Annotated in this window: 50 protein-coding genes and 3 pseudogenes; 23 read left to right on the forward strand and 30 right to left on the reverse strand. The window is 60.4% G+C overall.

Annotation, left to right across the window (positions count from 1 at the left end; translation table 11 throughout):
• Positions 1-392, forward strand: a pseudogene (locus JQ586_RS34475) (sugar phosphate isomerase/epimerase); the annotation flags it as partial.
• A 245-nt stretch (positions 393-637) separates the two neighbouring features.
• Here the strand turns inward: JQ586_RS34475 and JQ586_RS34480 are convergent.
• Positions 638-2,170 carry a tannase/feruloyl esterase family alpha/beta hydrolase gene (locus tag JQ586_RS34480; protein WP_312017059.1) on the reverse strand — a complete coding sequence of 511 codons (1,533 nt, stop codon included), beginning with the start codon at positions 2,168-2,170 and terminating at the stop codon, positions 638-640.
• Here JQ586_RS34480 and JQ586_RS40830 point away from each other — a divergent pair.
• A complete protein-coding gene (locus JQ586_RS40830; protein WP_249148549.1) occupies positions 2,081-2,404 on the forward strand; it encodes a hypothetical protein in 324 nt (107 codons plus the stop codon). The genes JQ586_RS34480 and JQ586_RS40830 overlap by 90 nt on opposite strands.
• 230 nt (positions 2,405-2,634) lie before the next feature.
• On the opposite strand, the gene JQ586_RS34485 is transcribed toward JQ586_RS40830, so the two are convergent.
• The 5 genes from JQ586_RS34485 to JQ586_RS34505 form a co-directional block, all read right to left on the reverse strand.
• Positions 2,635-3,615, reverse strand: coding sequence for an ABC transporter permease (locus JQ586_RS34485; protein ID WP_312017055.1), 981 nt, complete (start codon positions 3,613-3,615; stop codon positions 2,635-2,637).
• Positions 3,612-4,580 carry an ABC transporter permease gene (locus JQ586_RS34490; RefSeq protein ID WP_312017056.1) on the reverse strand — a complete coding sequence of 323 codons (969 nt, stop codon included), beginning with the start codon at positions 4,578-4,580 and terminating at the stop codon, positions 3,612-3,614. The genes JQ586_RS34485 and JQ586_RS34490 overlap by 4 nt, the downstream gene beginning before the upstream one ends.
• The gene (locus tag JQ586_RS34495; protein ID WP_212399096.1) at positions 4,577-6,067 is read right to left on the reverse strand and encodes a sugar ABC transporter ATP-binding protein; all 1,491 of its coding nucleotides are present in this window, start codon (positions 6,065-6,067) and stop codon (positions 4,577-4,579) included. Before JQ586_RS34495 ends, JQ586_RS34490 begins: the two co-directional genes overlap by 4 nt.
• Before the next feature lie 65 nt (positions 6,068-6,132).
• Positions 6,133-7,368, reverse strand: a complete 1,236-nt coding sequence (locus JQ586_RS34500; protein WP_249148536.1) for an ABC transporter substrate-binding protein — start codon at positions 7,366-7,368, stop codon at positions 6,133-6,135.
• Positions 7,368-8,438: a 2,3-butanediol dehydrogenase gene (locus JQ586_RS34505; RefSeq protein ID WP_212399097.1), complete on the reverse strand. Its 1,071-nt coding sequence runs from the start codon at positions 8,436-8,438 to the stop codon at positions 7,368-7,370. The genes JQ586_RS34500 and JQ586_RS34505 overlap by 1 nt, the downstream gene beginning before the upstream one ends.
• Positions 8,439-8,648: 210 nt before the next feature.
• Between JQ586_RS34505 and JQ586_RS34510 the strand changes: the two genes are divergently transcribed.
• From JQ586_RS34510 to JQ586_RS40835, 5 genes and pseudogenes are all read left to right on the forward strand, one after another.
• A complete protein-coding gene (locus tag JQ586_RS34510; protein ID WP_212399098.1) occupies positions 8,649-9,560 on the forward strand; it encodes a LysR family transcriptional regulator in 912 nt (303 codons plus the stop codon).
• A gap of 116 nt (positions 9,561-9,676) precedes the next feature.
• Positions 9,677-10,381, forward strand: coding sequence for a hypothetical protein (locus JQ586_RS34515; RefSeq protein WP_212399099.1), 705 nt, complete (start codon positions 9,677-9,679; stop codon positions 10,379-10,381).
• Between the two features lie 130 nt (positions 10,382-10,511).
• Positions 10,512-11,414 carry an NAD(P)-dependent oxidoreductase gene (locus JQ586_RS34520; protein WP_212399139.1) on the forward strand — a complete coding sequence of 301 codons (903 nt, stop codon included), beginning with the start codon at positions 10,512-10,514 and terminating at the stop codon, positions 11,412-11,414.
• 1,134 nt (positions 11,415-12,548) lie between these two features.
• Positions 12,549-13,019: a sugar phosphate isomerase/epimerase gene (locus JQ586_RS34525; protein ID WP_212399100.1), complete on the forward strand. Its 471-nt coding sequence runs from the start codon at positions 12,549-12,551 to the stop codon at positions 13,017-13,019.
• 50 nt (positions 13,020-13,069) lie between these two features.
• Positions 13,070-13,250: pseudogene (locus JQ586_RS40835) on the forward strand (protocatechuate 3,4-dioxygenase subunit beta); the annotation flags it as partial.
• Positions 13,251-13,482: 232 nt separating this feature from the next.
• Here JQ586_RS40835 and aroQ read toward each other — a convergent pair.
• From aroQ to JQ586_RS34575, 10 genes are all read right to left on the reverse strand, one after another.
• Positions 13,483-13,932, reverse strand: coding sequence for a type II 3-dehydroquinate dehydratase (gene aroQ, locus JQ586_RS34530; RefSeq protein ID WP_212399101.1), 450 nt, complete (start codon positions 13,930-13,932; stop codon positions 13,483-13,485).
• A gap of 120 nt (positions 13,933-14,052) precedes the next feature.
• The gene (locus tag JQ586_RS34535; RefSeq protein ID WP_212399102.1) at positions 14,053-15,447 is read right to left on the reverse strand and encodes an alpha/beta fold hydrolase; all 1,395 of its coding nucleotides are present in this window, start codon (positions 15,445-15,447) and stop codon (positions 14,053-14,055) included.
• A 17-nt stretch (positions 15,448-15,464) separates the two neighbouring features.
• Positions 15,465-16,244, reverse strand: coding sequence for an SDR family NAD(P)-dependent oxidoreductase (locus JQ586_RS34540; RefSeq protein ID WP_212399103.1), 780 nt, complete (start codon positions 16,242-16,244; stop codon positions 15,465-15,467).
• Positions 16,245-16,299: 55 nt separating this feature from the next.
• Positions 16,300-18,162: a bifunctional sugar phosphate isomerase/epimerase/4-hydroxyphenylpyruvate dioxygenase family protein gene (locus JQ586_RS34545; RefSeq protein WP_212399104.1), complete on the reverse strand. Its 1,863-nt coding sequence runs from the start codon at positions 18,160-18,162 to the stop codon at positions 16,300-16,302.
• Positions 18,163-18,184: 22 nt separating this feature from the next.
• Complete coding sequence (locus JQ586_RS34550) at positions 18,185-19,018, reverse strand: shikimate dehydrogenase (protein WP_212399105.1); 834 nt, start codon at positions 19,016-19,018, stop codon at positions 18,185-18,187.
• 23 nt (positions 19,019-19,041) lie between these two features.
• Positions 19,042-20,685 carry a long-chain-fatty-acid--CoA ligase gene (locus JQ586_RS34555; protein ID WP_212399140.1) on the reverse strand — a complete coding sequence of 548 codons (1,644 nt, stop codon included), beginning with the start codon at positions 20,683-20,685 and terminating at the stop codon, positions 19,042-19,044.
• 100 nt (positions 20,686-20,785) lie between these two features.
• Positions 20,786-21,265: a lipocalin-like domain-containing protein gene (locus tag JQ586_RS34560; protein WP_212399106.1), complete on the reverse strand. Its 480-nt coding sequence runs from the start codon at positions 21,263-21,265 to the stop codon at positions 20,786-20,788.
• Positions 21,266-21,288: 23 nt separating this feature from the next.
• Positions 21,289-21,930, reverse strand: a complete 642-nt coding sequence (gene pcaG, locus JQ586_RS34565; protein WP_212399107.1) for a protocatechuate 3,4-dioxygenase subunit alpha — start codon at positions 21,928-21,930, stop codon at positions 21,289-21,291.
• A gap of 4 nt (positions 21,931-21,934) precedes the next feature.
• The gene (pcaH, locus tag JQ586_RS34570; RefSeq protein WP_212399108.1) at positions 21,935-22,660 is read right to left on the reverse strand and encodes a protocatechuate 3,4-dioxygenase subunit beta; all 726 of its coding nucleotides are present in this window, start codon (positions 22,658-22,660) and stop codon (positions 21,935-21,937) included.
• Positions 22,661-22,781: 121 nt separating this feature from the next.
• Entirely contained in the window at positions 22,782-24,179 is a 1,398-nt protein-coding gene (locus JQ586_RS34575; RefSeq protein WP_212399109.1) for an MFS transporter, read from the reverse strand.
• 290 nt (positions 24,180-24,469) lie between these two features.
• Here JQ586_RS34575 and JQ586_RS41375 point away from each other — a divergent pair, with 290 nt between their 5' ends.
• The 11 genes from JQ586_RS41375 (at position 24,470) to JQ586_RS34630 (ending at position 37,698) form a co-directional block, all read left to right on the forward strand.
• Positions 24,470-25,345: a helix-turn-helix domain-containing protein gene (locus JQ586_RS41375; RefSeq protein ID WP_212399110.1), complete on the forward strand. Its 876-nt coding sequence runs from the start codon at positions 24,470-24,472 to the stop codon at positions 25,343-25,345.
• A 682-nt stretch (positions 25,346-26,027) separates the two neighbouring features.
• Complete coding sequence (locus JQ586_RS34585) at positions 26,028-27,419, forward strand: MFS transporter (RefSeq protein ID WP_212399111.1); 1,392 nt, start codon at positions 26,028-26,030, stop codon at positions 27,417-27,419.
• A 254-nt stretch (positions 27,420-27,673) separates the two neighbouring features.
• Positions 27,674-27,895, forward strand: coding sequence for a LysR substrate-binding domain-containing protein (locus tag JQ586_RS41240; RefSeq protein ID WP_283815513.1), 222 nt, complete (start codon positions 27,674-27,676; stop codon positions 27,893-27,895).
• Positions 27,896-28,186: 291 nt separating this feature from the next.
• Positions 28,187-29,536: a PotD/PotF family extracellular solute-binding protein gene (locus JQ586_RS34595; RefSeq protein ID WP_212399113.1), complete on the forward strand. Its 1,350-nt coding sequence runs from the start codon at positions 28,187-28,189 to the stop codon at positions 29,534-29,536.
• An 80-nt stretch (positions 29,537-29,616) separates the two neighbouring features.
• Positions 29,617-30,495: an ABC transporter permease gene (locus tag JQ586_RS34600; RefSeq protein ID WP_212399114.1), complete on the forward strand. Its 879-nt coding sequence runs from the start codon at positions 29,617-29,619 to the stop codon at positions 30,493-30,495.
• Complete coding sequence (locus tag JQ586_RS34605) at positions 30,492-31,382, forward strand: ABC transporter permease (RefSeq protein WP_212399115.1); 891 nt, start codon at positions 30,492-30,494, stop codon at positions 31,380-31,382. Before JQ586_RS34600 ends, JQ586_RS34605 begins: the two co-directional genes overlap by 4 nt.
• A gap of 13 nt (positions 31,383-31,395) precedes the next feature.
• Positions 31,396-32,502 carry an ABC transporter ATP-binding protein gene (locus tag JQ586_RS34610; protein WP_212399116.1) on the forward strand — a complete coding sequence of 369 codons (1,107 nt, stop codon included), beginning with the start codon at positions 31,396-31,398 and terminating at the stop codon, positions 32,500-32,502.
• 31 nt (positions 32,503-32,533) lie between these two features.
• Positions 32,534-33,019 (forward strand): (2Fe-2S)-binding protein, encoded by a 486-nt coding sequence (locus JQ586_RS34615; protein WP_212399117.1) that lies wholly within the window; start codon positions 32,534-32,536, stop codon positions 33,017-33,019.
• 2 nt (positions 33,020-33,021) lie between these two features.
• Positions 33,022-35,409 carry a xanthine dehydrogenase family protein molybdopterin-binding subunit gene (locus tag JQ586_RS34620; protein ID WP_212399118.1) on the forward strand — a complete coding sequence of 796 codons (2,388 nt, stop codon included), beginning with the start codon at positions 33,022-33,024 and terminating at the stop codon, positions 35,407-35,409.
• A gap of 11 nt (positions 35,410-35,420) precedes the next feature.
• Positions 35,421-36,218, forward strand: coding sequence for a xanthine dehydrogenase family protein subunit M (locus tag JQ586_RS34625; protein ID WP_212399119.1), 798 nt, complete (start codon positions 35,421-35,423; stop codon positions 36,216-36,218).
• A 16-nt stretch (positions 36,219-36,234) separates the two neighbouring features.
• A complete protein-coding gene (locus tag JQ586_RS34630; RefSeq protein WP_212399120.1) occupies positions 36,235-37,698 on the forward strand; it encodes an amidase in 1,464 nt (487 codons plus the stop codon).
• Positions 37,699-37,733: 35 nt separating this feature from the next.
• Here the strand turns inward: JQ586_RS34630 and JQ586_RS34635 are convergent, their stop codons facing one another.
• The gene (locus JQ586_RS34635) at positions 37,734-38,633 is read right to left on the reverse strand and encodes a LysR substrate-binding domain-containing protein (protein ID WP_212399121.1); all 900 of its coding nucleotides are present in this window, start codon (positions 38,631-38,633) and stop codon (positions 37,734-37,736) included.
• 851 nt (positions 38,634-39,484) lie between these two features.
• On the reverse strand, positions 39,485-39,808 hold the full coding sequence (locus JQ586_RS34640; RefSeq protein ID WP_212399122.1) for a hypothetical protein: 324 nt from the start codon (positions 39,806-39,808) through the stop codon (positions 39,485-39,487).
• Between JQ586_RS34640 and JQ586_RS34645 the strand changes: the two are divergent.
• Positions 39,807-40,126 (forward strand): annotated as a pseudogene (locus JQ586_RS34645) (DUF736 domain-containing protein). The gene JQ586_RS34640 and the pseudogene JQ586_RS34645 sit on opposite strands and share 2 nt — an antisense overlap.
• A gap of 106 nt (positions 40,127-40,232) precedes the next feature.
• Here JQ586_RS34645 and JQ586_RS34650 read toward each other — a convergent pair.
• From JQ586_RS34650 to JQ586_RS34700, 11 genes are all read right to left on the reverse strand, one after another.
• Complete coding sequence (locus JQ586_RS34650; protein ID WP_212399141.1) at positions 40,233-40,502, reverse strand: WGR domain-containing protein; 270 nt, start codon at positions 40,500-40,502, stop codon at positions 40,233-40,235.
• A 355-nt stretch (positions 40,503-40,857) separates the two neighbouring features.
• Positions 40,858-41,283, reverse strand: a complete 426-nt coding sequence (locus JQ586_RS34655; protein WP_249148538.1) for a PIN domain-containing protein — start codon at positions 41,281-41,283, stop codon at positions 40,858-40,860.
• A 157-nt stretch (positions 41,284-41,440) separates the two neighbouring features.
• On the reverse strand, positions 41,441-41,899 hold the full coding sequence (locus JQ586_RS34660; RefSeq protein ID WP_212399123.1) for a helix-turn-helix domain-containing protein: 459 nt from the start codon (positions 41,897-41,899) through the stop codon (positions 41,441-41,443).
• A 503-nt stretch (positions 41,900-42,402) separates the two neighbouring features.
• Entirely contained in the window at positions 42,403-43,650 is a 1,248-nt protein-coding gene (locus JQ586_RS34665; protein ID WP_249148547.1) for an acyl-CoA dehydrogenase family protein, read from the reverse strand.
• A gap of 67 nt (positions 43,651-43,717) precedes the next feature.
• Positions 43,718-45,400 carry an AMP-binding protein gene (locus JQ586_RS34670; RefSeq protein ID WP_212399125.1) on the reverse strand — a complete coding sequence of 561 codons (1,683 nt, stop codon included), beginning with the start codon at positions 45,398-45,400 and terminating at the stop codon, positions 43,718-43,720.
• Positions 45,393-46,184 (reverse strand): GntR family transcriptional regulator, encoded by a 792-nt coding sequence (locus JQ586_RS34675; protein WP_312017058.1) that lies wholly within the window; start codon positions 46,182-46,184, stop codon positions 45,393-45,395. Before JQ586_RS34675 ends, JQ586_RS34670 begins: the two co-directional genes overlap by 8 nt.
• A 15-nt stretch (positions 46,185-46,199) precedes the next feature.
• A complete protein-coding gene (locus JQ586_RS34680; RefSeq protein WP_212399126.1) occupies positions 46,200-47,741 on the reverse strand; it encodes a sugar ABC transporter ATP-binding protein in 1,542 nt (513 codons plus the stop codon).
• Positions 47,738-48,856: an SMP-30/gluconolactonase/LRE family protein gene (locus tag JQ586_RS34685; protein ID WP_212399127.1), complete on the reverse strand. Its 1,119-nt coding sequence runs from the start codon at positions 48,854-48,856 to the stop codon at positions 47,738-47,740. The genes JQ586_RS34680 and JQ586_RS34685 overlap by 4 nt, the downstream gene beginning before the upstream one ends.
• Positions 48,857-48,859: 3 nt before the next feature.
• Positions 48,860-50,971, reverse strand: coding sequence for an ABC transporter permease subunit (locus tag JQ586_RS34690; protein WP_212399128.1), 2,112 nt, complete (start codon positions 50,969-50,971; stop codon positions 48,860-48,862).
• 115 nt (positions 50,972-51,086) lie between these two features.
• The gene (locus JQ586_RS34695; RefSeq protein ID WP_212399129.1) at positions 51,087-52,109 is read right to left on the reverse strand and encodes a sugar ABC transporter substrate-binding protein; all 1,023 of its coding nucleotides are present in this window, start codon (positions 52,107-52,109) and stop codon (positions 51,087-51,089) included.
• Between the two features lie 58 nt (positions 52,110-52,167).
• Positions 52,168-53,121 carry an ABC transporter permease gene (locus tag JQ586_RS34700; RefSeq protein ID WP_249148539.1) on the reverse strand — a complete coding sequence of 318 codons (954 nt, stop codon included), beginning with the start codon at positions 53,119-53,121 and terminating at the stop codon, positions 52,168-52,170.
• A gap of 217 nt (positions 53,122-53,338) precedes the next feature.
• Here JQ586_RS34700 and JQ586_RS34705 point away from each other — a divergent pair, with 217 nt between their 5' ends.
• The 3 genes from JQ586_RS34705 (at position 53,339) to JQ586_RS34715 (ending at position 55,237) form a co-directional block, all read left to right on the forward strand.
• Entirely contained in the window at positions 53,339-53,875 is a 537-nt protein-coding gene (locus tag JQ586_RS34705) for a hypothetical protein (protein WP_212399131.1), read from the forward strand.
• A 1-nt stretch (position 53,876) separates the two neighbouring features.
• Entirely contained in the window at positions 53,877-54,128 is a 252-nt protein-coding gene (locus tag JQ586_RS34710; RefSeq protein ID WP_212399132.1) for a hypothetical protein, read from the forward strand.
• Between the two features lie 602 nt (positions 54,129-54,730).
• Positions 54,731-55,237, forward strand: coding sequence for a hypothetical protein (locus JQ586_RS34715; protein WP_212399133.1), 507 nt, complete (start codon positions 54,731-54,733; stop codon positions 55,235-55,237).
• 240 nt (positions 55,238-55,477) lie between these two features.
• Here JQ586_RS34715 and JQ586_RS34720 read toward each other — a convergent pair whose 3' ends face one another.
• Positions 55,478-55,642 (reverse strand): hypothetical protein, encoded by a 165-nt coding sequence (locus tag JQ586_RS34720; RefSeq protein ID WP_212399134.1) that lies wholly within the window; start codon positions 55,640-55,642, stop codon positions 55,478-55,480.
• A gap of 88 nt (positions 55,643-55,730) precedes the next feature.
• Between JQ586_RS34720 and JQ586_RS34725 the strand changes: the two genes are divergently transcribed.
• Positions 55,731-56,939, forward strand: coding sequence for an ABC transporter substrate-binding protein (locus JQ586_RS34725; RefSeq protein WP_212399135.1), 1,209 nt, complete (start codon positions 55,731-55,733; stop codon positions 56,937-56,939).
• Positions 56,940-57,120: the final 181 nt, after the last annotated feature.

Genomic DNA, 57,120 nt, shown 5'->3' on the forward strand with positions numbered 1-57,120 from the left:
ACCTGACGACGGCAGTTCGCATCGTGGAGAAGATCTCGTCGCCGGCGGCCGGGATACTCGTCGACGCGCTGCACTTCGACAGGTCGGCGGCGAGTTTCGAGGACCTACTCAGGATTCCGTCCCATCGGCTGCATTACTGGCAGATGTGCGACGCTCCGGCCGAGCGGCCTATGACAACCCAAGCGCTCATTCACGCCGCTCGGGAAGAGCGCATGTTCCCGGGAGAAGGTGGCCTCGATCTCATTGGTCTGACCAGGAATATGCCGTCCGAAATCACCGTCAGCATCGAAGTTCCAACCGCCGAACTGGGGAAGACGCTAGACGCCGAAAAGCGCGCGCGCCGCGCACTCCAGGGAGCAAAGGCTATCGTCGCGGCGGCGTCCGCCGCCTGAACGTCAACACGCTACGGCGCGTAGTTTTTCAGGAACTCCTTTAGGCTAGGCTTTGACCTCATCGTCATCGGCCCTAGCGGGGGTCACCGGGCCGCTTGAGGAACCACGTGGTCACCGGTTCCTTCGAGGCGAAGAGGCCAGCAGGCTTCAGGATGGTCTCAAGCCGTCGAAGCGCCGACCATCCATCTGGCTGCTATCGCCGTCGACGATGTTCTAAATTTGGTGCTATCCCGTCGTGATTCTCTTTACCTACAGGCAAAGCTTGTGCGCTGTCCAATCGGGCCGCCAGCCCACGTTGTCTTTTTGGGATAGACGCACACTGGATAGACTACCGTTCCGTCACTCGAAGCGATCGTAATATCCTCCGGCGCTATTCCCTTCTCGACCCAGTCGGTCAGGGCCGCGAAGAATTGGTCTTGATCGCGAGCCGGTGTCTGATTGGCGTTGCCGGGCAACTTTGGCAGAGGAACGGACTCGTTCTTGCCGTTTGCGGCGAACGGTCGACCTTGCGACGAATGGGCCGCGCCGGGTACGACATACATGCGCATGAACTTGGCGACCCGCGCGTTGCCGCCCATTTTTTCCGCAACGCGCTCGTGCCAATTGATGTTGCCAGCCGGCGGAATGGCGTCGTCGACGAGGCCGTTGTAGACGATGACTTTGCCTCCAAGCCGCCTCAACTTTGAAAGATCCACATTGTCTGTCGCGAGATCCGAAAACAGGCTGGACTGTGCCGCTTCATATTGTTTTACGGCCTTAGCGAGGCCGCCATAATCCAGCTCCATCCATTTGTTGCGTATGTCGGTCGAGGAATTGGAGATCGCAATTCCGGGGTTCGCTATGTCGGGACTCGATGCGTAACGCACGTCCTGCAGGGCAAGAGCGAGATTGTCGCCGCCGGCGCTCGTGATTGCCGATCTTAGCCCAGTTCCCCTTGTGAACGCCCACCAGATTTGATGAGCGCCAAGCTTCTTGCCACCGCGGGTCGTCGCGCTCTCCAAAGCATCAAAGCTGCCGTCGTCGGTCGCGCCGTACCAGATCTTGTCGAGCGCGGTCGCCTCCTTCGCACTCATGCAGGTCGTCGCGTCGCCATTCGTCCCGGTGACGGCCATGACCTGAACGCCGGCGCATAGTGCCGCGGCGTCCTTCAGCGGGTCATAATCGCAAGCGAAATTGTCGAGCAGGAAGCCGAGACCAGCCTTGTCGCAGGTTGCTACCGCGCGCTTCGTAGCGGCTTCAACCTTGGTTGCAAATGCCGCAGCCCTTGGAGCGTCAGCGGCGGTGAAGCCGAGTTCGGTCTTCATGACGAGCTGGGGATAGATCGACAGGACTCCGAACCTCGGAATGTTTATCGCGGGAGCCGCGATCATGTAGCCGTCGTAAAGTTCGGGATGGTCCTGGACGATCTTAAGGCCCTGCCGGCCGCCCTGCGAATGGCCGTCATAATAGGCGAACTTTGGCTTGCGCCCGTAATAGAGCGTCGCGAGCGCCCTTGTCTTGACGGCCTGCTCGACCATCGCGCGGACGGAGAAGTCGCGGAACGCCTCACGATTGACCTTGCCGTTCGACAGGAAGGTGAACGAGCCATCCTGGTACCATGGCTGGCCGGCATCGGTTGTGCCGGATACGTAACCGATGTTGGCATTGACGATCGCCGGTACCTTGCTGCCGATCTTGTCTGCAAAGCGATGACCGCCCCCAACCCAACCGCCGCCACCATAGTTGCGAATTCGCTCGTTCCAATTCGCGGGCGCAGGCAGCCAGACCTCGATCCCGATTCCGTCGGACCAGGACCGGGCGTCCTTGTTTTTTTCGGCGGTGAAACCCGGACCGACCAGCAGCTTGACAAGGCAAAGGTCAGCAGCGGCGGTCACCGGCTTCGGAGCGTCGGGAGCCTGGAGGCTTTCGCCCTTGTGAACCTGTCGGACGGCAAGAACGCGCGTCAATTTATCTGGCTGAAATGCCGTCTTGATTCCGTCGTCGCAGGCAAGCGGAGCAGCGAGCGCGGATGAGCTGGCAGAAGCGGCGAGCCATGCTAGAGCAATACAGGTCTGTCGCTTTCTTCTCATCCTTCTGCCCCTCTCGACGCAATGACCGGTACTCGGAAAATGTAGTCAAATTCAAGCAGTGCGATTGCATTCAGGCGCGTTCGTTGGATACTCCTATGCGAGTCCCAAGTCGCCTTTCAAACCACCAAACGAACTCGCGCGGTCATCACTTTGGCGACTACGCCGGGAAGCGACTAGTTATCTTTGCGAGCATAAAGTGCTGCTGCGATCACGATGACCGCGCCTTTGATGATCAATTGGACTTGGATCGGCACGCCAAGCAGCAGCACCTCATTTGCGATAATGACAATAATTGCCGCACCGGTCAGGGCACCCAGGATCGAGCCGCGCCCGCCTTGCAGGGACACTTGACCGACCACGCAGGCCACGATCGAATCGAGCTCGTAGCCTTGACCCACCCAATTGTCGACGAGTCCGACGTAGCCGCTGAGGATCAGGCCCCCGACGGCCGCAAGACAGGCGGATATCAGGTAGCAGGCGATTATGATTAAATCGGATTGGATCCCGAACAACCGTCCCGTCACCGGATTGCCGCCGACGATGAAGATGCGGCGGCCGAAGGTAGAGCGGTGCAGGACTATTGCGAGTATGATGGCAAGCGCGACCAGCACCAGCACGTTGTAGGGAATGCCGTGAAATTTGCCGGCCCCGAAGACCCGCAGCAGCGGCGGTACGTTACCGGAGGGGGCACCCTGCGTATAGGCGAAACGGAACCCCTGCAGCAGGATCATGGTCGCAAGCGTTGCTAGGAACGGCGACACCTGCCGCTTGGTGACGAGGAAGCCGTTGAGCAGACCGATCATGACGGCAACGGCCAAGGCGACCGCAAAAATCGTGGCCACATCGCGGTCGCTGCCGGAGAAACCGGTGGCGATGACGGCCGCAGTCGCCATCATAGAGGCAACCGACAAATCGAGTCCGCGCACAATCATGACAAGAGCTTGCCCCATGGCGACTATCGCCAATGGCGCGAACTGCAGGAGCAGGTTCGAGAGGTTATCGGCGCTGATGAAGGCCGGTGACACTATTCCGCCTGCGGCCAAGAGCAGCGGCAAGATGAGGAGCATTCCGAAGCGGTCGAGCAACGCGCGCGTAGACCAAGCCGGAGCGATCGGCTGATCCAATTCGGCGGGTGTCGTCAATCGGTCGCTCACATCGTCCTCCGTCGTTCGACATAGACGGAGACCGCGAGGATGATGATTACCGCCTGCGCCACTAGCTGATAGTGCTTCGAAACGTCCATGAAGTTGAGCAGGTTGTTAAGTAGGGCGATCAGGAAGGCGCCGAACAGCGTACCGACCACGCCGCCCTTGCCGCCACTCAGCAGCGTACCACCCAGCACGACAGGCGTTATCGAGGCCAGAGTGTAGTTGACGCCGGTATAGGGCTGGCCGACGCCAAACCGAGCGGCAAGGTAGAGGCCGGTCGCCGCACAGCAGAAGCCGGAAGTGCCATAGACGAGCATCAGGATACGCGTCCGCCGCAATCCAACCAGTCGGGCTGAATTGGCGTCGTCACCAAGGGCGTAAACCTGTCGCCCGAGAGGCAGATATCGCAGCAACAGTGCAATCAGGATACAGAGCAGCACCGCGAGGGTGGCGCCGAGCGGCAGACCGTACACGCGGCCATAGGCGAGGAAATTGAAACCGCGCGGAACGCGGCCGACGGGCCCAAGCGCGTATAGCAGCGTCACACCTTGGAGGACCGCACCCATACCGAGCGTGACGATCAGTGGATGTACGCGCAGTGCAACGACGAGGCTGGCATTGACGCAACCGACAGCCGTCCCCAGCACGAGCACGGCGATCACAACGACGACGACGCGATCGGGGTTGTTGTTGATCAACCCCGAGGTTAGGCATGAGGTGAGGCTGATCAGCGAGCCGACAGAAAGGTCGATGCCCCCAGCGAGGATGGTCAGCGTCTGCCCGATGCTAACCAGCGCGAGATCGGTGGTCTGCTCAAATACATTGAGGAAGTTATTGAAGCTAAGGAAACGATCAGATGCGGCCGCGCCGACGAGGCAGACGAGGGCGATTAGAACCAGCACGCCGGCGAGGCCCGCATTGTTGCGGAGCAACCAAGGCATCTCGATGCGAAGATTTGCAGCGCCGGTCACGCCGCGTTCTCGCTAGTCGCCAGGTGCATGATATCCTCCTCCGTCGCGGCGCCTCCGGGGAGTTCTCCGGTCACGCGACCTTCGCGCATGACGATGATCCGATCCGCCATGCCGATCACCTCCGTCAATTCTGAGCTGATCATCAGAATCGCGACACCCGACCTGGCGAGCTCGCGCATGATACGGTAGATTTCGGCCTTGGCGCCGACGTCGATGCCGCGGGTGGGCTCGTCAAGGATCAGCACGCTCCGGCATATTCGCGCCCAGCGCGCGACAATCACCTTCTGCTGGTTTCCACCCGACATGGTCGCGACCTTGGTCCCGGGACCGCGACAGGCGATGCGGTAGCGCTCGATTTCTCGCGCGGCGACCTCAGATTCCAGTCGCCGATCTATAAGTCCGTGCTTTGCGACCTCCGATAGTGCGGGCCCCGAGATGTTAGCCGCGATATCGAGCAGCATCGCCAGTCCCTGTGACTTGCGATCCTCGGTTACGAGGCCCATGCCGAGCCCTATAGCCCGCGCCGGTGTCATCGACGTAATGCGCTGGCCGGCTAGATGGATCACGCCGCTTCGAAGTGGCATGGCGCCAAACAGACCGAGCGCGAGCTCCGAGCGACCCGCGCCGACCATACCCGCTAACGCAGCGATCTCCCCCCGCCTCAGTTCGATGGAGACGTCCCGCACCCGCTCACCGACCGTGACGCCTTCAGTGCGCAGTATGGTTTCGCTACTCCGCGCGGTCATGGTTCGCGGCGGAAACAAGTCGCCGAGGTCGCGTCCGACCATCATAGAAATTAGTCGCTGGCGCGTGACGTCCCTGATGTCGTGCGTGCCGACCAGGCGGCCATCCTTTAGCACGGTAACGCGATCGCAGATCGCAAATACCTCATCGAGGCGATGGGATATGAAGAGTACAGACACGCCGGTCTCGCGCAGGCGGCGCAGAAGTTCGAAGAGAACTGCCACTTCGCGCCCTGCGATCACGGCCGTAGGCTCGTCGAGCACCAGGAGCTTAACGTTGTGAACCATGGCCCGTGCGATCTCGACCATCTGCTGGTCGGCGACCGACAAGGACGAAACCGCCGCATTGACATTGAGAGAGACACCGAGCCTTTGCAGCAACTGCGTCGCCTCTCGGCGCGTTCGCGCGTGGTCCAGAAGCCCGAACCGGTTGCGTCGCTCGTGTCCGATGAAAATGTTCTCCGCTACCGAGCGTTGCGGAAACAGGGCGAACTCCTGGTAGACGACATGGATGCCGTGTTGTTTCGCCTCGCGCGGCGACGACCACTGTACCGGCGCATCTGCGAAATCCATTTCCCCTTCATCCGGCGCATCGGCGCCGGCGATGATCTTGATCAGTGTGGACTTGCCAGCGCCGTTCTCGCCGAGAAGGCCGTGGATCTCGCCGGGCTGCACGTGCAAGTGCACGCCATTTAGCGCACGGACGCCGGGGAAGCTTTTCGATATACCTGCAAGCTTAAGCATGGAACGGACGTGCTTCTTGCGGCGGCATTGGCACAAAGGGCGAACGCCGCCGGAGCGCCGCGCGATCAGTGTGGGAAGTCAATCTTGAACGTGCTCGGATTGTAGTCCGGACCCATGCCGCCCGATACTAGCATGTCGTCGGGGCCATCCGGAACGACGTGCTTCTCGACATACATGTCGGGATGGGGGATCGAGGGCGTCTCGTCGCCATGCGTCAATACGATGTTGGAGTTGATGGTGTAAACGCAGGGCACCGACGCGCCGGCCAGCACCTTGAGCGCGACATCCAGTGCAACCCCCATCATTGCCGGCGGATAGTCGATGTCGAGAAGTGGGAACTTGTACTTGATCGCCATCTTCATCGGCCCGTTCATGTCGGCCGAGGTTATCGGCGGAATCTCGTTCCCTTTCCAGCCCGCTTCCAAGAAGGCCTCGATCGCGCCGGGTACCTGCAGCCCGTGCGGTGCGAACACCGCATTGATATTGTGGCCATGTTTCGCGATCATCGCTTGCATCACCTGCTTGCCCTTAACCGGACTCCAGTCGGAATAGACGGTGTCGAGGATCTTGATGCCGGGATAGGCGCCGAACACCTGCATCGCAGGCTTGACCCGGTTCTCGTTCGGGCTCGAGCCAGCCTGCCCGCCCAGGATGATAACGTTGCCCTTTCCATTCAGCTTTTCGACGATCCATTGCGCGAACAGACGGCCCATCATCGCGTCGGAAGCGGTGACGAAAGTGACGAAATTGTCGGAATCGACGCGGCGGTCGACCATGACTACGGGAATGCCGCGCTCCGTCACCTGCGTGACGGCGGGATCGAGCGCCTGCGAGGTGTTGGCACTGACGATCAAGAGATCGACACCGCGTGAAACGAGGTCTTGGATATCGGCGACCTGCTTGGCGTCGTCGTGTCCGGCGTCGGTGATAAGAAGCTTCTTGACCACGTCAGCATGATCGTGCGCTGCTTTTTCCAGAGAGTGCAGGCCGACCACTCGCCAGCTATCGCCCAGGCCGGCATTCGCAAAGCCTATCACGTAGGGCGGAGCTTTCTTGAATTTCGCGGTGTCGCGGATGCAAACGTCGAGTGCCGGATTGAATAGAAACGTCCGCGGCGCGCCTGAATATTGCGCCTCCGCCGTCGTGGGCGCGGCCGCGGCCAGACAGGCCAGTGACAGGCAGCTCGCGATAATCGCTTTCATTGATTTTCCTCCCCTTTTGTCCACTCGTTGTTTCTTGTGGCGACTTGACGCCGCTCTTAGGCATGAACGCATCGGTTGGCCGTCGTGGGACGACGGCATCAAAGATGCGTCGATACTAGTATTTTCAGCTTGTCATTGCTGGCGGCCGTAAGAACGTCAAAGCCTTTGGCGACGACGTCCTCGGCCCGGATGCGGCCATCGATGATCTTCGAGATCGGCAGTTTGCCCGACTGGACGAGTCCGATGATGCGGGGCCACATCGTTATCGGATAGCACCAGGTCGCCTCGATCGTGATGTCCTTAAGTGCCCACATCATCGGATCTGTGGACGCCTTGCCGACGTGGAGGCCAGCCTGCACCACGGTGCCGCGTCGCCGTACCGCCTCGACGCAGGTGTTGAGGGCACTCTCTTTGCCCACGCATTCAATGGCGATGTCGACGCCGACATTCTCTTCGGTCTGCGTCTTGACTTCGGCTGCGACATCGGCGGCCTTGGGATCGTAGATGCCGGTGCAAATGCCCCAGCTCTCGATGGTCCTGCGCCGCGACGCGTTCGGCTCGGAGACGAAGATCCTGGCCGCGCCCGCGGCGTGCGCGCAGAGAATGGTCAGTGCGCCGATCGGACCGGCGCCGGCGACCAGCACTGTGCTTCCGGCCTGCACGCCGCCACGGTCGACGGCATAGAGCGCGACGGCGGCCGGCTCGATCATTGCCGCTTCCTCGTCGCTGATCGATTCTGGCACCTTGGCCGCGTTATAATCGTTGATGACGGCCAGATCGGACATGCCGCCCCAGTCCCAGCTCAGGCCGACGCATCCCATCTTCTCGCTGAGATGGTTGAGTCCACGCCGGCTGTAATAGTCGTTCATCGGCATCACAAGCGGCTGCACCGAGATGCGATCGCCGCGCTTGACGTGCGTGACGTCGCGACCAACATCGACGACTTCGGCGGAAAACTCATGACCGAGAATCTGTGGTAGGGTCGCGGAGGTGAACACGTGCGGTGTCGCGGGCGTCACGATCGGGCCGGCGACATACTCGTGGAGATCAGTACCGCAAATGCCGGTCCAGAGCGGCTTCACCAGCAACTGATCCGGCCGCATTTCCTTCGGCTCGTTGACTGTTTCGACGCGGATGTCCCTGCGTCCGTAATAACGAACAGCTTTCACAGCGCTCTTCCCTTACTGCCGATGCGGGGAATTTTTCCCTACGCCATTATCATGCCGCCCCGGGTCACTCGGAGGATTTAAGGAAGATCCATCGCAGGACTGGAGCAGCCGGTTCCCAAACAGTAGAATAGGCGCTCTGAGGCCACAATACGCTGCAATTTCCCTTCACTGGGGAATTTTATGCCTCAATAGAATCGAAGGGGCGGTCCGATGGCGATCGATCGAATGAAGGACATCAGTGTGTTTGTGCACGTGGCGGAAGCCAAAAGTTTCACTGCTGCGGCCGAACGCATCGGGCTTTCGCGATCGGCCGTAGGAAAAAGCATCGTCCGGCTCGAAGACAGGCTCGGCGTAAGGTTGCTGCAGCGGACGACTCGGAGTGTCTCGCTCACGGACGAGGGCGTGGCCTTCCAGGAACGTTGCGTCCGGCTCCTCGCGGATCTCGACGAGGCGGAGATGGCGATGCTGAGCCATTCGCAGGCGCCGCGTGGACGGCTGCGACTGGATCTGCCGGTCTCCTTCGGGCGACTGCACGTGTTGCCAATACTCAGCGACTTTATGCGCAAATGGCCCGAAATCTCGGTCAGCGCGTCTTTCAGCGATCGTTACGTGGACCTCATTGACGAAGGCGTCGATATTGCCATCCGGATCGGTGATACCGAGGACTCGCGCTTAATGACAAGGCTGCTTGCGCCACATCGACTGATCACTTGTGCGGCTCCGGCCTATTTGGAAAGTCACGGCATGCCGCGCACTATCGACGATCTTGCAGCCCATAGCTGCCTCGCGTTCATCCATGGCGGACGGTCGGTCGAATGGAGGTTCAGCGAAAACACGCAAATTCGCTCGATTGCGATCAGTGGTCGGTTTGCGACGACAAATGCCGAGGCGTTGCGTGATGCGACTCTCGCCGGGTACGGCATCGCGCGGCTGGCTACCTTCTTGATCAGCGACGACTTGCGTGCGGGACGATTGGTCCCGATTCTACGGCACGTCGATGCCGACGGCGCGCCGATACGAGCCGTATATCCATCCAGCCGGCATCTCTCTCCCAAGGTCCGGGTATTTATTGACGAACTGCTGGATGCGTGGCGTCCTGAACCTCCTTGGGATCAACCCTGATCGCTTGGAACGCAACGCCCGCGTAGGAAGTAGTGACTAGAGAACGCGATCGCGTGGTTTTCGACCGCGCTGCTCCAAGGCGCCGGCCGAGTTTCGAAGGAAAGGGTGAAGCAGTCATGTCGCTTTTGGGTAAAGCAGCAGTCGCCATGTGGTGGAACATTCGACCGGAGCAGCGCCCGGAGTTCGGCGATTGGCACAGCCACGAGCATTTTCCGGAGCGGATGAGCATTCCAGGTTTCCGGCGGGGGTCCCGCTGGACCAGCACTTTGGATGCCGAAGGGTTCTTCGTCCTCTACGAACTGGAGCAGTACGAAATCCTCACCTCGAACGGGTACCTCGACCGCCTGAATGCACCGACCCCGTGGTCAACCAAGATGATGCCCCATCATCTCAACATGGTCCGCAGCCAGTGTCGCGTCGAAGCAAGCTTCGGCGGCGGCATCGCGACTTCGCTTGTGACGATCAGGCTCTCTCCTCAAGTGGGTAAGGAAGCGCAGCTCAAGACGACGCTTTCCGAGCGTTTGCGCGATCTCTCTTCGAAACCAGGCTTTACCGGTGCCCACTTGCTGATCACGGACACTCCAAAGACGAACTCACCGACTACCGAACAGCAGATACGAGGAGCAGACGGCGCCGCCGACTGGATCGCGCTACTTTCGGGCTACGATCCCGAGATCGTGCAGGACGCTGTCGCCAAATTCTTCTCGACGTCCGCGCTGCAACGCCTCGGCGCCCATGAGAAGTCGGTCATGGGCAAGTATAAGCTCGCCTTCACGTTGACGCCCTTGGACGTGGCGGCGAAGCATATAGACTCAGCCTAGGTCCTGTGACCGATCGGGCATCCCTCCACCTCCGCTCGTGACGTTTGACGCGGTTGCGGAAGAAACCGAACTGATCCTCCGGGAAGGCCAGTTGGGTCCCATCGGGGCGCTGATTGAATGGACGACAGACATGACAGATGCCTCAAAGAACGTCGGCTTTATCGGAATCGGCAAGATGGGCCTTCCGATGTCGATCCTGATCGCCAAGGCCGGATACGCCACGACCGCTTTCGACCAGAGTGCGGCTCGTCTCGCGGAGGCGCGGGAGCATGGTGTTTCGGCCGCTGCCTCGTCCGCCGAGGCCGTTCGAAACAAGTCCGTCGTCATCACGTCCCTTCCCGATGACAGAGCTCTGCGCGCGGTGCTGCTTGGAGCCGACGGGCTGATTTCCGCGATGACCCCAAAATCGGTGTTGCTTGAAACCAGCACCGTAAGCGTGGAGGCTTCCGCGGAGGTCGATGCAGCCGCCCGGGCGCATGGGATCGGCTATCTGCGCGCGCCGGTGTCCGGCAATGCCAGTATCGTCCATACGGGGGCATTGACCTGCTTCGTCTCTGGTCCCAACGACGCCTTCGAAGACATGAAGCCTCTGTTCGCGAGCTTTACCCGCGCCCAGACCTATCTCGGTCCGCGAGAGGAAGCGCGCTATGCCAAACTGGCCGTGAATCTGATGATCGCGGTTTCAGCCGGCATGATGGCCGAGAGCATCGCGCTGGCGCGCAAGGGCGGCATCGCCTGGCAGGACATTCTGAAGGTTCTCGACGACAGCGCCGTCGCTTCGCCGATGGTGAAGTACAAGACCGCGCCGCTCCGTACTCGCGACTTTCACTCGACTTTCTCATGCAAACAGATGGCGAAGGATCTCGACCTGGTCCTCGGTGCCGGCCATGCCGTCGGCGTTCCCCTGCAACTCGCCGCGCAGGTGCGCGAGATCTATGGCTCATTGGTAGCGCAGGGCGACGGCGACACCGACTTCATCGCGACAGTTAAGCATCTGGAGAGGCTATCCGACCTCGGCGAGCCAGAACTCTGATCGTGGGAGGCGAAATTGCGTAACTTTGAACACCATCACAGGCGCAGTGCGCGAACGTGTGGCCGGTTCGGTCGATCCCCGCGTCAGGCGGATCAGCGAAGCGTTGATACGCCGCCTCCATGCCTTCGTGCGTCGTCGTTTTGGAGGCCGGGGCGGATATTGGAGGGCCCGGGCCTACGCTGCGACGTTGAGAGCATGCGGGGATACTGAAGCTTGCTTTCGGGATACCCCGTGGACACCGGCGGCGAAACAAGCTCTCCACGGCTTCCAATGATTGCTGCCGCGGGGCATCCAAAGCAGGGTTCACCCGAGGCCCCGTTTCCGGTTAGGAGAGGTCGGGGCTGACTGGGTTCTCTTTAAGGTGTCGCGACCCAGGATAAAGATCGGCGTGCCTAATCAGTCGCCGACAGCGCTCCAGATGCATCGCGGGTGAAACGGTCGCTGCGGGTTTACGTCGGCTCAAGCAGGAAAGCGCATCGCAGGGTGGTTAGCTTGCGTCAAGAACCCTCGGCCAACTCGTAGCAGGCTTCGGCCAGCTTGGACGACCTGGTCGAGATCGCCTTCGCGATTGGGCACGACATCGGCCGGCTCGGTCGCCGGTGCGAATTGCCCGAGTGTCTGGAAAAGGTGACGGAACTCGTCGAACCGCTGGCTGCGTGGGGTGCCTGGCTGAGAAGCCTTTGGCGGCACCATCGGAGCATCGGCGAGAGGCCCGCGCCGCGAGCGCGGGGTCTTTTGTCGCTCAGAGTGTGAGCGGGCGCCTATCCAAGAAGCACAGGGAACTCGCTCTCGGGTAAGGGCTGCTGCCCGCCTCGCTTGATGAATTCGAGGAAGCGATTCATCACCGTCCACGCCCTCAATCCGATCTCTCCCCGTTCTTTGACTCCAATCTCCTGTAGCCGATCGCCGTGACGTGGTGCCCTGGACCCTTCGGTCACCATGCGCAGGTATCGCTCGTCCAGCCTTAGGGCCTCTCGCATGGCCCGCCAGCCTTCAGTTCGGTCGGCACCTGGACGAATCGCGTTCCTAATTGTTTCGACGGCGCGGGCACAGTTCACGACACCAAGGCGAGGATCCCGTAGGGTTGAAACGAGGTCATGCAAAGCGAAGAAGTTATTTCGCTCGGTAACGACCTTGGCGATCACCCGGATATCCTCACGGATGTGCGATACGTCTGTCGGGTTGATCGCGGTCCCGTGGACGAGCGTGTCGGACCTGACGACGGCAGTTCGCATCGTGGAGAAGATCTCGTCGCCGGCGGCCGGGATACTCGTCGACGCGCTGCACTTCGACAGGTCGGCGGCGAGTTTCGAGGACCTACTCGGGATTCCGTTCCATCGGCTGCATTACTGGCAGATGTGCGACGCTCCGGCCGAGCGGCCTATGACAACCCAAGCGCTCATTCACGCCGCTCGGGAAGAGCGCATGTTCCCGGGAGAAGGTGGCCTCGATCTCATTGGTCTGACCAGGAATATGCCGTCCGAAATCACCGTCAGCATCGAAGTTCCAACCGCCGAACTGGGGAAGACGCTAGACGCCGAAAAGCGCGCGCGCCGCGCACTCCAGGGAGCAACGGCAATCGTCGCAGCGGCGTCGGCCGCCTGAACGTCAACACGCATGAGGCAACATGTCGTTCGTAGGCACATCCGCAACGGCTGTCGTCCGCCTATCGCTCCACCGTCAAGCGTCGCCGCAAAAGTCGCTGATCCCGATGCGCCACACGCTCTCGGAACTGACCGGCCGGTCTAGGGTCATGAGACCTTGCGCGAGCATGACAGCGATCTCACTATCCAGCACAAGGGCGAGCCGTTCGGCGAACGCATCTTCGTGCGTGGCCAGCAATCGTTAGAGACGACAATCGGCAATTTGACGCCGACACTTCAAAGCGCTGCGCAGGCTTCACGCCGTGTTGGGGCCGCACGCCGTCTGTGCATAGAGGACCTGCACGGAGTTAACGCCACGGCCGACGCTAACATCGTCTCGGAGCGTGCCAGGACGCGTTAGATATGCCGTCTGCCGATCAGGTCGCCACCCCTCTCGAGAGGCGGACAGGCTTGTTCACCGCTTTTCAACCCTTCTTCTCGTCAAGGAGCCTAGCGAGGCGACGCAGACCGAGCAGATATCCCTGGGTGCCGAGGCCCGCAATTACGCCATCCGCACGTTGGGAGACGAAGGAATGGTGACGGAATGCCTCTCGCTTGTGCACGTTGGAAATATGCACCTCTATCACCGGGCCCTCGAAAGTATTCAGCGCGTCGAGGATCGCAACCGAAGTGTGTGTGAACGCTGCGGGATTCATCACGATCCCCGCGGCCGCATCCCGCGCTTCGTGGATCCAGTCAATCAGCTCGTATTCCCTGTTGGATTGATGAAATCGAATCTCCAGGCCGAGTTCATTGGCCAAGGCTCGACAATCTCGTTCTACGTCGGCGAGTGTTTCGTGACCGTAGATGTGCGGCTGGCGTTTGCCGAGAAGGTTCAAGTTTGGACCGTTGAGGACGTAGACAAGGCGGCTCATGATTGACTCCCATTCGATGGTCGACGGCTGCGCTCCGGAATACCTTGGTGTGCGACAGGGCGGCGATTGACCAGGATATTCTCCGGCAAGCTGCGCTGCTCTCTAGGATATTTGCTGCATTTACTGATCGAGAAGCTGAATCGGAATGTTCCGCAACAGTTGCGGCAAGGTTGTCATTGTGAGCATAGGAGTCCAGCCCGACGATATGTAATGCAGACGTACATCGCTGGGAACGTCAATACTGCCTGGACTACCCAACACAACGAGATCCGAAATCCTTTCAGGATGACGTTTTGCTCCATCGATCGCCGGCGTGAGACCGGCGATACCTGTGATCAGGATCGTTTTTCTTCGAAGGTGTCGTGTGACATTGGTGATCAATTGCGAGAATCGCTTTGCCGTGGCCAGGTCCGCGTGATGAGCGATGACCGGCCGATATCCGGTTGCCTTGAGCCATGCCGTAAGCATCGACGCGTTGAGGTAGCTACCGAGATCCTGCGGCAGAACGAGAATCGGCTTCCCGTCGCCAAAGGGCGCGGAACCCGTCGCCAAAATCGATTGCCTCGCGATGGACAGTGAATCGATCGCAGTTTCCGCGGCGATCAATGGCCATTGCGCATACATTTCCAGCGCGGGCCAGAGCGCCTCCAGCAGCGTCGGTGCATTGCGGTCGTTCACATGGAGATCGGCCTCCTTGGCGCAGCTGTTCTCAATGCGTAGAAAAAACCTTGAAATGATGGATGTGCACTCTTCGGTTGCTTCCCATATCACCCGATGTCCGCGACCCGAGAGGACGATCAGTTCGGCGTTCCGGATGCGTTTCACCATCATCTTGGAGTTCTGCGGAGAGATCAGCTCGTCGATATCGCCGGTGAGCAGCATGGTAGGACAACGTATATCCGCAAGTGCGCTCGAAGCGTCGAATTCGGCGAAAGCCTGAAACTGCAGGTCAGCGGCGTGCAAAGGGGTTGGGTCAGCAATTTCGCGCCTCATCTGGCTCTCGGCCAGTTCGCGGTTGTTCGCGAGATAGGTGGGTGCGTATGTGACCTTCCAGATCCGGCGCGCTGCCTCGTCAGGCGACAACCCGTCGAGATCGCGCATCACTCGGACAACCGATTGTTTGGCATAGGTTGCCTGAGGGCCGCCGCACATCGTCGCGCACAGGACAAGTCCTTTCACACGCTCGGGAAATTGCCGTACGAACTCCTGCGCGATGGCGCCCCCCATGGAATAGCCGAACAGATAGGTGCTGGTGATTTCGAGCTGGATAAGGAGCTCAAATACGTCCCTCGCCATATTCGCGAGGGCGTAGCCGGCGAGGGGTTTTTCGCTCTGACCGGTACCGCGATTGTCCAGCGTGATGACAGTGAACTGCTTTGCTAGAGCCTCGATGAACTGAGTGGGCCAGGCCGCGGAATTGAGACGATACCCCATGAGGAGCACGAGAGGAGGTCCTGCGCCTTGCACCCGATATGCCAGACGCATGGCATTGACATTCGCAAAGTGCATCGTCATGTCGGCTGATTGTCCCCCTAGAGACCGGAGACTAGGTGTCCGCCGTCGACGGCGACGACGCTGCCAGTCATGAAAGATCCGGCATCTGAAATCAGCAGGAGCAAAGGACCATCCAATTCGTTGAGCTGGCCAAGCCGCCTCTGGGGCACGCGCTTGATCAGAGCTTGTCCGGCGTTGCTCTCGAAAAAATCATCGTTGAGCTCAGTCGCGAAGTAGCCGGGCGCGAGCGCGTTGACCCGGATGCTGTGGCGTGCCCATTCCAGTGCCAGCGCCTTCGTCATTTGCACCACGCCCGCCTTGGAGATGGCGTAAGGCGCGACCGCGCCGGCAACGCGTAGCCCCAATATGGATGCGATGTTGACGATCGAGCCCTTGACCTTGTTCTCGATCATTCGTCTCGCGCTCGCCTGAGCGACCTGCCAGACTCCTTTGAGATTGGTGTCGATAACGCTATCCCAGGCACGCTCATCCTGGTCGAGCGCTGGTTTGGTCGCGGTCACCCCGGCATTGTTGACAACTGCATGAACAGGACCAAATTGTGCCTCGGCCTCCTTGAACGCCGCGTCGATCGTTTCGGCGATGGTGACGTCGAGCACAACACTCTGCGCTTTGCCGCCGGAGCCGTTGATATCGGTTACCGCAGAAGCCAGTGCCTCGGCGCGGCGTGCCGCCAGCGTGACACGCGCTCCCTTAGCCGCAAGGAAGCGAGCGAAATGCCGGCCGAATCCGCTTGAGCCACCGGTGATCAATACGTGCTTGCCGTCGATTTCGAACACTGAAGCCTCCGGATCTTTCATTGTCGCCAATTCGGTGGCGCCAGTTACCACCGTCGGCGCGTTCGGGGTCTGATCTCTAGCTCAGTCGCGGCATGGAACGTGGCTTTGCTTCCCGCGTCTGGGCAGCGAGCCGGATACCAGCGTTCGGCGCGCCGAAGCCCTTGTATCCGCGCCGCTGCACGATCTCGAAGAAGAATCGGTCCTCAAACGCGTGGGTGTAGATCTGAAAAAAGTCGCCTACGTCATCTCGGTCATAGAGGATTGCGTTTTCCTTCATCGACTTCAGTAGGGCCGGGTCAAGGTCAAATCGGCTGTCGATGTCGTCATAGTAGTTGTCCGGGATCTTCAGAAAGGTCGCGCCGGCGGCACGCATAGCCGAAGTGGCCTTGAAGATGTCATCACACGTGAAGGCGATATGCTGGACACCAGCGCCGAAGAACTCTGAAAGAAACCGGGACGACATGGTCTGGCTTGCGGTCGATGCGTTGAGGACCAGACGAAGGGACCCATCTTTGCTTTGCAGGACCTGGCTTTTTACGAGCCCCAAGGGATCGGCGATCTCGAGCTGGGGAGACCGATCGACCTCGAAGAGGGCTGTGTAGAATTGCTCCCAGGACAGCATCTCCTCGAACCGCATGGATTGAGAGATATGATCAACGCGGCGCAGCATGCCTGTATCGGAATTGCTTTCGATCGGCAGGAAGTCGATATTCCAGTTCGAGGAGCCCGGCGCAAGGAAATACAGGAGGCTTCCACCCACACCGCGGATCGCCGGTATGGTCAATTCGCCCGGGCCGACTGGTTGACGAAAAGCGGCAGCCTGGATGGCCTCAGCGCGGTTCATCATGGTCGGGACGTCGGCGATCTCGAGACCAATGGCGCAGACACCGGACCCATGAGTCACAGTGTGTGACTTAGCGAAGCTGTCGGGAGAACTGTTGATGAGGAGGTTGACTGACCCTTGCGACCATCGCTCAACCGCTTTTGAACGATGCCGGCCGGTCAGCCTGAACCCGAGCTCACCGAAGAGTGTCGCCAGCGCGGCCGCGTGTGATGGCTCGATGGCAAACTCGATAAAGACCACCTCGGTAACCACGGATCGGGTCCGCAGGGCGGGGGCGACTTGCGCTCTGGTTTCGTCGTCGTCCAGCAGAACGAGGGATCGCATCCCGTCGACCGCGAAATCCTTGGTCGACTGGGCACGGAATTGGTCGTTGAAGATCTCCAGAGAGAGCGGCCCCTTATAGCCAGTCGCGTCGACCGCCTGCATGAATTCCCGGATCGCGAGACTTCCCTGACCCGGGAAACAGCGAAAGTGCCGGCTCCAGGAGAGGACATCGAGGTCGAGTTGTGGCGCATCGGCAAGTTGCACAAGGAAAATCCGATTGCCGGGAATGGCCCGTATTGCAGCGACGGGAAATGATGGAGCGAGCGTATGGAAACTGTCGAGGATAATGCCGATCGATCGGTGGTCCGCCCTTCGTACAATTTCCCAGGCATCTCGATAGTCATTGACGTGGCGGCCCCAGGCCAAAGCCTCGAATCCGACTCTCAGGTTTCTCGCGCTGGCTCGTTCGCCCAATTCGCGAAAGTCATCAGCTGCCCTGTCGATCCCGCCGAGCGACGCGTGCGAGACGTTGCTGCAAACAAGGAGAAGGTCGGTACCCAACTCCTGCATCAAATCGAATTTCTTCTCGATCCTCCGAAAGGCCTGAGTGCGCAGGTTCCCCGGCATCCCTTCAAAGTCGCGAAAGGGCTGAAGAGCACAGATCTTGAGGCCGAGGTCGCTGCACATGCTGGCGACCTCGCGCGCCGATCCGTCATAGCAGGTGAAGTCGTTCTCGAAGATCTCCACGGCCCGAAAACCGGCCGCGGCAATGGTGCGCAGCTTCTCGTCGAGCGCGCCGCCAATCGAAACCGTTGCAATCGAACGTATCATCTTACCGCTCTGGCATTCCGGGTTAATAATGGATCTGTGCGACCTCGCGCAGCTCGTCCGACGTGGTCGTGCCAAAGCCGAAGAACTCGAGATAGGCGGGAATCTGCTCGAACAGCATGTCGGTCCCGACTTGATAATCGCAGCCCTTCGACCGTGCTGCCGCCAGCAGCGGCGTGATCTCTTCCTTCATCACGACTTCGCCGACGAACGTGGAAGGCGCGATGCGATCGACGTCGAAGGGCAGGGGATCGTCCTTTTTCATGCCAAGCGGTGTTGCATTGACGACGACATTATATCCGGCCGGATCGGCGGAACCGGTGGCCACCTCGAGCTTTGGATAGTGAGACTTTAGGCGCTGCGCCAGCTCATTCATGGATTTCGGGAAGGCGTCGTTCAGGCCGAGCTTGGCGACACCGGCCTTGGCGAGGGACGCGGCGATGGCAGATCCGACACCGCCGCAGCCGGAAACGAGCACCTTCACCCCGGACAGTTGCCGGCCCTTCTTCAGGACGCCGCGCACAAACCCTTCGCCGTCGAACATGTCGCCGAGCAATTTGCCTCCATCGTCGAGGCGAACTGCATTGCAGGCACCGGCGATCTTGGCCGACACCGAAGTGTCGTCGACAAGCCCAAGGGTGGTGATCTTGTGCGGCATGGTGATCAGCGCGCCACGAATGTTGCTGAGCCTGAAGACCAGCTTCAGGAATTCGGCGTAGTTCTCACCCTTGCAGCCCATGGGCACGACAACGGTGTTGATCCCGCGCCTCTCGAAAAAGGGATTGTAGATCATCGGCGCCTTGAACGATTCCGTCGGATAGCCGATATGCGCGATAAGTGTTGTTTTGCCGTCGATCATCGTCTCGGACCTGCGGTTGTTCGTTATGATTGAGTCTTCTCGAGAGATTTGACTTGCTCGCGGAGCAGGAATTTCTGGATTTTGCCCGTCGACGTCTTGGGCAACGGTCCGAACACCAGCGTCTTGGGAACCTTGAAGCGCGCGAGCCGGCTCTTGCAGAAAGCGAACACTTCGGCATCATCGGGCTTGGACGCGCCCGGCTTAAGCTCGACAAAGGCGCAGGGCGTCTCGCCCCATTTCGCATCAGGCCGCGCTACGACGGCGGCCAGCATCACGGCCGGATGCTGGGTTAGCACTTCCTCGACCTCGAGACTGGAGATGTTTTCGCCGCCCGAAATGATGATATCCTTCGAACGGTCTTTGATTTCGATCGCACCATCGGCGTGCCAAACCGCAAGATCGCCCGACAGGCACCAGCCGTCCACCAGCGTCTTTGCGGTGGCAGCCTTGTTTTTGAGATATCCCTTCATCACGGTATTGCTGCGTACCATGATCTCGCCGACGGTCTCGCCATCCCGCGGCACGCTCGCCATGGTCTTCGGATCGGCCACCTGGACGTCGTCGACCATCGGATAGGCAACGCCCTGCCGCGCCATCCTGGCAAAGCGCTGATCGTCGGGCAGTTCATTCCATTCCGCCTGAAAGACGCACGATGTCGCGGGACCGTAGGTTTCAGTCGCGCCGTACAAATGAACGACGCGGAAGCCGAGCGCCTCCATCGAACGGAAAACGGCGGACGGCGGCGCCGCGCCGCCTGTCGCCACCGACACCACGTGATCGAAGCGAACGCGTTGTTCAGCGGGCGCATGGCTCAGCATGTTGAGGACGATCGGCGCTCCGCACAAATGGGTGACCCGATGTTCGGCTATAAGGCGGAAAATGAGGGGCGGCTCGACCTTGCGAAGACAGACCTGCGTGCCGCCGACCGCCACCACCGCCCACGGATATGACCAGCCGCAGCAGTGGAACATCGGCAGCGTCCAGAGATAGATGCTGTCGAACCCAAGGCCAAAGCACAGGCCATTGCCTAGCGCAGAGAGATACGCGCCGCGATGACTGTAAACGACGCCTTTGGGATCGCCTGTTGTGCCCGACGTGTACAACAAGGCGAGCGACTGCCACTCGTCGGTGATCCCTGTCCAGGTGAATGCGGGATCGGCGGCCGCAAGCATCTCCTCGTAGCCATATTTGCCGATTGCCGATGCAGGCTCTTCTGGGACGGCAATGTCCACCACGATGATGTCACGCTCGACCTGCGAAAGGGCGTCGCGAACGACCTTTCCGTAATCGCCATCGACGATCAGTACCTTGGCGGAGCCATGTTTCAGAGAGAAGGCGATGTTGGCCGCATCGAGCCGGGTGTTCAACGGATTGAGGACGGCGCCCAGCATCGGAACGGCGAAATGGGCTTCGATCATCTCGGGTATGTTGGAGGCGATTATGGCGACCGTGTCGAGGCGACCCACTCCGAGCTTGGCCAGCGCTGAGGCGAGCCTCGTGCAGCGGTCCAAGAGCTGTCGGTAGGTATAGCGACGCGCGCCATCGATGACGGCCACTTTCTCCGCGAAGGCGCTGGCGGCCCGGGTGAGGAAGCTCACCGGAGTCAGCGGAACGTAGTTGGCGCCGTTGCGATCAAGGTCCGTTTCAAAGGGATGACCATTCGACATCATCGCGACCTCCCTCACAGGAATCGAACGCGCGTGGTAGCAAAGGACGCTCTCGTAAAGGACATGGCTCGGTGACCTCTTGTGTCCCTGGCAGGACGGATTAACCGACCCTGGTCCAGACAAGAATTGATCGTCCCAACGTTCCGTCGAGATAGCTCCGGTATGGAGCTGTCGTGATCGTGAGTGTGTCGCCTTCCAGGACAAAGTGCCGGATCTGGTCGGTCCCGGTCCATGCCTGGTTCCATGACGTGTCGATGTGGTGCACGACGACATTGTCGCCCAGTGAAAAGGTGCCGGCATAAGCCACCATGCTACCGATTAATTCGACGCCTTCCTCGTCGGTCGGCACCACGTCGCGCGGTGTGACGCGGTCGTTGCGGGTGAAGATCGCGTACATCCGGCCGTCGGGAGCATAACCGATATAGCCGATCGGGGCGTCGCCGAATTGATTGTGCTTTTGTCCGTCGGACAGTCGTTCGCGCACGTAAGATTGCAGCGACCAGGTCCCAATCACCGGGCAACTTGATAGTGGCTTGCCGCGCTTGACGGATTTGAGGATTTCGTCGTTGGTTGCCAGCATGTTTTCCTCCAGCTCACCACTGCTCAGACATCGAAGAACACGGTCTCGCGCTCGCCCTGAAGATAAATATCGAACGTGTAGATGGTTGCGCCGTCGCGCTGGGATCGTGGCGCGATCAGGGTCTTGCGGCGTTCGGGTTGCTCGATGATGTTGAGCACGGGATCCTGCTCGTTCGCGGTCGTCTCGTCGCCGAAATACATTCGTGTTGCGAGACCGATGTTGATTCCCCGTGAGGCGATCCAGAAGTTGACGTGCGGCGCCATCTCCTTGCGGCCCCGTCGGCCGGCGACCAGTCCGGGCTTGATGGTGCTGATGCGATAAAGGCCGCTCTCGAAATCGGTCCCCGTACGGGCCCAGCCGCGAAATGCGTCGTCCAGCGGCTTGTCCTGTCGATCGCCCGGATGGTTGTAGCGGCCCGCCGCATTGGCCTGCCAGGTTTCGACCAGGACGTCCTTTGTCACGTGTCCCGCACCGTCGTAGACCCGTCCTTCGATCACGATGCGCTCGCCGGCCACGCCAGGACCCGCAATGTCGCCGCCAAAATTGTTCTTGAAGATATCAAAGCCAGCCTGGTTCGGGATCAGCCCGATATGCACGTAAGGCCCGGCCGTCTGCGATGGTGTTTCCGGATAGTAGGGGAGAACGAAGGGTGTCGGCGCCGGCATTGGATCAGTTCCCGTGCAGCTTGTTCTCGAACAAGGTCTGGCGACTGCCGCGCAAGACGATATCGAAGCGGTAGGCAAGGCATTCGAGCGGCAGCGAGCCATTGAGGTCGAGCCTGGCGGTGAGCCGATCCGCGGCCGACTTGTCGGGAATCGTCGCGATGATCGAATCGTGAGGGATCAGCGGGTCGCCCTCGAAGTACATCTGGGTGATCAGACGTTGCGCAAACCCGGACCCGAATACGGAGAAATGGATATGGGCCGGTCGCCAGCTGTTCACGCGATTTCGGAACGGGTAGGCGCCGGGCTTGACGGTACGAAAGAAGTAGTAACCGTTGTCGTCCGTGAGCATCCGTCCGCAGCCGCCGAAGTTCGGGTCGATCGGCGCGATGTAAGTGTCGTTGCGGTGGCGATAACGTCCCCCGGCATTGGCTTGCCAGACCTCTACAAGGGTGTTGCGGACGGGACGGCCGTTGCCGTCAAGGACATGACCATGCACAATCGTCTGTTCGCCGATCGGCTTGCCGTCCTTCGCGTAGTTAAGGATGAGATCATTGTCGAGCGGGCCCAACTCCTCCCGCGTGAATGTCGGACCGGTGACCTCCGACAGTGAATTTTGCAACGACCAAAGGGGTATTCGCGGTGATCGAAGCACGCTTGTCTTATAGACCGGCGTGTAGGCAGGCGGATGAATGTCCCGGTCGCGCTGATGAAATTCAGATTCCGGCGTCATAAGATCCTCACGCTATTTGCGCGGATTGCCCGTGCTGGCGTCCGCCATACCGGCGAAACCGGCGCCGACACATCTCGACTTGCCTTCGGTTAAGCTACTGATGGTCTCTCTTTGACTCCTCCTAGATTGGCGCCGCGCCGCCAATCGAGGCGGCCCGCAGACGGTCATATTCTGCCTTCGGCATGGGAATGGCATCTCGATTGCCGAGATCACCGACTGGAACCCGGTATGTCTCACGTGCGGACATCGCAGCCACTGCGGCGATCACCGTAATTGCGAGCGCTATGGCCCCCACGGTGAACGGTACGTTTGCCGAACCGGGAGGAGCGGCGGTGGCGAAAAGGGCGGGCAGCAATGCCGTGATCGTCGTGCCCGTATTTTGCGAGATAGCCATTGCAGATACGCGCGACCGTGCCTGAAACAGCTCCGGATAGAAGCTTGGAAAGACGGCGTTGTAACCCTGATAGACGATCCCCCACATGAGAATCGAAAGAATGATAGCGAACGGGATGTCCTTGATGCTGATGGCGTAGAGATAAGCAAAGGAGAGCAAGCCAGAGACCAGTGCACCAAAGATGATGGGCGGCCTGCGCCCGATCTTGTCGGAGAGGGTGCCGACGATGGGAATGATAAAGACGGCGACCACATTGCCGAGCACCGGAATCCAGAGGTAGACATCCGGCTTAAAGCCGATCCCGTAGGCGGGCTGCACGGCATAGGCAGCGCCGAAGATAGTCGCGACGACGGGAATCACGTTCATGAGCGCCATGCAGACGACCCGCAGCATGTCATCCCAGCTGGTCTTGAAGGCTTGAATGATGGGTGCCTGTGGAATCGTGCCGGCCGCGCCTTCCTGAGTAAATGTCGGCGTCTCCTCCACTTCACGCCGAATAAAGTAGCCCGCAATGACAACGAAGACGCTGAGCAAGAAGGGGATTCGCCAGCCCCAACTCATAAAGGCGTCCTTCGGCATGTAGGTCGCGATTGGCAGGAACACGGCGGCTGCAAGAATTTGTCCGGCCTGTACTCCCTGCAGCGTGAAGCTTGCGAAGAAACCCCGCTTACCGAACGGAGCGTGCTCGAGAACCATTGAGCTGGCGCCGGATATCTCGCCCGCTACAGCGAAGCCCTGTATCAGCCGCAGTATGACGAGAAACATGGGGGCGAGGACGCCGACCTGGTCGAACGTTGGGAGCAGGCCAACTCCCATCGTGGAAATGCCCATCAGGAACATGCAGACCAGAAGCACGTTCTTTCGGCCATGCGTGTCGCCCCAGTGCCCGAGCACAAAGGCGCCGATCGGCCGGGCAACGTATCCCACTCCATACGTAGCAAGAGACGCAACGATTGCCGTGGAGGGGTTGTCGGAGGGAAAGAAGAGCTGAGGGAAGACGAGCGAAGCGGCGGTCGCGTAGATGAAGAAGTCATAATATTCGAGAGCCGAGCCGATCCATCCGCTGGCTGCTGCGATCTTTGATTGGCTTTTTTGATGCGCTGCCTCAATGGATATGCTGCTCATTGTCTTCCTCCCCTTAATTGAAGAATCTCTGGCAGGCTCGTTCTGATCTCCTTGTCAGCCGTTCGCGCACAGAACTTTTCGCGGCTGCGCGAGCAACCGCGTCGAGGAGTTATCGAAATTGGGAAACCGTACCGCGACGCAAAAGCGCAACCGCGCAAACCGTCCCGCTGGTTTCCTCCCAACGTTCTTGGTTTTGTCATGAAAGCATATCACGCGTTGTTTCGATAACAATGGAATTATCGCGCCGACGATTGTAGAAATCGAACATGGTATGAGCGAGCAGGTGCTTTGTGGCCGGTTCCCAGATTCCGAGCTACGTCCTCTATGGTGAGCCATCAGGGAGCGCGTTTCCCGATTGCTTGCACTGCGAAAGAGTCTCCGAACGCAGTCGCCTGCACAACTGGACCATTCAACCGCACCGTCATCGAGGCCTTCATCAGTTCTTCTGGATCGCGAAGGGATCGGTTGTTGTCACGAGCGATACCTATCGACGCGCGCTAAAGGCGCCAGCATTAATCATGAACGCGCCGATGTCGGTGCACGGCTTTGAGTGGGAAGCGGAGTCCGATGGGTATGTAATCACAGTCCCAACTGTCAGCCTCGATAACAATCTTCCACCGCACACGGGGTTGTTGGGTCGACTCGATCGATCACTGTTCCTGCAATATTCAACTGAACGAACTGCGGCAGTGATGGCGCTGAAGCTCTTTGAAGCAATCGACGACGAATACCGGGGCCGTCAGGAGGGGCGGGTACAGGCGCTGCTCTGCCAGGTCGGTCTACTAGCTCTGTTTGTCATTCGCGCCGCAGGACGGCGACAAAAATCCCTGTCTGAGCCAGCTCACTCAGGTGTTGCGATGGGACGGCGCTTTGTCGAATTGGTGGAAAGCAACTATCGTAAGCACCGCCCTCTTTCCTTCTACGCTTTCCGACTAGGCGTCAGCGTGACGCATCTCGGGCGGATTTGCCGCGGGCAGTTCGGGATTTCCAGCCAGTCGATCCTGCATGATCGCCTTATATTGGAAGCGAAGCGCAATCTGGCATACACATCAGCCTCCGTTGCAGACATTGCATCGGACCTCGGCTTCCGGGATGCTGCCTATTTTTCGAAGTTCTTTGCAAGCCAGGTAGGGGACACGCCGAGCTCGTTCCGAAAGACTTTCTAGTGCGTGCACACCATTCCTCAAGTGAAGCTAACAATCGTTTCGCGGGCAAGGTCTCCGACGGCGACGTGATCCCGGACCGCATGCTGGAGATCTGGCAGGCCGACGCGCAGGCGCCGCCGACTGGATCGTGCTTCTTTCGGGCGACGATCCCGAGATCGTAGAGGACGCTGTCGCCAAATTCTTCTCGTCGTGCGCCCAGCAACTCGTCGGTGCCGACGAGTCGGTCATGGGCCGCTACAAACTCGGATTTACGATGACGCCGGGGACGTTCTTGCTTCTTAAGCAGTGCGCGCAGACCTACGTCGCTTCGTCTGGAGGCGGGAGAGGGCGAGTCCTCTGAAGGATAAGAGGACCCGCCCAGCATGCGGGGGCTTTTTCCGGCACTGTTCCTGCACGATGCGAGCGAGGGTGGCGAGCGTCATGGCGCGATGGGAGGCGTCGCAGCGCGTACTGGTGAGCGCGACGTAGAGGCGCGTGGAGGGGCGAAGGCAAATTCGTCGACTTCAGGGAACTGCTCGAGCCGGAGCCCGACTGCGGCGCGACCAAGATCCGCAACGTCTCCGGTGCTCTTGGGACGCAAGAGCACCCTCGTGCGGGAGGCGTTTTCGTTTCAGCAATCTGGCTCGACGCCTAGGCGTGAATGATGATTGCGAGAGTGAGACCAAACCATTTAGATTTGAGCGTGCCTTCGACCCCGGAAAACGATCCGCTCGACGCGTTACCGAGCCTGCTCTCCGCCAGGCCCTGGCAAGTCGCCATGATTGGCCTCGGCATGGCGACGGCTCAACTGGACACCTCCGTAAACATCGCGTTTCCGGCCATATCGCGAGGATTCGCGCTTTCGATTGGGGAAATCCAGTGGGTCGTGATTTGCTATGTGCTGACCTACGCCAGCCTGCTGCTGGCGTTCGGCCGCATTAGCGACACGGTTGGTCATGCGGTCGTGTTTCGTGCCGGCCTGGTCTGGAGCACCGTTGCACTGCTGCTGGTCGGATGGTCGCCAAGCTTCGGCGCGATGCTGTTCTTTCGTGGCCTGCAGGGCATTGGCGCTGCGCTGGTTCTGAGCTGTGGAGTCGCGCTCCTAACGTCGCTTTACGGCGAAGATCGACGCAGTCATGCGCTCGGCATTTACACCATGATGCTGTCTCTTGGCTGGATGCTTGGTCCTTTGCTTGGCGGCGCCCTGACGGCGGCCTGGGATTGGCCTTCAGTCTTCTGGTTTCGCGTTCCGATTGCCGTTGCAAGCCTGCTTTTCCTGCGGGGCGTGCCTGCATCGCTGCGGCGGCAGGCCACCGACCGATTTGATGCCGTGGGCGGTGTCGCACTGGGCCTGGGGCTGGTCACGATGCTGTTCGGCATCAATCGCGTACGAGAACTCTCTGCTATTTGGCTGGGATTACTGTCCGCGCTCTCCTTTGCCGCATTCATCTATCGCGAAAAGCGCGCGGCACGGCCGATTATCGCGTTTGATATTCTTACCCGGCCGGGTTTCGCACTGCTAAATCTCCTAAGCGTGCTCATCAACTTCGCGGCCTTTTCGGTGTGGCTGCTGGTGCCCTACTTTCTCGCGCGGGTGCCGTTCTATAGTTTGACGGAAAGCGGCGCTATCCTAGCTATGGCGGCGGCGGGCGCTGCCCTGTCCGCGCCGATCGCCGGCCGGCTTGCAGAACGCCGTATTTCGACCAAGTCGCTGGCGATCAGCGGCGCGGTGACCAATGGTCTCGGTCTGTTGCTCCTGAGCGCGTGGACAGAGCAAACACCGACGTTTCTCCGGATCACGGGGCTCGTGATACAGGGCGCCGGGCTCGGCTTCTTTCAGACGGCTTATGCCGACATCGTCACAGCAGCACTTCCTCTCAAGGATCGTGGTGTGGCCGGCAGCCTCGTCTTGCTGACGCGAACCTTCGGCACGGTAACCGCCGCATCGGTCGTCTTTCTCGTGTTCGAAATCTTGAGCGGCGACTATGGCTTCCTGGTGGGCTTCCAGAAGACCTTTCAGTTTGCGGCCGCGATGGCATTTGCTGCGGCTGCATTGTCATTGCTTTCGCACCGGCGGATACGCGACCCCTCCTGATCCGCCATGCGAGCCGCAAAACGGCGGCCGACTCGCCAAACCAGGCCCCGTCGCCAATCTGAAGGTCCCACGCGGGCAGGGAAGACCAGAAGCGAGAAACGGCCTTTGGATCGAACGCCTCCGGATTCAGCCGGAGGCAGCATAGGGCCCCACCATCGGGACTGGTCGTGAGGCGAGGGCAAGGCATCGCACTGACCGATGCCGGGCAAGCCGTGCTCGCGGCCGCACGGTAGATCGTCGCTCAACTGGATGACTTGCGGCATCTGGCTCAGGCCGGACGGCCGAGGGGCCGATTGCGCGTCGGTGCGATCTCGACGGCGTTGGTCGCCTTGATGCCCACCACCTTGGGCTGGCTCTCGGAGCAGCATCCGAATATCGAAATCAAGGTCGTGCTGGGGACGTCGGCAGGGCTTCTCAAGATGCTCGATGTGACGGAATCCATTCTCCTGGTCGACGGCGGATACACCTGCTGGTAGCGGAATTATCCGGCGAAAAACATCGGGTGCGGACAGGCGCTTCTGCCGAATTGGTAGAGCGCGAGTTCGGACGGCTTGATCCTGTCTCCAGAAAACGCGCTTGCTGCCTTCTTATGCGACCTGCCGAAGCGACGTGCACGCGGTCAGATCATTAACCTGGCTTATGTCGCGGATTTTTACTTCCAATTTTACTTCGGGAATTCCCGTCAATAGCCTCCCCATCAACCAAGCACATCAGCAGTCGATCGATGCCGATCGGTGTGCGTTTCATCGTAACCAACGAGGGTTGCCATGCTTGACAGGTACAAGGTGAAGTCCGGTTCCGGCCAGTCGGACACGACCAGCGGATCGGCGAAAAAGCTGAGCCGACGCACGCTGTTGAAGGGTGCGGCGGCGATCGCGGGCGGGGCCGCAGGCGCGGACGCAATCCGTGGATTTCCGACCATCTGGGCGCAGGAGATCAAGGACATCGAGCTTCGTCATGTCGGTGTGTCCTATTCGGTCGTGAAGGCGATCGGCGACCAGGCGGCCAAGGATCTCGGCTTCAAAGTGACAATGCAGAACCTCGACACGTCTGCCGCAATAAACCGGTTCATAAGCCAGCCTAATACAGTCGACATCGCCGATCTCGAGGGCTGGCAGGCGAAACTCGCTGCCAAGCGCGGGGTGATCCAGGGGATCGAGGTCAAGAAAATCAAGGAGTTCGACAACATCCTGCCGATCTTCACCAAGGGCGAGATCGATGGTCACAAGATCCCACGGCAGGGCATTTCGCCCTACGAAGCGATGTACATCTCGAAGCCGGACGCGACCGATCTGAACGAAGGCGTCACCGAATGGGCGACCTTCCTGCCGCAGGTCTACAATGCCGATTCCATCGGCTACCGACCGGATCTCGTCGGCCATGAAGTGACCGAATGGAAGGACCTGATCGATCCAAAGTTCAAGGGCAAGGCCGCGATTCTCGATGTGCCGGCGATCGGCATCATGGACGCTGCCCTGTGCTTCGAAAGCGCGGGACTGATCAAGTACGGCAACAAGGGCAACATGACGAAGGAGGAGATCGACTTTACCTGCAACAAGCTGATCGAGTTGAAGAAGGACGGCCAGTTCCGGGCGACCTGGACCACCTTCGATCAGTCGGTGCAGCTGATGGCAGCGGGCGAGGTGATCATTCAGTCGATGTGGTCGCCGGCGGTGGCCGCCGTGCGTGTCAAGGAGATCCCCTGCGTCTATGCGCCGGTCAACATCAAGAGCGGTAAGGAAGGCTATCGCGGCTGGTGCAACGGCATGGGGTTGATGAAACACCTGTCCGGCAAGAAGCTCGAGGCGGCCTACGAATATCTCAACTGGTACCTCTCGGGCTGGCAGGGCGGTTTCGTTGCTCGTTATGGCTACTACAGCCCGGTGCCGTCCACGGCGAGGAAATTCCTGACCCCGGCAGAATGGGCCTTTTGGTACGACGGGCAACCGGCACCGGAAGTGGTCAACGATCCCTACGGTGTGCCGATGGAGAAGGCCGGTACCAAGCGGGACGGTGGATCGTTCCTCGATCGGGTCAAGAATATTTCCTGCTGGAACACGCTGATGGATGAAGCCGCCTACATGAACAAGCGTTGGAACGACTTCAAGGTGGCGTAAATCCTGCTTTCCTTGACCCATGCGAATGCCGGCGCGGCGCGCGCCGGCATTCAGATCCCGATCTTGAGGCCGTTGCCGATATGCAGCCAAGTTCGACGCCGTCAAGCGCAAATCTCGCAGGCTGGCTCTACGTGTCGCCGCTGGTCCTGGTGCTGGTGCCGTTCTTCGTGGCACCCATCCTGGTCGTTCTCGCGGCGAGCTTCTTTGCGACCGACGGGTTTGGCGGCCTGACACCCGGCTTCACGCTGGCGAACTACATTGAGGTGCTGCACTCGTCGCTGACGCTGAAACTTTATCTGGCGACCATCAAGTTCACGGTCTTGACCTGGGTTTTCACCCTGATCATCGGCTTCTTCGTGGCCTACTTTCTGGTGTTCCACGTTCGCAACCAGTTGCTGGCGATCGGCCTGTTCCTGCTCTGCACCGTGCCCTTCTGGACGTCGAACATCATCCGGATGATTTCCTGGATACCGTTATTGGGCAAGGAAGGACTGATCAACCAGGCACTGCTGGCCACCGGGATTATCCATCAACCGCTCGAAGTGCTGCTGTTCTCCGATCTGGCCGTCGTCATCGCCTACGTCCATCAGCTGACCATCTTCATGATCGTGCCGATCTTCAATTCCATGGCGCGCATCGACAAGAAGCTCATCGAGGCGGCAATCGACGCCGGCGCCAGCCGCTTCGACATCATGCGCCTGATCGTGGTGCCAATGTCCAAAAGTGGCATCGCACTCGGCACCATCTTCGTGGTGTCGATCGTCATGGGCGATTTCTTCGTAGTCAAGGTGATGTCCGGCGGCGGCTCGGCCTCGGTCGTCAGTGCGTTCTACGAGGACGTCGGTGTCCTGCAATATCCGACTGCGGCGGCGAGTGCGATGCTGCTCACGCTGGTCCTGGTTGCGATTGTCGCACTGATCCTTCGCACGGTGGATATCCGCCAGGAGATCACGCGATGAGCGTGATCTCCGCCGGCATGCCCGAGACGGTCGCCCCGGCGACGAGAAAGGCGATTGCGCCGAGCAAGGGTGGACGACCCTGGACGTTCTACGCGCTCGCGACCGTGTTCACGCTCTACGTGCTCGCGCTCTACGGACCGATGATCTGCATCTACATCCTGTCCTTCCAGGACATTCGCGGCGGTCTCGTGTTTCCGATGAAAGGCCATTCGCTGCATTGGTTTGTCGATCTGTTCACGCAGGTCCGCACCGGCGACGTCAAGGGCGCATTCGATCGTTCGATCAAGCTGGCCATCCTCGTCACGATCATCACCGTGGTGATCTCGTTCCTCGCCGGGCTCGGCTTCCGGCGGCGCTTCAGGGGCGATGCCATCGTGTTTTACATGATGATCGGAAGCCTGGTGGCTCCGGGCCTCGTGCTAGGTCTCGGCACCGGCCTCTTGTTCCAGACCCTCGGCCTCAATGCCAGCTGGCACACCTCCGCGCTGGGCGCCCAGCTGTCCTGGACGTTGCCGTTCGGCGTACTGGTGATGTTTGCGGTGATGTCGCGCTACAACCGGGCCTGGGACGAGGCAGCGTATGATCTTGGCGCGAGTCGCTGGCAGACCATCTGGCTGGTGATCGTACCCGTACTGGCGCCTGGCATTGTTGCGGTGGCCCTGTTCGGGTTCACGCTCTCCTACGACGAGTTCGCCCGGAGCCTCCAGACCGCGGGCTCGCTCAACACGTTGCCGCTGGAGATATGGAGCATGACGCTGAACGTGACATCACCGTCGCTCTACGCGCTCGGCACGGTCACGACCATCATATCCTTCATCGTCATCGGCGCGAGCCTCGGGACCATCGTGGTGTTGCAGAAGAAGCGCGGCGGCGGGACGAAGGGCTAAAGGTGCTACGGGAATGACAATCGAGCGCGGCGATATCGAACTCGCAGGTGTCTGCAAGAGTTTTGACGGGGTCACCAATGTGGTCGACGGCGTCAATCTCCGGATTGCGGACGGTGCCTATTGCTGCTTCATCGGTCCGTCCGGCTGCGGCAAGACGACAATCTTGCGCATGATTGCCGGTCATGAGGACCCGACGGCTGGCGAGATCGTGATCGGTGGCCAGAACGTCGTGGGACTGGCGCCGGTGCAGCGGCGCACCGCGATGATGTTCCAGTCCTATGCGCTGTTTCCGCATCTCACCGTGCGCGAGAACATCGCCTTTGCGCTCCGCGTTCGCGGCATGTCGAAGACGGATCGCCTGCGCGCCGCAGATGCGATGATTGAGAAGGTCCGGCTGACGCAGTTCGCCGATCGCCTGCCAGCACAGCTGTCCGGCGGCCAGCAGCAGCGCGTGGCACTGGCGCGAGCCGCGATCACCGAGCCGCGGGTGCTCCTGCTTGACGAGCCGCTTTCGGCTCTCGACGAGCAGCTTCGGGTGCAGATGCGCCAGGAGCTTCGGCGGATGCAGCAGGAACTCGGCATCACGTTCATTCATGTCACGCATACACAGCTCGAAGCGATTGCCCTGGCCGATCTCGTCGTTGTCATGGAGCTGGGCAAGATCAAGCAGGCGGGGCCGGCCCGCGAGGTCTACGCCCATCCGCATGATCGCTACGTCGCCGAGTTCATGGGTGGCCAGAACGTGCTCACCGGGCGCGTCGAGAAAGTCAATGGCGCGAGCTTTGTGCTGGCCCAAGGGGTGACCGATGGCATCGAGGTGCCGTTGCCACCGCGCCCGACCGTCAGCATCGGTGACCAGATCGATATCGCGGTGCGGCGGGACGACGTCATCCTGGTCCGACCGGGGCAGGCGTTGCCCGCCGGCTGCAAGAGCCCGCTGCCGGGCCGGGTGCTTGCGATCGAGTATCAAGGATACTTCGTCAAGGTGATGCTCGACGCGACGCCGGATGACGACTTCGTCGCCTACGTGCCGGAGAAAATCTTCTTCGCCGATCCGTTCATCGTGGGCGATGCCGTGCTTGCGACCTGGGCAACCGATCGCGCCCGTCCACTAGCCTGAACAGACCCGTAGCGCACAGGGAGCTTTGATCGTGCAAATATCCTTCACCCTCAATGGCCGGCCAACCACCATGGATGTCGATCCGGCAACGCTCGTCGCCGAGCTACTGCGCGAACGGCTCAATCTGACCGGTACGCATATCGGCTGCGACACCAGCCAGTGTGGCGCCTGCGTCGTCCACCTCGACGGCCTGCCGGTGAAGAGCTGCACATTGTTGGCGCCGGCTCTAGATGGCGCGACGCTCGTGACCATCGAGGGCCTTCAGGGTGCGCCCGGCTCGAACCGGCTGCATCCGATGCAGGAAGCGTTCCGCGAGAATCACGGTTTGCAATGCGGTTTCTGCACGCCGGGCATGGTGATGACAGCCGTCGCGCTGGCCAGGGACAAGCCGGGCCTCACGGAAGCCGAGGTTCGCCACGGGCTCGAAGGCAACATCTGCCGCTGCACAGGCTATCAGAACATCGTGTTGTCCGTGATGGCGGGAGCAGACGCCATGCATGCCGCCAAGGGAGAATGACCATGGGCAACGTAATCGGGATTGGTGCGGCACCGAAGCGGAAGGAAGATCAACGTTTCCTGACCGGCCGCGGCAACTATGTCTCCGACATCAAGCGTCCGGGCATGACGGCGGGTGTGTTCGTGCGCTCGCCGCACGGCCACGCGGTGATCCGCGGCATTGACAAGACCGCAGCCCTTGCCGCGCCCGGCGTGATCGCGGTGCTGAGCGGCGAGGATGTCGCGGCCGATGGGCTTGGCTCCCTGCCTTGCGGGTGGGGCATCAGCGACGCCCAGGGCGTGCCGATGAAGGAGCCGCCATTTCCAATGCTTGCCCAAGGCAAGGCGCGGTTTGTTGGGGACATGGTGGCATTCGTTGTCGCCGAGACGGCGGAGCAGGCCAATTCCGCAGCGGAACTGCTGAACGTTGACTATGAGGTGCTGCCTTCGGTCGTCGGTGTGCTCGAAGCGGTCCGGCCAGGCGCACCGCAGCTTTTCGATGACGTCCCAAACAACATCTGTTGTGACTGGGAGCTTGGCGACAAGGCGGCCGTCGAAACCGCGTTCCGCAAGGCTGCGCACGTTGCCCGGCTCAGCCTCGTCAACAACCGCCTGATTGGCAATCCGATGGAGCCGCGCGCGGCGATCGCCGAATATGAACCCGGCACCGATCGCCACACGCTGTGGAGCACCAGCCAGTTTCCCCATGTGGTCCGCTTCCTTATGGGGGCGCTGGTCCTGAATATACCGCAGCACAAGCTGCGCGTGGTCGCGCCCGACGTCGGCGGCGGCTTCGGCGTCAAGCAGTTCCACTATGGCGAAGAGGCCGTCATCACCTGGGCCGCCCGGCGGGTGATGCGGCCAGTGAAATGGGTTGCGAGCCGCTCCGAGGGTTACGTGTCCGACCGCCATGGTCGCGATCACGTCACCGAGGCCGAGCTTGCGCTCGACGAGCACGGCAAGTTCCTGGCCTTTCGCGTCAAGACGCTGGCCAATATGGGCGGATACCTGTCGACCTTCGGGCCGAACATCCCGACCAATCTCTATGGTCCGCTGCTCGGCGGGGTCTACACGACGCCTGCGATCTACTGCAACGTGAAGGTGGTCTTCACCAACACGGTTCCGGTCGACGCCTATCGCGGCGCGGGCCGGCCCGAGGCGACGTTTGTGCTCGAGCGCATCGTCGATGTCGCTGCGACCGAGATGGGGATCGATCGGGTCGAACTGCGCCGCCGCAACATGATCCCGAAGGAGGCCTATCCTTATCAGACGCCGGTGCTGGTGCAGTACGATTCCGGCGATCCGATCGGTTGTCTCGACGGCGCGCTGGTGGCCGCGGACGTGAAGAATTTTGGTGTCCGTAAGGCGGCGTCGGCGCGTAAGGGCAAATTTCGTGGACTCGGTTACTCCACCTATGTCGAGGCTTGCGGCCTTGCGCCGTCGCGCTTCGCCGGACGGCTGGGTGCGCGAGGTGGGCTCTACGAGAGCGCGACGGTACGCGTCCATCCGACGGGGCAGGTGACGGTCATGATCGGCACCCATAATCACGGACAGGGTCACGAGACGACGTTCGCGCAGATCGTTTCGGACAAGCTCGGCGTGGCCTTCGAGAACATTGACATCGTATTTGGCGACACTGATCGCGTGCAGTTCGGAATGGGTACTTACGGCTCGCGTTCGCTCGTGGTGGGGGGCGCGGCCTTGTCCAAGGCGACGGACAAGGTGATCGTGAAGGGCAAGAAAATCGCGGCCCATCTGCTCGAGGCCTCCGAAATGGATATTCAGTTCGAGGCTGGAAAATTCTCGGTCGCGGGCACGGACCGCACAAAAACGTTCGAGGAGATCGCGGGTGCTGCGTATGTGCCGCACGACTATCCGCTCGAAGTGCTGGAGCCAGGGCTCGAGGAACAGGCGTACTACGATCCCGTCAATTTTACCTATCCCGGCGGTTGCCACATCGCTGAGGTCGAGGTCGATCCCGAGACCGGTACCGTGACGCTGGTTAACTACACGGCCGTGGATGACGTCGGCACCGTGATCAATCCGATGATCGTCGAAGGACAATTGCACGGTGGCATCGTGCAGGGCGTCGGCCAGGCTCTCTATGAGAACGCCGTCTACGACGAAGGCTCGGGCCAGCTTCTGTCGGGTTCGCTGATGGACTATTGCATGCCGCGCGCCGACCATTTGCCGATGATGACAGTCGCAACGCATTCAACCCTCTGCACGCATACGCCGATGGGCGTGAAGGGCTGCGGCGAGGTCGGTACCATCGGATCACCGGCCGCCGTGATCAACGCCGTCGTCGATGCGCTGTCGCATCTCGGCGTCACCCATGTCGACATGCCGGCGACGCCGAACCGGATCTGGCGGCTGCTCCAGAACGCGTCGCTGCCGGTCGCCGCGGAATAGGGAGGACGACAATGAAATCATTTGCATATCACCAGCCCGGTGGCATCCCGGAGGCCGCGAAGCTCTTGTCCTCCGTGGCGGAAAGCAAACTGGTCGCCGGGGGAATGACCCTGATCCCGACACTGAAGCAGCGGCTTGCCCAGCCGGAAGCATTGATCGATCTCTCCAGTCTCGCCGACCTGCGAGGGATCAGCGACGATGGCGCCACCATCACCATCGGGGCCATGACGCCACATGCACAGGTGGCAGCTTCGGAGCTCGTGCGAGGCAAGATACCCGCGCTTGCGGCATTGGCCTCAATGATCGGCGATCCGGCTGTGCGCAACCGCGGCACGATCGGCGGATCGGTCGCCAACAACGACCCGGCGGCCGACTATCCCGCCGGTACCCTCGGGCTTGGAGCAACCATCGTCACCAATGCGCGCGAGATCGCGGCCGACGCGTTCTTCCTTGGCCTATTCGAGACCGCCCTCGAAGCGGGCGAGATCATCACCGGGATTCGCTTCCCTGTGCCGCTCAAGGCAGGCTATGCCAAGTTCAAGGCGCCGGCCTCGCGCTACGCATTGGTCGGCGTGTTTGTCGCGCAGCTTCCCGCGGGCGTCCGCGTTGCGGTCACCGGTGCGGGGGCCGGCGTCTTCAGGGTTCCACCGATGGAGGCGGCGCTGTCAAACAATTTCGATGCCTCTGCCATCGCGGCGATCAAGATCGACGCCGATGGACTTACATCCGACATCCATGCTGAAGCCGACTACCGCGCGCATCTTGTGACGGTGATGGCGAAGCGAGCCGTCGGCGCAGCGCTGGGATAAGCCTTCAGGATCGAAGATGAGTGATGGTACTGCCCGAACGGCCGCCTTTCCGGCGCCGACTGGTCTTGGTTCGCTGTCTGCTGCCGAGATCCTCTCCGGCTACAGGCGCAAGGCATTCACGCCACGCGATGTCGTCGACGACACGATCGCGGCGTTGCAATCGGTAGACGCCGCCTGCAATGCCGTTGTGACGCCGATGTACGAGCAGGCGAGGGCGGATGCCGATCGCCTCACGCGGGAAATGCGCGCAGGCGAAGCCAAGGGCGCCCTGGCCGGCGTTCCCGTCAGTATCAAGGACCTGGTGTTCGTCGCGGGCGTGCCGGCTTACGCTGGCTCGCCACTGAACAAGGCTTTCGTGCCCGATGTCGACGCAGCGGTGGTGTCAGCGTTGAAGGCGTCAGGCGCCATCATTACCTGCAAGACGACCACCTGCGAGTCCGGCTACAAGCTGACCGCCGACAGCCCGGTCACCGGCACCACGCGCAATCCGTGGAATCTCGGGCGGACCAGCGGTGGGTCCAGCGGTGGCGCGGCGGCGGCGGTTGCAGCAGGTTGCGGGCCAATCGCAATAGGCACCGATGGGGTCGGCTCAATTCGTGTGCCGTCATCTTTCTGCGGCGTATTCGGTCTTAAGCCGACGTTTGGTCTAGTGCCGCGTTCCCCCGGGTTCGCGCCGCCATCCTGGGCCTCGCTTGCGCATACCGGCCCGATCACGCGCACCGTCGCCGACGCTGCCCTCACGCTCGAAATCATTGCAGGCCACGATCCGCGGGATCCGGCCAGCCTGCCAGTGTCACCACGCCGGTTCGACACCAAGGCCGTCCCGCTCGACGGAATCCGCATCGGCGCCAGCACCGACCTTGGCTATGCCGCGGTCAGTTCCGACGTGCGCGCCGCATTCAACAAGGCGTTGTCCATCCTGGAGTCCTGCGGTGCGCGGATCAGCATGGATGGGCCGGCGCTCGATCCCGGGATCCTCGAGCACACGCTGAAGCCGATCGCGTTTACCGAGCAGGCCGCCGCGGTCGCCGGCAGGACTGCCGCGGAGCTTGCCGGCTCGGAAGTCGACTATCGCGACGTCATCAACGCCGGCCGCCGCTATAGCGGGATCGACTATATCGAAGCCGGCTATCGCCGTGGCCAGGCGCGCACCGCGTTCCTCAAACTGTTCGAGCGGGTCGACGCGCTAGTGACGCCGACCGTCGCGGTGACCGCGTTCGAGGCCGGCCGGCTCGGGGTCGACCGGATCGATTGCGCCGCTGTCGACCCGCATCTCGGTTGGTCGCCGTTTACCTGGCCGATCAATCTCGCAGGGCTTCCCGCAGCCACACTACCGTGCGGGTTCGACCGCGACGGCATGCCTATCGGTTTGCAGATCGTGGCACCCTGGCTGGGCGAGCCGATAATTTTCCGGATCGCAGCCGCCTTCGAGGAGGCACAGCCCTGGTCGAAACTCTGGCCGCCCTTGGCACTGCGTTAGTTCAAACGCCCACGAGCAAATGGGTCAAAGAGAGCTCAGGAAATTTCGATCGGAATGCCGCGTCCGCTGAGCTCTTCGTCCAGCCGCAAATAATGCGCGAGGTAGTCATGCAGCGCGGTGGCTGCTTTCGACGTGGCGCCACTCGACTTGTAGAGCAGTAGCTCGACCTTGGGCAGCGGCGGCAACCCTTCATTAGGGCCGATCTCCCGCATCGCGGCCACCAGCGCGCTGCGGCCAAGCACGGTGACCGCCATTCCGGCGAAGGCGGCAGCCTGCAATCCGCCGACACTTTCGCTGACGCAGGCGATGCGCCAGCGCAGACTGGCACGCTCCAGCGCATCGATGGCATAGTCGCGATAGATATTGCCTTGGGGCAAAAGCGCCAGCGGAATCGGCCTTTCCTGATGCGCGACCGACTGGTCACCAGTCATCCAGACGAGCTGCTCACGCCGTACCACCTGGCCGCCGGTGAAGTCATTCATGCGCGTGACGAGCGCAATGTCGACGTCGCCGCGCTTGACGAGACCGACGAGCGGCGTCGATAGCGCACAATTGAGCTCGACCTGAATGCGGGGAAAGGATTTGCGGAACACGCTGAGGATCGAGGGCAGCATGAAGGCCGCATAGAGATCGGGCGTACCGAGCACGACCTGCCCCTCGATCTCTTGTGACGCAAGTTGCGAAATCAGCTCGTCATGCAACCGCAGGATGGACTTGGCGTAGGTCAGCACCGTGGTGCCGTCCTCGGTCAGCGTCAGCCTGCGCCCGCTGTGCACGAACAGCTCCTTGCCGGTCAATTCCTCCAGCCGCTGCAATTGCAGGGTGATTGCAGGTTGGGTGCGGCCCAACCGGCGCGCGGTCTCGGTGATGCTGCCGGTCTCGACGACCGAGATCAGCGACCGGAGCATCCGTATGTCTAGGCTGATGAGGTTCATGAGGTGTCCGCTTCGCCCAGATTCTATGCAATTTCCATGCTCAGAGGTGCGATGCCACGGCCCAACCGCGCAGGCTTATGACCCGAGAGAACAAGTGGCTCTCGGCACTTTTGCGTGTCGCTTGTGCGCCCCTTGCCCTCGTGCGCTGGGAATTCGAAGAAGCAGGTCTGCGCCTCCAACTCATGGAGAACAGCCACAGACCGGAAGATTGGTCAAACCGGATTTCTCGATCGATCCAATTGCAGCGGGTCATCGGGCTCAAAATATCCAAGCAGGATGAATGGTTTAGGTCGTTGGCTCACCAGGGTACTGCTTCGGGCGGTTTCCTCGCGAAAGAGGCTCAGAGCAAGAGTGTCAATCGGTTTTTGCCGTGACGGGTTACAGGCAGCGAGAGAGGCTCGCGGCGCCCGTCGCGGAGACCCGCGATGTCCAGACACCATCCTCGGGGGCGCACCGGTGAGGACCGGACAAGCCTTTATGACGAAATCACCACCCTGGGCGCGTTTGCGTTGGCGGCACGGCGTGGATGCGATTGACCGACCTTGCGGAGACCGCCCGCTCGAACCGGGTGGGATGGTGCAGAATCCGTCCCGGCCAATTCTTACGCGCGCTACGCGCGAGGCGACCGTTCACCGTCTTCGTCGTCGAACAGGTTCGCGTAGTTGGCGGCGTTGGGCGGGTCTGCTCGAGAACTGAGTGGGGAAGGGCAGTTCTTCTCAAAGTCCCTCGACCAAGCCGCGGCCGATCCGACCCACATTGCTACGGTCATGCGGCGTGTCGCTCCTTTCATTCCCTCGGAGACGATCCTGCCCTTTTTGCAGCGGATTGTTTCTCTTTCTACGACAAATCGTTCAGACCTCTTGTCCAGGACAACCGAAATACGCCACGTCTTCTCCCGAGATGTAGTTCAGCTCGCAGACGCACGTTGCCTCGTTGATGGCTTGATCTGGCCGAAGAGCGGCTTCGCCTCGATCGTCTGAGCCGCAACGCCGTTGATGCGCTTTCTTCCCCTGGGCTTCGCCCATTCCTCGCGAGACAAGAAAGTCGCCACAACGACGTCCTCCGCTGCGCTCCGGCTCTTGGAAAGCGGGTGCGTCGCCGATCGTCTTCTGCCTCCAGATCGCCATCGAGGCCGCGGTGGTCGCGGGCTCGAAACACAACAGGAGAAGTGACATGGCTAACATCGGTTCTTTCAAGAAAGTCGGCAACGATTTCCAGGGCGAGATCGTCACCCTGAGCCTGCAGGCCAGGGGCGTCCGCATCGTCTCCGAGACGAACCGGTCCAACGACAACGCCCCGAGCCACCGGATCTATGTGGGCCGGGCAGAGATCGGGGCAGCCTGGTCGAAGCGCTCCGAAGAGGGGCGCGACTACCTCTCGCTCAAGCTCGACGATCCCTCTTTCAACGCGCCGATCTACGCCAACCTGTTCGACGACGAGGCAGCGAAGGCTACACGCTCCTGTGGTCGCGGCCGCGTAAGAACGGCGACTAGGACGTTCCCCCAAGCCCCGCCCGACTAGGGCGGGGCTTCCAAAATCCAACGCCAACTCGCGGCGCATCGAGCATGCCGGCGGATTTGGATCGAGTCATCGACCACGCTAAGGGGAGCGATTGGATGTTCGACGCTCCGTTGGCCGGTAGCCTCGCCTGCGTTTCCGGCAAAGTAAATCCAAGAATAGTGCAACCGCTTCCCCTTCGGTCGCGAAGCTGTGCGTCATTTCCCGTCCACGGGTTCCTATGCGACCCCAGCGACGGGTCAAGCAGATGTCACCGAACAAGTTTGGCTCGATCGACATGACGTAGAAACGGGCCATGTTTTTCGAGGCATCTTTGCGTTCAACGTACAGACGATAAGGCTGCGCAATCATGACGGCAGCGTCCCGCATGATCGAATCCGCGTCCAATTGATCTTATGAATCGATCAGGGCAGACCGATTCAATTTCTAGAATCCTTCGTTTTGAACGATGAGTTTCTCAGCTGTTGCGCTCCGCGGGCAGCAATCCGATGACGCCGGTCGCTTCGGGAAATTCGTGAAGCATGCGAAGACCTGGCCCAACGCCGCGCCACTCATGACACGAGGAGTGCCATCTCAACTTTGCGGAGGGGTGTCATCCCTATATTGCGCTTACATTTGCGTTTCGCATAACTTACATTATGGAATATCCGAAATCGAGTTCGCATCAAGATCGTGTCGCCAAAAGCCCGTCTGGTTAGTGACCGAGCTAGAGGGATTTGACGTGTGGTCTTAGCATGTCAACCGTCTCAATCAATCCCGCAGCTTCCATTACGAGCAAGAGTTCCGCCGGCGTCATTTCCGGTTTCTTGAAGCGTTCGCGCATACGCCGAACGGCTGCAACGGCCCGAGCTTCATCGAGTGCGATAGTATCCGCAACGAAAGCGTCGGCCGATTTCGCCAGGCCGGAAAGAACTGCCGCCGGAAAGTCCTTGAGGTTTTCCGTTACGATCATTGCGGCTCGCGTCTTGGCGGCCGCTGCAACAACGTGGTGATCGTTGGGATCGGGCAGACCCGCCGCAACCGGCAAGAAGTTATCAAAATCTGCAACCATGGCGTCTTCGAAGGCAGCTTCCATGCTGGCGCGCGCCCGCTCTGCGCGCGCTTTGGCATCGTCAAAGCCTTTGCCGCTCAAGATTTCCCGATAGCAATTTCGGTCTCGTCCAGGACGCGGCTCGACCAGCGGATACGAAAAAATTCCGCCTCCGCCAATGAGAGAAGCAGGTTCCTTTTGAGCGCGCTTGCAAGCGAGCACGCATCGACGAATGCGGTGAAGCGGTTTGCAAACAAGCTTACAGGTGCTCCGCGTCCTGCTCGGCGAGATTCGCAAGCGCTTTGCCCCGCTTCTCATCACGCGTGCGCTTATAGGCGAATAGGTCCTCTGCCCTAATCCTGCGATGACGCCCCACTGTCACGTGCGGAATTTCGTTCTTCTCGAGCAGCGAGACCAGAAACGGACGCGAGACATTCAGGATGTCGGCAGCTTGCTGGGTAGTCAACATCTCATGCACAGGCACAAGCGTCACCGCATCGCCGCGACCGATATGCCGCAGCAATTCCATTAAGAGACTCGACAGGGCCGGTGACAAAGTGATCTCAGCAGCCTTTTGCGCATCATCAAGCACGCGCAGTTTGGTATCTCCGTTCGCATACGACGCGAGTATCTGACGGAGCTGGTTGGCTGCCGCCCTCTCGCTCGCGGAAGGCAGGCGAGTACCTCCCAGCTCTTCGGCGTAGGCTGGCATCGTCATCGTATCTTCTCCCGTGTACGGCTTTCTGATGTAGACCATATTCGAAATATACGAAACGGACGAAACAAACGAAACGCCGGAAAATTCCCGAGCAACTTCGCCCCCTCTCCTTTGTCCCAGCAGGTCAATTTAAGAGGAGCAGCCCGGCCAAGCTCGGAAATGCCAAGAAAACCAACTCGGTGGAGTCCAGAGGGATTCTTCGGAGCTAGGAATAAATTCTGATCCATGTTATGCGAATCATTCGCAACTGAGGATGCCCGGCTCCTGGTGGCCTGCTCCTGGCGACGGTCGCGCCCGCGCCTCAAGCGCGCGTCTTTGCTCTGGCTGCAGTAGCGCGCTGGCCGCTTGGGTGGCGGACTGACGAGCCAACGATCCGATCTTTCGGCACGAGAGTTAGTTTGTAGCCAAGAACATTCGTCGCCTTGCTCAAGGCCGCAACTTGCATGCTCGAGCGAGCAAGCGAAGCGGTAATCGAGGGCGAGCGAATGCCCCTACCCTTGAAACTATGTCTGAGATTTGGGGCGTGGCCATAAGCCGCCTTCGGACCAAGACTCGGAGTCCCCGGGCGACATTGGATCAGCATCCCCACCAGTCCGCGTGGGATCGGTATTGAGCCATCGGCGTAGCTCGAGCTTGCCGATCTGGTTACGGTGGACTTCGTCAGGACCATCCGCCAACCGCAATAAGCGAGTCGTAGCAAGTGCCGCCGAAAGAAAATGGTCGTTATTGGTTCCGCCTCCACCGAAAACCTGTATCGCCCAGTCAACGATCGTCTGCGCCATGTTCGGCGCAACGACCTTGATCATCGCAATCTCCTGGCGCGCGGCCTTGTTGCCCACTGTGTCCATCATATAGGCCGCTTTGAGGGTTAGTAGTCGCGCCTGCTCGATCTTCATGCGCGATTCGGCCACGCGTTCAAGCGTCACGGTTTGCTCGGCGAGAGGTCTGCCGAAAGCCACCCGTTTCAGGGCGCGTCGACACATGCGTTCTAGCACCCGCTCGGATAGGCCGATCAAACGCATGCAGTGATGAATGCGTCCTGGTCCGAGCCGCCCCTGCGCGATGTCGAATCCCCGCCCCTCGCCAAGCAGCATGTTGGCCACCGGCACGCGTACGTTGGTGAACATTACCTCGGATGCGCGATCGGGCACGCCATAGAAACCGAGCACCGGCAGCGAGCGGACGACATGTACTCCGGGGGTATCTTTCGGCACCAGGATCATCGATTGGCGCTTGTGGCGGTCCGGATTGTCCGGATCGGTTTGCCCCATGAAGATGATGATTTGACACCGCGGATCGGTGGCGCCCGTCGTGTACCATTTACGACCGTCAATCACGTATTGGTCGCCATCACGGACAATCGAACTGGCCACATTGGTTGCGTCGGACGAAGCAACGTCGGGCTCTGTCATCGCAAAGGAAGAACGGATCTCGCCCGCGAGCAGCGGCTTGAGCCAGCGCTCCTTTTGCTCCACCGTACCGTAGCGCAGGATTGTCTCCATATTGCCCGTGTCCGGTGCACTGCAATTGAAGACTTCAGGAGCGAGGTGCGAGCGTCCCATGATCTCGCATAGCGGCGCATACTCAAGATTTGTCAGCCCGTCCTCGTGAGCAGGCAGAAACAGGTTCCACAAGCCAGCCTGTTGCGCGAGCGGCTTCAGCTCCTCGACAACCGGATGCACGGCCCAGGGACCGAGGCGCTCGGCCTCCTGATAGTATCGACGCTCATTCGGATAGATGTGCTCCGTCATGAAACGTTCGATGCGGGCGGCCAGTTGCTGGCTGCGTTCGCTTTGGGTGATATCCACGTCAATCTCCTTACCGGCTGCGTAGGCCGTCTCTGAGCGTATTTCGGGTGATTTTTCCGGATTCCGTCTTCGGTAGATCATCCAGCACGCGAATGTCGGCCGGGCATTTGTAGGCCGCCAGTCGCTCGCGGCAGAAGCGAGAGAGCACGACGACATCGATCACAATGCCGGGTTGAGCCGAGACGAAGGCGACCACCGTCTCGCCGCGATAAGGATCCGCGGCTCCGACAACGGCTACCTCACGGACACCAGGGAAGCTGTAGATCACGTCCTCCACTTCGCGCGGCCAGACTTTGAAGCCGGAGGCGGAAATCATGTCCTTCTTGCGATCCACGAGATAAAACCAACCGCTCTCATCGAAGAACCCGATGTCGCCGCTGTGCAGCCAGCCGTTCGTCAGCACCTCATCGGTTTCCGTCGGTTTTCGCCAGTAGCCCGCCATCACGCCCGGGCCGCGCACAACCACCTCGCCATGTTCGCCCGGCCCGCGCGGGCGGCGCTCATCGTCAACGACGATCGCATCGACGCCCGGCGTCGGCCTCCCGATCGACAGTGCGCCCGATTCGGAATCGACGGGGATCCGGCCCTCGTTGGGTGCAAGGTGGCTTGCGGACGTCAGTTCGGTCATTCCGTAGGAACTTCGGATCTCACGTCCAAAGCGCCTCGCAAAGGCATCGATGACGGAAGGAGCAATCGGCGCACCGCCGGAATAGATATGCGCGAAGCTCTCGAAATGACGGCTCGTCGCGTCGGCCTGGTTCATCAGCGCGATGAATGCAGTGATCGCACCGACGATGAATGTCGGCCGCCATTCGATGAACGCGTCGAGCGCGACCTGCGGCTGAAAGCGATAGGTTAGCACCATGGCTGCGCCCGCGGCGAAGGCCCCCACCATCTGGATTTCGAAGCCGGTGATGTGAAATAGCGGCGCGACACCGAAGATGCGCGACTTGCTGCTGAGTTCGAAATGATCCCGACAGGTCAGCGCGGTCGCCACCAAATTTCGATGCGTGAGCATCGCTCCCTTGGGCATGCCTGTGGTTCCGGACGTGTAGAGCAGCAAGGCGGTGTCATCGGAGGCCATGACGGGCGCTGGCGGCGCCGATGCATCGCCAGCGAAGACTTTCGCAAGCGCGCTGGCCTCCGGCACCGTACCCGGTTCCGGCAGCACGCGGACATCGTTCCGCTGCTGGAATTCACGTGCACTGGTCCAAAACACAAGCTCGGGCTCGACTGAGCCGGCAGCGGCGAAAACATTATGCCATTGATCGTCGTGGCAGATCACCGCCTTTGGTTCACAGTCCTTGAATAGTTTCCGGAGTTCTGGCGTGCGGTACATGGGGTTGAGGCTGACGACGATTGCCCCGACCTTCCAGGCCGCCACGCTCACGATGACGAACTGTGGCACGTTCTGAAGAATGACCGCGACCCGGTCGCCGCGACCGACACCTTTTTGCGCAAATACTCCAGCCAGCCGATCGCTGAAGCGATCGATATCCGCATAAGTCTGCGTCATGTCAAAGTAGTACAGTGCGGGCGCCCCGCGCGATGCGGCACGAAACAAATCGAGCGCCGTTAGTTCGCCCGGATCGAGGGCAGCGACGGACTGCGCTCCGAGCAGCCCTCGCAGCCGGCTTGCGGCCTCATCGTAGGCGCGGGGCCCCGACGCGGATTCCGAGCCGACACTACTCATTGGTTCTCTTTCCTCGATAAACCGAACCAAGGTGGGCCTGCGGTTGCGCCACGCGGCTCGCAACGATTGGCCGAGCCGCGCCCTTCTCCGTGGTTTGAATGACAACGCGAGTCCGCCGAATGTGTAGCCGCACCAACACCTGAGCGGCCTCAACGTCGCGCGCGCGGATCGCGTCCATGATCAGTACATGCTGTGGATCCGAGAAGGGAAACCCATCCTTTGCATAAGTTTCACTCACGAACTGCCGCCGGAAGTGTTGGGTGCTGTTCCAGAAGCGTTCGACCATTGCCAGCAGTTGCGGCATCCCCGCGCGCGAATAGGTGCGCAGATGAAACTCCCGGTCGAGCTTGATATACTCTTCAAGCGTCATTACGTGCTCAAGTTCGCGCACAATACGGTCGAGCGTCTCTATGTCCCCGTCAGTCAGATTTGGAACGCTTTCACCGATGGCGAGCGGCTCGACCGCTTCGCGAATCTTATAAATCTCGATCGATTCTTCCGAATTGACGTCGGCAATCCAGGCGCCACGGTTCGGCGCCATCACAACGAGCCCCTCGTTCTCGAGTTGCTTCAGCGCTTCGCGCACGGGAATGCGGCTCGCCCCGAAATGTGCAGCCAGAAGTTCCTGCCGAATGCGTGTGCCCGGCCGCATCTCACCGCTCAAGACTGCGCTGCGAATCTCGCCGGCGATCCGCGCGCTCATCAGCCGACCGGCGTCTGGATCGTCTTCAGGGGCATCCCGCGCCACGTCCTTCCAATGGGGAGGTCGCTGATAGGCACTCACGAAAGGTCCTCCATATCAATGAATGGCTGCGTACATGATCTTGTCCTCGGTCGCATCAGCACGGGCCATTTCCTCCACGATGCGCCCGCCGCGAGCAACCAGGATACGATCCGAGATAGCCAGAATCTCAGGCAGATAGGAAGAAATAACGACGACCGCCTTGTTCTCGCTCGCCAACTTGCGGATTGACTCGTGGATTTGAGGAATGGCGCTGACGTCGACACCACGCGTCGGCTCGTCAAAGATGACCACTGTCGGCTCCTGGGCCAGAGACTTTCCTACAACGACCTTCTGCTGGTTGCCGCCGGAATACTCCACAATCTTCAGACTTCGCTTCAACGCCGAGATCGAGAGAGCCGAGATCCATTGATCGGCAATCCGCTTCATTTCGCGCGTAGAATAGAGGAGCCGCTTGATGCGCGGCGATGACAGATAACCAAGATAAATATTCTGATCCACCGTCATCGTTTCAAAGAACCCGTCGACCTTGCGATCTTCGGTGATATAGGCGATTCCATCGCGCACCGCCTGCCGTGGCACCCTGTAACGGACTGGTTTGTCCCGAAGGTAGATCATCCCGCCACGCAGGAAATTGCGCTTGCGCGCACCGCTGACGATCTGTGCGATCTCGGAACGTCCCGCTCCGACCAGGCCGAAGATGCCTACGACTTCTCCGTTGAAGACCGAGAACGACATGTTCTTGACGATGCTTCCCATCGTCACGTTCTCGACCGAAAGCACCTTCTCCCCGCGCGCCGCATGAGGCTTCGGCGCGTCTGGATCTGCGCCGTGTGTTGCGTACTTTGCGGCAGTTTCCTCTCGACCGACCATCATCCGCACCAGCGAGTCCCGGGTGACGGTCTTCGCCGGCACGGTGGCGACCAGCTTGCCATCCCGGAGCACGGTGATGCGATCGGCGATTTTCAGCGCCTCTTCCAGCGCGTGCGAGATGAAAATGATCCCAGCACCTTTCTCTTTCAGGGTATTGAGAAGATGGAACAGATGCTGCGTTTCTTCGGGGGTGAGCGATGCGGTCGGCTCATCGAAGATGAAGACTTGGGCGTTGTGGCGCACGGCACGCACGATCTCGACCATCTGCCGCTTGGCCGTTCCGAGGTTCTCCACCAGCACCAGCGGATCGACGTTGAAGTTCATCGACTGCAGCGACTGGGTCGCAGCGATGTTGATCTTGCTGTATACCGTGACCCACTTCTCCATACCGAGTTCGAGGTTCTGCGCAACCGTCATCGAGGGTACCAGACTGGATTCCTGGTAAACCATCGCGACACCGCCTTCGAGTGCCTCCTTTGGAGACGCGAACGAGACCTTGCCTCCGCGGATCATGTAGTCCCCGGAAGTCAGGACGATTGCCCCTGCGATTGCCTTGCAAAGCGTCGACTTTCCCGCACCGTTCTCGCCCAGCAGCGCGTGGATTTCGCCCGGCCGCAGATCGAAGTTGACGCCATCGATCGCGTGCAGACCGCCGTAAACCTTGCTGCCGCTGACAACCTGGAGCAGCGGGAGTTCCTTCTCTTGTTGCGCCGGCATGGAGTTCATCCTTCTTCCGCGCCGCGACCGACCGGCAGTTCGACGAGGCAATCGCGCCCCTTGGACACAGCGAGCACACGGGAGCCGATCGGGCGAACGGTGGTTATTCCATGGACCCAACCATCGACGCGGCTGTGCAACGTCCCCGTCGCCACGCCCCTGGCGTCCAACCGTGCAACGAGGCCATACGAACGCGGTGGCGCCCACGGCTTCTGAATGCCAAGTTTCTTGATGCGGCCGATCTGGGTCGGCTCGCGCGGATTGAGCCGACCATCCAGCGCCGGTCCGATCCAAAGCTCGGACGGCACGGTGCGCATCATCTCTTCGCAGAACGCCCGTTCGCGCAGGACAAATTCAGTCAGTTGCGTGCGAAGCGCGAGGAAGGCCATCCAGACCCCACCGTCTGCGGCTCGCGCGAGACGCGCCGGGTAGCCCGAATAGTTCTTGACGATAACGCGCCTGTGGTCCCCCGCTCGCGAAAAGGCGGTCAGGCGGTGAGCCCAGGACTCGGCGACCCACACCTCCTTGCCGTCAGCAGACACGATCACGCCGAGTGGCCATGCGAGCTTGTCCGCGCTCACGCGCGCACCACCAAGTGAGGAATCGCAACCGATGAGACGGCCTGACGGGGGGCGGTTCTGCATCAGGTCGGTCAGCCAGAGTTCGGGCGGATTGCTTCGCGAGCCATCGGTCAAGTAGATCGCGCCATCCGTCGCGACCGTCACCGACAACGGACAGGCGATCCTTTCGCCGCCGGCGCTTTCGAGTCTGCCGACGATCTTGCCGACTGGCGAAAGCGCCACCAATCCAACCCCGGAGACGCAAGCGAGCAGTCTGCCATCGGGCGAACTGGTGAGCCCGCCGACCGGCCCCTCGAGCGTCGCGAACACCGCCCGCGTGTTGAAATCGTCGCCCGTGCAACGCAGGATGCGATTGCCTGTCGAGACGTAGAGCGCCCCGTCCGGCCCGAGCGCGATGTCGTCTGGCCGCTCGATCTCATCGCCGAGCCGGCGGCCCTGATCGAGCCGCTGGTTCGGGGAGAACGCGCCGTCGAGCACCGGGATGACGTGAAGCTCCCGGTTCGGAAACAACACGCGATCAATGATGTCGCCAAGCAGAGACATGGCTCACGCCCCTCCCCAATAGGACTTGTGGGCTTCCCAGGTCGGGTCAGCGTCCTGCAGGCGAATGCGGCCGATGCGGTTGTTCTCGAGACCGCCGATATAGAGATAGCCCTTGTGTTCGCGGACCGACGTGATGGTTGGATGCGAAAGGCCGCCGGGATCCCAGAGCGATTCGGTCACGACACCATTGTCGTCGAATTTGACCACGCAGCCGTAATTGATCCCCGGGCACAGCCATTCGTCCGGCGGAATCTGCTTCACCATCCGGGTGCGGAAAACGGGATTGCGCATCGCGAGGTCGTAGACCGGCGTGCGCAGGCCGACGAAGGCGAGCCAGTATTTGCCGTCGGAGGCGCGATTGATGTTGTCGCAATAGCCCGGAAGGTTGTCGATCAAGATTTCGCTGGTGCCCGCCTTCGGGCCGGAGATCCAGAAGCGGTTGATCTGGCACAGCCAGGTGCTGGCCCACAGCACGGACTGACCGTCGTGCGAGATGCAGATCCCGTTGGGAAACGTCAGGTTCTTGAGGACCGTCTTGGTTGTTCCGGTTTTCGGATCATGGCAGATTAGCCGGCCGTTGCCGCGCCCCTCAAAGCCGTCGAGCGCCCAGTCGGTCAGCTCGTAGCGGGTCGAGGCCTCGCTGAAATAGATCTTGCCGTCTGGCGCAACGTCGAGATCGTCGGCGAGATAGAGCCGCGAATCGTCCTTGAGCCGTGTGCGGGTGCGCGTGGTGCGGTCGGTAACCTTGAAGACCGAACGATCGGGCTTCACGCCGTAGACGCCCATGCCGGCGATGCACACGAGGAGGTTCTGATCGCGATCGAACGCCAGTCCGAGCGGACGGCCGCCAATGCGTGCGAACTCCTCGCGGACGGTATAGTCCGGCGCGAGAAAGCGAATGATCGAACCGTTGCGGTTGACGGTGTAGAGGTTGTCGTTGCGGTCGAGGATGATGTCTTCCGGGCCCTCGATCATGTTGAGCGCGATGGCTTCGGCGTTCTTCAGCCGATCATTCTCCGCGAACGGCGTGCCGCTGCTGCGCTCGACCGACGGCGGCGGCTCGAAGTCAACCCAGCTTGGGGTAACATAGACCTTTTGCAGCACCTTGCCCTTGTTCTTGACCCACTTCACGTTGAAGCCGACCGCGAGCAGCAGGATGATCCCGATGATAGCGGTTGTCAGATTGCCAGAGATGCCGAGGCGCACCATGCCGCTGGTGAGCATGAAGATGATCGCCGCCCCCATGACGGCGCGCGCGATTGTGCCGCGGCCGCCGGCGAGGCTGATGCCTCCAAGAACCACCGCGGCCAGTGCGTTGATCTCCCAGCCGACGCCCGTGTCAGTTCCCGAGCTGTTTTGCCGGGCGGCATAGAGGATACCGGCGAGCGCCGCGATCGCCCCCGACATCACATAGGCCGAGAACAGCACGCGCTTGACGTTGACGCCGGCGTGGCGGGCCGCCTTGCGGCTCGACCCAACCGCCATGATGTGGACGCCGGGCTTGATGCGAGTGAGGAAAAAGTGCGTCCCGACGGCAAGCAGGATCAAGACAAGCATATTGAAGGGAATGCCAACGACCCTGCCGGATCCCATGAAATCCCACGTACTTGACCCGCTGTCGATGCTTGCGAGTTCGTCCGTGAACGCGACCGTCACCTTGTTGTAGGCGGCGCGAACGATGATGAGGACGACCAGAGTCGTCAGGAAAGGCCGGGTCTTGCCGTAAGCTATCAGTCCACCGTTGATCGCGCCCATCGCCGCGCCGAACAGGACGACAAGCAGGATCATTGCCGGAAGCGGCAGCCCAACAATGAGATACAGATAGAGCGCAAGGAAGTTCGACATCGCGAACACCGCGCCGACCGACAAGTCGATGCCGCCTGACAGCACGGAAAACGCCATCGCGACCGCGACCATCCCCTGCTCCGCGAAATTCCGCATCAACTCCTGAAGGCTCCCCGCCGTCAGGTAACGCGGGATCATCACGGCGAAGGCCAGGAAGACCGCGATTGTCAGCGTGAATGGAATGATCGGCTCCATCCAGCGCTTCTCAAGCAGTTCGCCCAGGAACAGCTGAGGCGAATGGCGGTGCCAGGCTCGTTGCAGGCTTATCATCAACAGACTCCGGCGGGTTCGGCGCGGGCGGCGCCGAACGGCGGGACGACGCAGGGAATGTGGATCGGCAACTCCGGCCTGCCCGCGCCGCAGTGGACGCGGGCGCCGGAACGACTTACTGCGCGCCCTTCGGGATGCTGAAGCAGTACATGCGATCGTCCTTCGACTTCACCCAGGCGGGAGTCGTGTAATAGGCGGTGTTCTTCAAACCCGGCTTGTCGCCGCTCTGCAAGAGTGCGATCACCGCGTCGGCGATGGTCTGCCCTTGCACGTCGGCGCGATAGGACAGGTTCGCCGAAAACGCGCCTTGCTCTAGCAGATCGCAATCCGCCGGCTGGCCGTCGCTGGCGACAAATACTTTCACCTTGTCGCCCATGTTGGCCGCCTTGAGCGCCTGCGCCGCGCCGGCCGTTTGCGGTCCCCAGACGCTGAGGATCCCGCACAGTTTGGGGTGCTGCTGCAGCACGGTGGTCGTGATATCACCAGCCTTGTTGGCGTCCCAACTGGTCGGCTGCGACGACACGACCTTGATCGACGGATCGGTCTTGAACACCTCCATGGCGCCGTTCTTCATGTCGAGCGAATAGGCTGCGGTCGCCTCGCCTTCGAGGATCGCGATTTCGCCCGAGCCCTTGCCACCGCCGCATTGATTGATAACCTCGTGCGCGATCTTGCTGCCGAGATCCTTGGCATCGACACCGACATAGGCGTCGGTCAGGGTGTTCGACGCCATGTTGACCTGCACAACATAGATGCCCGCGTCCATCGCACGCTTGAGCTCCTTGGCAAGCAGCGTGACATTCGGATTTTGCACCACGATCACGTCGGGTTTTTCGTTAATGTAGTCACTGACGGTTTGAAGCTGGACGTCGGACTTGAAATTTGCATCGCGCGTGACGAGCTTGATGCCGTAATCATCGAAACGATCTTTCATCACGCGCGTCCATTCGGACTCCAGAACGCCCATCCAGACCGGCGACCAGGCGACCGTCTTGCCCTTGAGGGCCTTGTCGAATTTCTCGCGCAGCTGGTCGCGCGGCCCAGCCGCCTGCGACGGCGCCGCCACCAGGGCGGCGGTCGCCACTATCGCGGCCAGTCCGATGCCAGCAAGCGTCTTCCTGCGCACTGCTTTCGTCATGTCTATTCCTCCCTTTTATGTCGGCCGACTTTTGCGGCCTCTCGATGGATGCAGAGCGTCAATCGCCCTGCTTCGACGTCTCCTCGTCGCGTGGATGCAGCCGGGAATCGAGCAGGATCGCGATCAGCAGCACAATTCCCTTGACGATGTTCTGGGTCTGCACGTCCATGTCCATGATCGTCATGCCGTTCAACAGAACACCGATCAGCAACGTTCCGGCAATGACGCTCATCACGTTGCCGCGGCCGCCGACGAGGCTGACCCCGCCGAGCACGACGACCATGATGACGTCGAAAATGATGGTCGATTCAGCGACCTGGAGATGCATGAGCGCCGTCTGCGCGACCATCACCACGCCCCCGACATAGCCGATCGCAGCGCACAGCGCGTATTCGATCATGGTCAGCGGACGGGTCGGCAGACCCGTCTGGCGCGCGGCGTCGGGATTATCGCCATGGGCATAGACGAAGCGCCCGATTACGGTGCGCGACAGGAAGAGATGCACGACGACCGCAGTGGCCGCGAAGATCAAGATCGAGATCGGGACGCCGCCCCAGATGTTTCCGCCCAGCCGCAGAAACTCGTCGTGCCCCTTCGATAAATACACGACATAGTGCTGCACAGCAGTGGTGCGTACAATCCCCAACACCGCAAGGCTCGATGCCAGCGTCGTTAGAAGCGGCGGCATCTCGATGACCGAGATGAGAAACCCGTTCAGGATGCCGATGGCGATCGCCATCACGAAGCCGATCAGCAGTGCGACCGGTGTGGCGTAGCCTGAATTCATCAGAATGATCGCGATCGCGGTGGAAGCAGCAAACGAGGCGACCTGCGATAGATCAAGTCCGCGTCCGATGACAACCACCGCCATTCCGAGGGCGAGAATGCCGAGAATGGAAATGTTGCGAGCCAGCGCGAACAAGTTGCCGAGGGTGAGAAAGCCCTGCAGGAATATCGAGAACGCGACGATTAGGACCGCGCACATTGCCAGCACGGCTGTCGTCTGCGTCAACTTCCACCCGCGCGCGCCTGAACCAGCAGTCACCGCGTCCCCCCAGCTTCATTCTTGCCAGAGGAAATTGAGCAAAATGTATCCAAAAGTCAACGGCCGTATCCAATCTGGAACGTCGCGAACCAGTCTCGTTATCGCGTTTCGTTTTGGAGGATCTCATATTTCGAAAACAATATCATATGATTAGCGAGGATAAGCAGAAGAGAAGAAAGCGAGCATGATTTTTGCAATCCGGAGCAACATGCAGCCATTAGATTTTGTTTGGATACACGATCCCATTCGCCCAGTTGGTAGGAGCCCGCCGCGTGCCGGTGCTTCCAAGCAAACTCAGGAGCTCTCTCGCTTCAACCTCTCCGACCCCGATGTCCTTGGGTTTCACGCGATTGCTCAGGGCTCCGCCGTTCAGATATCGGTCGAGATTCTCGAGGAAGAAGTCGTCGCCCCGAGCACCGCTCAGATCACCACGATTGGAAGCAAGCGTCGCCCACACCTTCGGGCCGTCCCAGAACTACGCCACGGGCGGCAAGGGCTCGGTCTTGAAACATCGAGCACGGCGTGGGCCGGCCTGTCGTTGTCGCGTCTTCATCCACCAAGCCGCCCCAGCCTATGTTCACAAGGACAGTCGGCGCAAAGTGATCTTATCGCGCGGCGTGCGAATAAAATTCCGGAGAATGTAAAAAAACGTCCGGAAGATGGAAGAGCACTTCCGTCATATTTGCAATCATCCTCTTACAACGTCACCTCGAAGAGATGAAATGCCACTTAAGGACAGCGCGAACAGACTTGCCATGCGCCTGCGGGAAACGGTTGAGCAGTTCTGCCAACAGGAACTCGGGCGTGCTTACAGCCACCAGGACTTCGTGCAACAGGCTTCGGTCACGCTCGATCTGGTCGCGAACGAGTGCCTGATGTTTGGTGCTGGTGTTTTCGACGACGAGAGGGATACGCTCGCGCCGCTCGAGAAGGTGATTTCCCTCGAGGACGCACCGGGCGTCCGCGACCTGTGACGGCCGCGCCGCTCCTCAAGCTGACCCAGGTAAGTAAGACTCCAGGCCGCCCCCCGTCCCTTCCGCCACCCGCCGGTCCATCGAGCGAGCCCTACCCTACCTCAAAGCGAACGGCTGGAGTGATCGGTCCAGCGCCACAATGCCTCTCGTCAGTTTGGACCGAAAAGCATGTAAAGCAATATTGCGCCTGTGATCACTGTCCAGCCGATCGACGCGGCGAGCGTCCAAACCTGGATCGGCATCGGACAACCACTCCTTGCAATCAATGGAAGAAAAGAACAGGCCAGCGGGGGCGCTGGTCAGCAACCTCGTGAACCCGATTTCAAAGCTACGCCTTGGGAAATGAAATATTCGCCTCAGGTACAGAGATTATAGACCGAGGATTCGCCGCTGCGTGAAGCGTAAAACTGACCAGTGCTCATTGAAACTCTTGTGGCGTTGCGAGCGCGACACACCTTGATTGCCGAGAGAGTGTGACCCTCACCCGCGTGCCCCCTGAACGTCGAAGTACCGCCGAGCTACTGCGCGTCGTGGGTGTGGACCGCCGTCCGTTCGAGATCATGTCGAGTTGACCCCGTGGTTCGGCTTGATAGGCTGCTATCATGAGCATCTTCAGCAGACGGCAGGGAACCCTGGTTCCTATTCACGAAGACAACGCGCATACAAAAGACTGGCTGGTTCTTTTGGAGGCGGCCACCGTCGTCGGCCAAGATCGCGACAAGCTTCGAGTCGCGCTTACCACGCAAGATAGGAAGCTCGTAAAAAAGCGAAGGCTCTTCCGGAAGCCAGAATACTTCCTTGTTCTGGACGGATATGATCCACGGATACATGCGCTCTATTTTTGTCCTCAGCTCTACAAAAACGAAGACGGCAGTCTCGTCCCGCTGAGCGGGCCCGAGATCGGGCAATTGATGGCACAGGCTCTGGAGGGCGGAGCGATTGAGAAATCGCCGTGGTACGAACCTGCCGACTGCGTGCCGAAGGATCCCGTCATCAAAGCCAGCCCCGGAATGGAATTCGACAGCTTAGTTGTGGATGCAGCAGATCCAAAAGCCGGTGCGCCCGCACCTCTCCGCGCAGTTGCGGCGCCGGGCAAGCCAAAGAACTGAGTCGAAAAGAGCCATCGCTCCAGTCTCGGGCGAGGAATGACGGCGGACGAGATCGATGAGTTGGTCGGACGTCGAGCGGTCTTGTGACCGCCGGCGGTAAGGCAATCAGAAAGTCGAATTCAAAGCGAAGTTGAGCTCGCGCTGCGCCTTTGCCGCTTGGCGTGCCGATCACAGCGGCAACATGCTGTCCTGGCGCGAGCAGACGGGCGCGTCTTCCGCTGACGCGGTCGACGGCCTGTATTAGCCCTCCTTGAGAACGATCGGATCCTTGTCGAGCCGTTCGATGACCGCCTTGTTCATCGGATCCTTTATGCACTTCTTCAGTGCCCACTGAAGCTTCAGCTTCTCCCTGAAGATCGGTCCTCCATTGGGCAGTGCAGGATTTTTAAGGTGTCCGTCGAACATGAGATTTTATTGTGTTCTGGTCGCGAGCGACTTAAGTTAAACTGATCGGCAGGACAGTTCTCAAAGCACTTTTGACAGCGGTGATGCTATGCGTTTGCAAAGCATTCTGTTTTTAGTCCTTGCTTCCGCCGCCGTCGGAATGTCAGGAGCAAGTGCGCAGATTTCCGATGGTGTCGTAAGGATCGGGATCCTTAACGACCAATCCGGCGTTTATGCAGATCTGGGTGGTCAGGGCTCAGTCGTCGCGGCGCGCATGGCGGTCGAGGATGCCGGCGGTTCGGTGTTGGGCAAGCCCGTTGAGGTCGTTTTCGCCGACCACCAGAACAAGGCTGATGTCGGGATGGCAGTGGCGCGCCGCTGGTTCGAAATCGCGGGCGTGGATATTGCAATTGGATTTGACAACTCGGCTGTGGCACTTGCTGTTGAACAACTCGCTGCGGACCTCAACCGGATCGTCATTGCCGGCGCGGTGGGAAGTACGGCCTTTACCGGCAAGGGATGCACTTCGACGGAGGTAGCCTGGGTCCACGACAGTTATGCGCTCACAACTAGTCTGGCCAAGTCGATCGTCGCGGAAGGTGGAGATACTTGGTTTTTCATCAGTGTAGATTATGCGTTTGGCCATTCAATGGAGGCAGACGCAACCAGCGCAGTTCAGTCTGCCGGAGGCAAGGTTCTCGGCAGCGTGCGGCATCCGCTCGGCACTTCGGACTTCAGCAGCTATCTGCTCCAGGCCCAGGCGTCCGGTGCAAAGGTGGTAGCTTTCGCCAATAGTGGCGGCGACATGATTACGGCCATCAAGCAGGCGAATGAATTTGGGCTGGCGAAAAGGCAGAGTTTGGTCTCGATGCTGGTTTTCATTTCCGACGTGCACAGCATGGAGTTGCAGGCCGCGCAGGGGCTTAAGTTCGTGACCGCGTTTTATTGGGATCGCAACGACGAGAGCAGGGCCTGGTCCAAGCGCTTCTTTGCGAGATACGGCAAAATGCCGACGATGGCGCAGGCCGGCACATATTCGGCCGTCAGCCACTATCTCAAATCGGTCGCTGCTGCCGGCACCGACGACGCGAAGCCGGTCATGGCCAAAATGCGCGAATTGCCGGTGGAGGATTTCTACACACGCAATGGCCACGTCCGGGAAGACGGACGGATGGTTCACGATATGTATTTTGCCCAGGTGAAAAAACCGTCCGAATCGACCAAGCCTTGGGACTATTACGAGATCCTGGGCGTGATACCTGGCTCCCAGGCGTTCCGTTCGCTGGTCGATAGCGATTGTCCCCTGGTGACGCACTAATTTCCGGTCAAGGCAAACTTAGGTGCCGTCGGTCAGCAAAGGACGCACCACGTTTATCTCGGCAATGATGAAACCGAAGAAGCTGCGGACGCGCGACTTATGCCGTACGCCTCCGACGAGGGCCGTCTTGCGTGACGGGTGGTAATTCGCGAAGCGTGTGACCTTTAGTCTAGCTTTAAGG

The sequence above is a fragment of the Bradyrhizobium jicamae genome (assembly GCF_018130215.1).
GTDB lineage: Bacteria > Pseudomonadota > Alphaproteobacteria > Rhizobiales > Xanthobacteraceae > Bradyrhizobium > Bradyrhizobium jicamae_A.

What these genes read in the sequence shown, in the direction of transcription:
- JQ586_RS40830 (WP_249148549.1), top strand. Translation starts at nt 2,081, where the DNA reads ATGACCGCCCCCAACCCAACCGCCGCCACCATAGTTGCGAATTCGCTC.
- JQ586_RS34495 (WP_212399096.1), bottom strand. Translation starts at nt 6,067, where the DNA reads ATGCTTAAGCTTGCAGGTATATCGAAAAGCTTCCCCGGCGTCCGTGCG.
- JQ586_RS34500 (WP_249148536.1), bottom strand. Translation starts at nt 7,368, where the DNA reads ATGCCGTCGTCCCACGACGGCCAACCGATGCGTTCATGCCTAAGAGCG.
- JQ586_RS34510 (WP_212399098.1), top strand. Translation starts at nt 8,649, where the DNA reads ATGGCGATCGATCGAATGAAGGACATCAGTGTGTTTGTGCACGTGGCG.
- JQ586_RS34515 (WP_212399099.1), top strand. Translation starts at nt 9,677, where the DNA reads ATGTCGCTTTTGGGTAAAGCAGCAGTCGCCATGTGGTGGAACATTCGA.
- JQ586_RS34520 (WP_212399139.1), top strand. Translation starts at nt 10,512, where the DNA reads ATGACAGATGCCTCAAAGAACGTCGGCTTTATCGGAATCGGCAAGATG.
- aroQ (WP_212399101.1), bottom strand. Translation starts at nt 13,932, where the DNA reads ATGAGCCGCCTTGTCTACGTCCTCAACGGTCCAAACTTGAACCTTCTC.
- JQ586_RS34535 (WP_212399102.1), bottom strand. Translation starts at nt 15,447, where the DNA reads ATGACGATGCACTTTGCGAATGTCAATGCCATGCGTCTGGCATATCGG.
- JQ586_RS34540 (WP_212399103.1), bottom strand. Translation starts at nt 16,244, where the DNA reads ATGAAAGATCCGGAGGCTTCAGTGTTCGAAATCGACGGCAAGCACGTA.
- JQ586_RS34545 (WP_212399104.1), bottom strand. Translation starts at nt 18,162, where the DNA reads ATGATACGTTCGATTGCAACGGTTTCGATTGGCGGCGCGCTCGACGAG.
- JQ586_RS34550 (WP_212399105.1), bottom strand. Translation starts at nt 19,018, where the DNA reads ATGATCGACGGCAAAACAACACTTATCGCGCATATCGGCTATCCGACG.
- JQ586_RS34555 (WP_212399140.1), bottom strand. Translation starts at nt 20,685, where the DNA reads ATGTCGAATGGTCATCCCTTTGAAACGGACCTTGATCGCAACGGCGCC.
- JQ586_RS34560 (WP_212399106.1), bottom strand. Translation starts at nt 21,265, where the DNA reads ATGCTGGCAACCAACGACGAAATCCTCAAATCCGTCAAGCGCGGCAAG.
- pcaG (WP_212399107.1), bottom strand. Translation starts at nt 21,930, where the DNA reads ATGCCGGCGCCGACACCCTTCGTTCTCCCCTACTATCCGGAAACACCA.
- pcaH (WP_212399108.1), bottom strand. Translation starts at nt 22,660, where the DNA reads ATGACGCCGGAATCTGAATTTCATCAGCGCGACCGGGACATTCATCCG.
- JQ586_RS34575 (WP_212399109.1), bottom strand. Translation starts at nt 24,179, where the DNA reads ATGAGCAGCATATCCATTGAGGCAGCGCATCAAAAAAGCCAATCAAAG.
- JQ586_RS34595 (WP_212399113.1), top strand. Translation starts at nt 28,187, where the DNA reads ATGCTTGACAGGTACAAGGTGAAGTCCGGTTCCGGCCAGTCGGACACG.
- JQ586_RS34600 (WP_212399114.1), top strand. Translation starts at nt 29,617, where the DNA reads ATGCAGCCAAGTTCGACGCCGTCAAGCGCAAATCTCGCAGGCTGGCTC.
- JQ586_RS34605 (WP_212399115.1), top strand. Translation starts at nt 30,492, where the DNA reads ATGAGCGTGATCTCCGCCGGCATGCCCGAGACGGTCGCCCCGGCGACG.
- JQ586_RS34610 (WP_212399116.1), top strand. Translation starts at nt 31,396, where the DNA reads ATGACAATCGAGCGCGGCGATATCGAACTCGCAGGTGTCTGCAAGAGT.
- JQ586_RS34620 (WP_212399118.1), top strand. Translation starts at nt 33,022, where the DNA reads ATGGGCAACGTAATCGGGATTGGTGCGGCACCGAAGCGGAAGGAAGAT.
- JQ586_RS34625 (WP_212399119.1), top strand. Translation starts at nt 35,421, where the DNA reads ATGAAATCATTTGCATATCACCAGCCCGGTGGCATCCCGGAGGCCGCG.
- JQ586_RS34630 (WP_212399120.1), top strand. Translation starts at nt 36,235, where the DNA reads ATGAGTGATGGTACTGCCCGAACGGCCGCCTTTCCGGCGCCGACTGGT.
- JQ586_RS34635 (WP_212399121.1), bottom strand. Translation starts at nt 38,633, where the DNA reads ATGAACCTCATCAGCCTAGACATACGGATGCTCCGGTCGCTGATCTCG.
- JQ586_RS34640 (WP_212399122.1), bottom strand. Translation starts at nt 39,808, where the DNA reads ATGTCACTTCTCCTGTTGTGTTTCGAGCCCGCGACCACCGCGGCCTCG.
- JQ586_RS34650 (WP_212399141.1), bottom strand. Translation starts at nt 40,502, where the DNA reads ATGATTGCGCAGCCTTATCGTCTGTACGTTGAACGCAAAGATGCCTCG.
- JQ586_RS34660 (WP_212399123.1), bottom strand. Translation starts at nt 41,899, where the DNA reads ATGACGATGCCAGCCTACGCCGAAGAGCTGGGAGGTACTCGCCTGCCT.
- JQ586_RS34665 (WP_249148547.1), bottom strand. Translation starts at nt 43,650, where the DNA reads ATGACGGAGCACATCTATCCGAATGAGCGTCGATACTATCAGGAGGCC.
- JQ586_RS34670 (WP_212399125.1), bottom strand. Translation starts at nt 45,400, where the DNA reads ATGAGTAGTGTCGGCTCGGAATCCGCGTCGGGGCCCCGCGCCTACGAT.
- JQ586_RS34680 (WP_212399126.1), bottom strand. Translation starts at nt 47,741, where the DNA reads ATGAACTCCATGCCGGCGCAACAAGAGAAGGAACTCCCGCTGCTCCAG.
- JQ586_RS34685 (WP_212399127.1), bottom strand. Translation starts at nt 48,856, where the DNA reads ATGTCTCTGCTTGGCGACATCATTGATCGCGTGTTGTTTCCGAACCGG.
- JQ586_RS34690 (WP_212399128.1), bottom strand. Translation starts at nt 50,971, where the DNA reads ATGATAAGCCTGCAACGAGCCTGGCACCGCCATTCGCCTCAGCTGTTC.
- JQ586_RS34695 (WP_212399129.1), bottom strand. Translation starts at nt 52,109, where the DNA reads ATGACGAAAGCAGTGCGCAGGAAGACGCTTGCTGGCATCGGACTGGCC.
- JQ586_RS34705 (WP_212399131.1), top strand. Translation starts at nt 53,339, where the DNA reads ATGATTTTTGCAATCCGGAGCAACATGCAGCCATTAGATTTTGTTTGG.
- JQ586_RS34710 (WP_212399132.1), top strand. Translation starts at nt 53,877, where the DNA reads ATGCCACTTAAGGACAGCGCGAACAGACTTGCCATGCGCCTGCGGGAA.
- JQ586_RS34715 (WP_212399133.1), top strand. Translation starts at nt 54,731, where the DNA reads ATGAGCATCTTCAGCAGACGGCAGGGAACCCTGGTTCCTATTCACGAA.
- JQ586_RS34720 (WP_212399134.1), bottom strand. Translation starts at nt 55,642, where the DNA reads ATGTTCGACGGACACCTTAAAAATCCTGCACTGCCCAATGGAGGACCG.
- JQ586_RS34725 (WP_212399135.1), top strand. Translation starts at nt 55,731, where the DNA reads ATGCGTTTGCAAAGCATTCTGTTTTTAGTCCTTGCTTCCGCCGCCGTC.